At 69.8% G+C, this 57,671-nt stretch carries 49 protein-coding genes (1 of these 49 running past the window's edge); 14 read left to right on the forward strand and 35 right to left on the reverse strand.

Going from position 1 to position 57,671, the window contains the following annotated elements; genetic code table 11:
- A partial coding sequence (gene lysA, locus AC1DMN_RS05870; protein ID WP_477383975.1) for a diaminopimelate decarboxylase occupies positions 1–1,344 on the forward strand: 1,344 nt, incomplete at its 5' end.
- A gap of 143 nt (positions 1,345–1,487) precedes the next feature.
- On the opposite strand, the gene AC1DMN_RS05875 is transcribed toward lysA, so the two are convergent.
- The 11 genes from AC1DMN_RS05875 to rplU form a co-directional block, all read right to left on the reverse strand.
- Positions 1,488–3,833 carry an FdhF/YdeP family oxidoreductase gene (locus AC1DMN_RS05875; protein ID WP_477383977.1) on the reverse strand — a complete coding sequence of 782 codons (2,346 nt, stop codon included), beginning with the start codon at positions 3,831–3,833 and terminating at the stop codon, positions 1,488–1,490.
- Positions 3,830–4,717, reverse strand: a complete 888-nt coding sequence (fdhD, locus tag AC1DMN_RS05880; protein WP_477229223.1) for a formate dehydrogenase accessory sulfurtransferase FdhD — start codon at positions 4,715–4,717, stop codon at positions 3,830–3,832. Before fdhD ends, AC1DMN_RS05875 begins: the two co-directional genes overlap by 4 nt.
- A 186-nt stretch (positions 4,718–4,903) precedes the next feature.
- Positions 4,904–5,290, reverse strand: coding sequence for a ribosome silencing factor (gene rsfS / locus AC1DMN_RS05885; protein ID WP_477383979.1), 387 nt, complete (start codon positions 5,288–5,290; stop codon positions 4,904–4,906).
- Positions 5,290–6,684, reverse strand: coding sequence for a hypothetical protein (locus tag AC1DMN_RS05890; protein ID WP_441975736.1), 1,395 nt, complete (start codon positions 6,682–6,684; stop codon positions 5,290–5,292). The genes rsfS and AC1DMN_RS05890 overlap by 1 nt, the downstream gene beginning before the upstream one ends.
- A 134-nt stretch (positions 6,685–6,818) precedes the next feature.
- Positions 6,819–7,415, reverse strand: coding sequence for a nicotinate-nucleotide adenylyltransferase (gene nadD / locus AC1DMN_RS05895; protein ID WP_440731542.1), 597 nt, complete (start codon positions 7,413–7,415; stop codon positions 6,819–6,821).
- A 9-nt stretch (positions 7,416–7,424) separates the two neighbouring features.
- Positions 7,425–7,652, reverse strand: a complete 228-nt coding sequence (locus AC1DMN_RS05900; RefSeq protein WP_441975734.1) for a hypothetical protein — start codon at positions 7,650–7,652, stop codon at positions 7,425–7,427.
- 48 nt (positions 7,653–7,700) lie between these two features.
- Complete coding sequence (locus AC1DMN_RS05905; protein ID WP_477229339.1) at positions 7,701–8,927, reverse strand: glutamate-5-semialdehyde dehydrogenase; 1,227 nt, start codon at positions 8,925–8,927, stop codon at positions 7,701–7,703.
- 126 nt (positions 8,928–9,053) lie between these two features.
- Positions 9,054–9,836 carry a glutamate 5-kinase gene (proB, locus tag AC1DMN_RS05910; RefSeq protein ID WP_477383981.1) on the reverse strand — a complete coding sequence of 261 codons (783 nt, stop codon included), beginning with the start codon at positions 9,834–9,836 and terminating at the stop codon, positions 9,054–9,056.
- Positions 9,833–11,395 carry a GTPase ObgE gene (gene obgE / locus AC1DMN_RS05915; protein WP_440731539.1) on the reverse strand — a complete coding sequence of 521 codons (1,563 nt, stop codon included), beginning with the start codon at positions 11,393–11,395 and terminating at the stop codon, positions 9,833–9,835. The genes proB and obgE overlap by 4 nt, the downstream gene beginning before the upstream one ends.
- Positions 11,396–11,577: 182 nt before the next feature.
- Entirely contained in the window at positions 11,578–11,835 is a 258-nt protein-coding gene (gene rpmA / locus AC1DMN_RS05920) for a 50S ribosomal protein L27 (protein WP_159575753.1), read from the reverse strand.
- 20 nt (positions 11,836–11,855) lie between these two features.
- Positions 11,856–12,164: a 50S ribosomal protein L21 gene (rplU, locus tag AC1DMN_RS05925; protein ID WP_233309240.1), complete on the reverse strand. Its 309-nt coding sequence runs from the start codon at positions 12,162–12,164 to the stop codon at positions 11,856–11,858.
- Positions 12,165–12,436: 272 nt separating this feature from the next.
- Here rplU and AC1DMN_RS05930 point away from each other — a divergent pair, with 272 nt between their 5' ends.
- Both AC1DMN_RS05930 and AC1DMN_RS05935 read left to right on the forward strand, forming a co-directional pair.
- Positions 12,437–12,736 carry a DUF4031 domain-containing protein gene (locus AC1DMN_RS05930; protein ID WP_440731538.1) on the forward strand — a complete coding sequence of 100 codons (300 nt, stop codon included), beginning with the start codon at positions 12,437–12,439 and terminating at the stop codon, positions 12,734–12,736.
- Positions 12,733–13,362 carry a TMEM175 family protein gene (locus AC1DMN_RS05935; protein WP_441975733.1) on the forward strand — a complete coding sequence of 210 codons (630 nt, stop codon included), beginning with the start codon at positions 12,733–12,735 and terminating at the stop codon, positions 13,360–13,362. Before AC1DMN_RS05930 ends, AC1DMN_RS05935 begins: the two co-directional genes overlap by 4 nt.
- Before the next feature lie 35 nt (positions 13,363–13,397).
- Here AC1DMN_RS05935 and AC1DMN_RS05940 read toward each other — a convergent pair whose 3' ends face one another.
- Complete coding sequence (locus AC1DMN_RS05940) at positions 13,398–15,905, reverse strand: Rne/Rng family ribonuclease (RefSeq protein ID WP_477383983.1); 2,508 nt, start codon at positions 15,903–15,905, stop codon at positions 13,398–13,400.
- Positions 15,906–16,167: 262 nt separating this feature from the next.
- Here AC1DMN_RS05940 and AC1DMN_RS05945 point away from each other — a divergent pair, with 262 nt between their 5' ends.
- Positions 16,168–16,776, forward strand: a complete 609-nt coding sequence (locus tag AC1DMN_RS05945) for a vitamin K epoxide reductase family protein (RefSeq protein WP_440731535.1) — start codon at positions 16,168–16,170, stop codon at positions 16,774–16,776.
- A gap of 108 nt (positions 16,777–16,884) precedes the next feature.
- Here AC1DMN_RS05945 and ndk read toward each other — a convergent pair whose 3' ends face one another.
- Genes ndk through ileS form a run of 4 tightly spaced genes read right to left on the reverse strand, consistent with a single transcriptional unit; the run spans position 16,885 to position 22,475 of the window.
- Complete coding sequence (gene ndk / locus AC1DMN_RS05950) at positions 16,885–17,301, reverse strand: nucleoside-diphosphate kinase (RefSeq protein ID WP_045272553.1); 417 nt, start codon at positions 17,299–17,301, stop codon at positions 16,885–16,887.
- A 1-nt stretch (position 17,302) separates the two neighbouring features.
- Positions 17,303–17,779, reverse strand: a complete 477-nt coding sequence (locus AC1DMN_RS05955; RefSeq protein WP_441975731.1) for a DUF4233 domain-containing protein — start codon at positions 17,777–17,779, stop codon at positions 17,303–17,305.
- Positions 17,767–19,122, reverse strand: coding sequence for a bifunctional folylpolyglutamate synthase/dihydrofolate synthase (locus AC1DMN_RS05960; RefSeq protein ID WP_477383984.1), 1,356 nt, complete (start codon positions 19,120–19,122; stop codon positions 17,767–17,769). The genes AC1DMN_RS05955 and AC1DMN_RS05960 overlap by 13 nt, the downstream gene beginning before the upstream one ends.
- The gene (ileS, locus tag AC1DMN_RS05965; protein WP_477383986.1) at positions 19,119–22,475 is read right to left on the reverse strand and encodes an isoleucine--tRNA ligase; all 3,357 of its coding nucleotides are present in this window, start codon (positions 22,473–22,475) and stop codon (positions 19,119–19,121) included. Before ileS ends, AC1DMN_RS05960 begins: the two co-directional genes overlap by 4 nt.
- Before the next feature lie 410 nt (positions 22,476–22,885).
- Here ileS and AC1DMN_RS05970 point away from each other — a divergent pair, with 410 nt between their 5' ends.
- On the forward strand, positions 22,886–23,530 hold the full coding sequence (locus AC1DMN_RS05970; protein ID WP_441975729.1) for a pentapeptide repeat-containing protein: 645 nt from the start codon (positions 22,886–22,888) through the stop codon (positions 23,528–23,530).
- Between the two features lie 3 nt (positions 23,531–23,533).
- Here the strand turns inward: AC1DMN_RS05970 and AC1DMN_RS05975 are convergent, their stop codons facing one another.
- The 4 genes from AC1DMN_RS05975 to AC1DMN_RS05990 are packed head-to-tail and all read right to left on the reverse strand — an operon-like array spanning position 23,534 to position 28,584.
- Positions 23,534–25,111 carry an ATP-binding cassette domain-containing protein gene (locus AC1DMN_RS05975; protein WP_477229227.1) on the reverse strand — a complete coding sequence of 526 codons (1,578 nt, stop codon included), beginning with the start codon at positions 25,109–25,111 and terminating at the stop codon, positions 23,534–23,536.
- Positions 25,108–25,920: an ABC transporter permease gene (locus tag AC1DMN_RS05980; RefSeq protein ID WP_477383988.1), complete on the reverse strand. Its 813-nt coding sequence runs from the start codon at positions 25,918–25,920 to the stop codon at positions 25,108–25,110. The genes AC1DMN_RS05975 and AC1DMN_RS05980 overlap by 4 nt, the downstream gene beginning before the upstream one ends.
- Complete coding sequence (locus AC1DMN_RS05985) at positions 25,917–26,933, reverse strand: ABC transporter permease (RefSeq protein ID WP_477229228.1); 1,017 nt, start codon at positions 26,931–26,933, stop codon at positions 25,917–25,919. The genes AC1DMN_RS05980 and AC1DMN_RS05985 overlap by 4 nt, the downstream gene beginning before the upstream one ends.
- Before the next feature lie 25 nt (positions 26,934–26,958).
- Positions 26,959–28,584 (reverse strand): ABC transporter substrate-binding protein, encoded by a 1,626-nt coding sequence (locus AC1DMN_RS05990; protein ID WP_477383990.1) that lies wholly within the window; start codon positions 28,582–28,584, stop codon positions 26,959–26,961.
- 194 nt (positions 28,585–28,778) lie between these two features.
- On the opposite strand from AC1DMN_RS05990, the gene AC1DMN_RS05995 reads away from it, so the two are divergent.
- From AC1DMN_RS05995 to AC1DMN_RS06025, 7 genes are all read left to right on the forward strand, one after another.
- Complete coding sequence (locus tag AC1DMN_RS05995; RefSeq protein ID WP_477383992.1) at positions 28,779–29,540, forward strand: DeoR/GlpR family DNA-binding transcription regulator; 762 nt, start codon at positions 28,779–28,781, stop codon at positions 29,538–29,540.
- A complete protein-coding gene (pfkB, locus tag AC1DMN_RS06000; RefSeq protein WP_477383994.1) occupies positions 29,537–30,484 on the forward strand; it encodes a 1-phosphofructokinase in 948 nt (315 codons plus the stop codon). Before AC1DMN_RS05995 ends, pfkB begins: the two co-directional genes overlap by 4 nt.
- A gap of 24 nt (positions 30,485–30,508) precedes the next feature.
- Positions 30,509–32,599: a PTS fructose transporter subunit IIABC gene (locus tag AC1DMN_RS06005; RefSeq protein WP_477229230.1), complete on the forward strand. Its 2,091-nt coding sequence runs from the start codon at positions 30,509–30,511 to the stop codon at positions 32,597–32,599.
- A gap of 28 nt (positions 32,600–32,627) precedes the next feature.
- Positions 32,628–32,897, forward strand: a complete 270-nt coding sequence (locus AC1DMN_RS06010; RefSeq protein WP_477229231.1) for an HPr family phosphocarrier protein — start codon at positions 32,628–32,630, stop codon at positions 32,895–32,897.
- 1 nt (position 32,898) lies between these two features.
- Positions 32,899–34,590, forward strand: a complete 1,692-nt coding sequence (ptsP, locus tag AC1DMN_RS06015; RefSeq protein WP_477229232.1) for a phosphoenolpyruvate--protein phosphotransferase — start codon at positions 32,899–32,901, stop codon at positions 34,588–34,590.
- A gap of 162 nt (positions 34,591–34,752) precedes the next feature.
- The gene (valS, locus tag AC1DMN_RS06020) at positions 34,753–37,374 is read left to right on the forward strand and encodes a valine--tRNA ligase (RefSeq protein WP_477229233.1); all 2,622 of its coding nucleotides are present in this window, start codon (positions 34,753–34,755) and stop codon (positions 37,372–37,374) included.
- Positions 37,371–37,634: a hypothetical protein gene (locus AC1DMN_RS06025; RefSeq protein WP_477229234.1), complete on the forward strand. Its 264-nt coding sequence runs from the start codon at positions 37,371–37,373 to the stop codon at positions 37,632–37,634. The genes valS and AC1DMN_RS06025 overlap by 4 nt, the downstream gene beginning before the upstream one ends.
- A 60-nt stretch (positions 37,635–37,694) precedes the next feature.
- On the opposite strand, the gene AC1DMN_RS06030 is transcribed toward AC1DMN_RS06025, so the two are convergent.
- The 4 genes from AC1DMN_RS06030 to tdh all read right to left on the reverse strand — a co-directional run bounded on the left by AC1DMN_RS06030 (position 37,695) and on the right by tdh (position 40,942).
- A complete protein-coding gene (locus tag AC1DMN_RS06030; RefSeq protein ID WP_441975718.1) occupies positions 37,695–37,916 on the reverse strand; it encodes a hypothetical protein in 222 nt (73 codons plus the stop codon).
- Positions 37,913–38,566, reverse strand: coding sequence for a helix-turn-helix domain-containing protein (locus AC1DMN_RS06035; protein ID WP_477383996.1), 654 nt, complete (start codon positions 38,564–38,566; stop codon positions 37,913–37,915). The genes AC1DMN_RS06030 and AC1DMN_RS06035 overlap by 4 nt, the downstream gene beginning before the upstream one ends.
- A 147-nt stretch (positions 38,567–38,713) precedes the next feature.
- Positions 38,714–39,889, reverse strand: a complete 1,176-nt coding sequence (locus AC1DMN_RS06040; protein WP_477229235.1) for a glycine C-acetyltransferase — start codon at positions 39,887–39,889, stop codon at positions 38,714–38,716.
- Between the two features lie 9 nt (positions 39,890–39,898).
- Positions 39,899–40,942: an L-threonine 3-dehydrogenase gene (gene tdh, locus AC1DMN_RS06045; protein ID WP_477229236.1), complete on the reverse strand. Its 1,044-nt coding sequence runs from the start codon at positions 40,940–40,942 to the stop codon at positions 39,899–39,901.
- Between the two features lie 87 nt (positions 40,943–41,029).
- Between tdh and AC1DMN_RS06050 the strand changes: the two genes are divergently transcribed.
- Positions 41,030–41,932: a LysR family transcriptional regulator gene (locus tag AC1DMN_RS06050; protein WP_477229237.1), complete on the forward strand. Its 903-nt coding sequence runs from the start codon at positions 41,030–41,032 to the stop codon at positions 41,930–41,932.
- A gap of 114 nt (positions 41,933–42,046) precedes the next feature.
- Here AC1DMN_RS06050 and AC1DMN_RS06055 read toward each other — a convergent pair whose 3' ends face one another.
- The 6 genes from AC1DMN_RS06055 to AC1DMN_RS06080 are packed head-to-tail and all read right to left on the reverse strand — an operon-like array spanning position 42,047 to position 49,839.
- On the reverse strand, positions 42,047–43,636 hold the full coding sequence (locus AC1DMN_RS06055) for an ABC transporter substrate-binding protein (RefSeq protein WP_477229238.1): 1,590 nt from the start codon (positions 43,634–43,636) through the stop codon (positions 42,047–42,049).
- Complete coding sequence (locus tag AC1DMN_RS06060; RefSeq protein ID WP_477229239.1) at positions 43,633–44,679, reverse strand: ABC transporter ATP-binding protein; 1,047 nt, start codon at positions 44,677–44,679, stop codon at positions 43,633–43,635. The genes AC1DMN_RS06055 and AC1DMN_RS06060 overlap by 4 nt, the downstream gene beginning before the upstream one ends.
- Positions 44,660–45,661 carry an ABC transporter ATP-binding protein gene (locus AC1DMN_RS06065; protein WP_477229240.1) on the reverse strand — a complete coding sequence of 334 codons (1,002 nt, stop codon included), beginning with the start codon at positions 45,659–45,661 and terminating at the stop codon, positions 44,660–44,662. Before AC1DMN_RS06065 ends, AC1DMN_RS06060 begins: the two co-directional genes overlap by 20 nt.
- Complete coding sequence (locus tag AC1DMN_RS06070) at positions 45,658–46,563, reverse strand: ABC transporter permease (RefSeq protein WP_440731511.1); 906 nt, start codon at positions 46,561–46,563, stop codon at positions 45,658–45,660. Before AC1DMN_RS06070 ends, AC1DMN_RS06065 begins: the two co-directional genes overlap by 4 nt.
- A complete protein-coding gene (locus tag AC1DMN_RS06075) occupies positions 46,556–47,482 on the reverse strand; it encodes an ABC transporter permease (protein ID WP_440731510.1) in 927 nt (308 codons plus the stop codon). Before AC1DMN_RS06075 ends, AC1DMN_RS06070 begins: the two co-directional genes overlap by 8 nt.
- Positions 47,482–49,839 carry an ROK family protein gene (locus AC1DMN_RS06080; RefSeq protein ID WP_477383998.1) on the reverse strand — a complete coding sequence of 786 codons (2,358 nt, stop codon included), beginning with the start codon at positions 49,837–49,839 and terminating at the stop codon, positions 47,482–47,484. The genes AC1DMN_RS06075 and AC1DMN_RS06080 overlap by 1 nt, the downstream gene beginning before the upstream one ends.
- Positions 49,840–49,963: 124 nt before the next feature.
- Between AC1DMN_RS06080 and AC1DMN_RS06085 the strand changes: the two genes are divergently transcribed.
- Complete coding sequence (locus AC1DMN_RS06085; protein ID WP_477229242.1) at positions 49,964–52,015, forward strand: M3 family metallopeptidase; 2,052 nt, start codon at positions 49,964–49,966, stop codon at positions 52,013–52,015.
- A 48-nt stretch (positions 52,016–52,063) separates the two neighbouring features.
- Here the strand turns inward: AC1DMN_RS06085 and clpX are convergent, their stop codons facing one another.
- The 5 genes from clpX to deoC all read right to left on the reverse strand — a co-directional run.
- A complete protein-coding gene (gene clpX, locus AC1DMN_RS06090) occupies positions 52,064–53,332 on the reverse strand; it encodes an ATP-dependent Clp protease ATP-binding subunit ClpX (RefSeq protein ID WP_477384000.1) in 1,269 nt (422 codons plus the stop codon).
- 163 nt (positions 53,333–53,495) lie between these two features.
- Positions 53,496–54,881, reverse strand: a complete 1,386-nt coding sequence (locus AC1DMN_RS06095) for an FG-GAP repeat domain-containing protein (protein ID WP_477229243.1) — start codon at positions 54,879–54,881, stop codon at positions 53,496–53,498.
- Positions 54,882–55,057: 176 nt separating this feature from the next.
- Positions 55,058–55,909 carry an aldehyde dehydrogenase family protein gene (locus AC1DMN_RS06100; RefSeq protein ID WP_477229244.1) on the reverse strand — a complete coding sequence of 284 codons (852 nt, stop codon included), beginning with the start codon at positions 55,907–55,909 and terminating at the stop codon, positions 55,058–55,060.
- Positions 55,906–57,393, reverse strand: coding sequence for an aldehyde dehydrogenase family protein (locus AC1DMN_RS06105; RefSeq protein ID WP_477384002.1), 1,488 nt, complete (start codon positions 57,391–57,393; stop codon positions 55,906–55,908). The genes AC1DMN_RS06100 and AC1DMN_RS06105 overlap by 4 nt, the downstream gene beginning before the upstream one ends.
- 13 nt (positions 57,394–57,406) lie before the next feature.
- On the reverse strand, positions 57,407–57,671 hold the 3' end of the coding sequence (deoC, locus tag AC1DMN_RS06110; RefSeq protein ID WP_477384020.1) for a deoxyribose-phosphate aldolase. The gene runs 704 nt beyond the window's last position; 265 of the gene's 969 nt are visible here — the last part of the coding sequence; the start codon falls outside the window, past its right edge — the gene reads right to left on this strand; the stop codon is at positions 57,407–57,409.

Genomic DNA, 57,671 nt, shown 5'->3' on the forward strand with positions numbered 1-57,671 from the left:
GAACCGCACCGCACCGCACCGCACCGCACCGCACCGCACCGCACCGCACCGCACCGCACCGCACCGACGCGAAGGACGCAGAACATGCCGCACCAGATCCTCGACCTGTTCCCCGCCGGGACCACCGTCGATGCCGACGGCACCCTGCGCTTCGGGGGGTGCCGGGTCGACGACCTGGCGCGCGAGTTCGGCACGCCCGCGATCGTGGTCGACGAGACCGCACTGCGGGCGCGTGCCAGGGAGTACCGCACCGAGCTGACCTCGCGCTGGCCGAAGGCCCGTGTCGTGTTCGCGTCGAAGTCATTCCCGGCGACCGCGGTGCAGCGCGTCATGGTCGAGGAGGGCCTGGGGCTCGACGTCGCCGGCGGCGGCGAGATCCTCAGCGCCCTCCGCGCCGGGGTGGATCCGGCCCTCCTCGTCTTGCACGGCAACGCCAAGTCGACAGAAGAGCTGCAGATCGCGGTGGACGCGGGCCTCGGCCTGGTCGTGGTCGACAACGCCGACGACGTCGACCGGCTCGAGCAGATCGTGCCGGAGGGCCGTCGGCAGGACGTGCTCGTGCGGATCATCCCCGAGGTCGAGTCCTCCACGCACCCGCACGTGCAGACCGGGCAGGTGGGATCCAAGTTCGGGCTCACGATCCCGGTCGCCAAGGAGCTCATCGCGCGGATCGAGGCCAGCCCGAAGCTCTCGATGCGCGGCGTGCACGCGCACGTCGGCTCGCAGATCATGGATCCGTCCGAGCTCGCCGCCGCCGTCGCCCCGCTCGCCGAGCTCGGCACCTTCCCTGTGTACGACCTCGGCGGAGGGCTCGGTGCGCGCTACACCTACGACGAGCATCCGGCGAGCGTCGCCGAGTACGTCGAAGCGCTGCTCGCCGCCGCCCGAGAGCATCTTCCGGCGGACGCCGAGCTCATCATCGAGCCCGGCCGCAGCATGGTCAACGGCTCGGCGATGACGCTCTACACGGTCACGACCGTGAAGCGGGACGCACGGACCTTCGTCGCGGTCGACGGCGGGATGGGCGACAACCTCGAAGTGGCACTGTTCGCGCAGCGTTACGAGGCCGCCCTCGCCGGCCGCCTCGATGACGAGGCCGTGGAGGACGTCGTCGTGGTCGGGCGGCACTGCGAGTCGGGCGATGTGCTCATCGACCCGCTGCGGCTGCCCGAGGTCCACGTGGGCGACCTCCTCGCCGTCCCCGCCACGGGCGCGTACACGCACACGATGGCCAACAACTACAACGGCTACCGTCGCCCGCCGGTGGTCTTCGTGCACGACGGACAGGCCCGTGCGGTGATCCGCCGGGAGACCTGGGACGACCTCTTCGACCGGGACCTCTGAGCCGGCATTTAGAACTCCACGTCGGGGTCGTTGAGCGAGCACGGCCGAAGGCCGAGCAAGACGAAACGAGGGGCTCTCGCGAGGTGCCGTGTTTCGTCTCGCGCGGCCCTCGGCGTCACAGCGAGACAGCCCCGGACAGGGGTTCAGGCCGCGGAACGGGTCACCGTGACCTGGATGCTCTTCATGAGCGGCTGGTCGCTCTGCGCGCTGAAGTCGGCGTGTCCGATGAGCACGTTCAGCTCGGGCATGTAGCCGGCGGCGCAGCCCTGAGGCAGGTCGTACGGCACCGCGCGGAAGCCGTGCACGGTCCGGGTGGATCCGTCCTTCGACGTCGAGCGGATGTCGACCAGATCCCCCTCGGCGATGCCGCGCGCCCGCATGTCGTCGGTGTGCAGGAAGACCAGCTCGCGCAGGTTCTTCACGCCGCGATAGCGATCGTTGTTCGAGTAGATCGTCGTGTTCCACTGATCGTGCGAGCGCATGGTCTGCAGCACCAGGGTCTCCACGGAGGCCGGGATCACGTCGGGCAGCGGAGCATGCGAGAACTCCGCCAGACCGGAATCCGTGTCGAACACGCGCTCCCGGGCGGGCTGCGGGATCCGGAAACCGTGCCGGCTCTGGATCCTCTGGTTGAAGCCCTCGAAGCCAGGCAGCACCTGAGCCATGACGTCGCGGATCCGGTCGTAGTCGGCGACGTAGGCATCCCAGGGCGTCTGCGACTCAGGGAGCGTGGCCTTTGCGATCCCCGCGATGATCGCGGGCTCCGAGCGCAGATACGCGGACGCGGGGCGTTTGCGCCCCACCGAGAGGTGCACCATGCTCATGGCGTCCTCGACGGTGACGCCCTGCGGGCCGCCTTCCTGCTGGTCGCGCTCGGTGCGTCCGAGGCAGGGCAGGATCAGCGCCTTCTCCCCGTGCACGAGATGGCTGCGGTTGAGCTTGGTACTCACCTGCACCGTCAGCGCGCAGCGGCTCAGCCCCTCGGCCGTGTACGACGTGTCGGGCGCCGCGAGCACGAAGTTGCCGCCCATGCCGACGAACACCTTGACCGTGCCGTCGTGCATGCCGCGGATCGTCTTGACGGTGTCCAGGCCCTGGTGGCGCGGCGGGTCGATACGGCAGACCTCGGCGAGCCGATCGGTCCACGCGGRCGGGCGGTGGTCGATGCCGCAGGTGCGATTGCCCTGCACGTTGCTATGCCCGCGCACGGGCGACGGCCCTGTGCCAGGGCGCCCGATGTTGCCGCGCAGCAGCAGCAGGTTCACGATCTCGCGCACCGTGTCCACGCCGTGCTCGTGCTGGCTCACACCCAGGCACCAGCTGATGATCGCGCGCTCCGAGCCGAGGTAGACGGCGGCCGCCTCGCGGATCCGCTCCTCGCTGAGGCCGGACTGGCGCACGAGCTCGGCCCAGGGCGTCGCCTCGACGAGCGCGCGGTAGTCCTCGAGCCCGTTGGTGTACTCGCGCAGGAACGCGGCGTCGAGCACGGTCGGATCCGCCTGAGCCGCCTCGAACACGACCTTCGCCATGCCGCGGATCAGGGCGAGATCGCCGCCGAGCCGCACCTGAAGGTTCATCGTGCTCGTGTCGGTGCTGCGGTTCAGCGCCATGTCGACGAACTCGTGCGGCACGATCGTGCGCGTCGCGCCCGCCTCGACCAGCGGGTTCACGTGCACCACCTGCGCGCCTCGGCGGACCGCATCAGACAGGGCGGTCAGCATGCGCGGTGCGTTCGACGCCGCGTTCACGCCGAGCACGAAGAGCGCGTCGCACTCCTCCCAGTCGCGCAGATCCGCCGTGCCCTTGCCCGTGGCCAGCGACGCCTTCAGCGCGCGCCCGGAGGCCTCGTGGCACATGTTCGAGCAGTCCGGGAGGTTGTTGGTGCCGTACTCGCGCACCATGAGCTGGTACAGGAACGTCGCCTCGTTGCTGAGCCGGCCCGAAGTGTAGAAACTGGCTTCGTCCGGGCTGTCCAGGCCGCGCAGCTCCTCCCCGATCAGGGCGAACGCGTCGTCCCACGTGATCGGCACGTATCGATCGGTCGCGGCATCATAGCTCATCGGCTCGGTGAGGCGTCCCTCGTTCTCGAGGTCGAAGTCCGTCCACGTCGAAAGCTCGGCGACCGTGTGCGCCGCGAAGAACTGCCGGTCCACCCGCTTGTGCGTCATCTCCCACGTGACGTGCTTGATGCCGTTCTCGCAGATGTCCAGTCGCAGGTTGCCGAGGTCGTCGGGCCAGGCGCAGCCGGGGCAGTCGTATCCGGACCTGCCGTGGTTCATGATGAGCATCGCGCCGGATCCCGCGATCGGCTCGCGCTCGCGGAGCAGCACCTGGCCGACGGACTTCGCGGCACCCCAGCCCGCGGCTGGGTGCCGATAGGGCTTGCGGAACCAGGAAGCGGTCGTGCGCGGTCCGTATCCGCCCTGCCGGGGCTCGCGCGGCATGAGCCCGAAAGCCGTCCCTCCGCGTGCGTCCACGTCGTCGCTCATCGTTCTGCCTGTCCTTCCCGCGCCGAGGACTCACCGCGCGTCGCTGCATCGATCCGCACGCGCTGTGCGTGCGCGTACACGTTCATGGACTGCCCTCGGACGAACCCGATCAGCGTCAGCCCCGACTCGTCCGCGAGCTCGACCGCCAGCGAGGACGGCGCGGAGACCGCGGAGAGCACCGTTATCCCCGCCATGACGGCCTTCTGCACCAGTTCGAAGCTGGCTCGGCCGGACACCTGCAGCACGGTGGACCGCAGCGGCAGCCGTTCCTCCTGGAGCGCCCAGCCGACCACCTTGTCCACGGCGTTGTGCCTGCCGACGTCCTCGCGGATGACCAGAAGCTCGCCCGTGACCGCGTCGAAGAGCGCCGCGGCGTGCAGTCCGCCGGTCTTGTCGAATGCGGCCTGCTCGGCCCGGAGCCGGTCGGGCAGCTCCGCGATCCATGCGGCGTCGACCGCGACCTCGTCGGGCGAGGACGGGGCGAAGTGGGACGTCGTGCGCACGGCATCGATGCTGGCCTTGCCGCAGACGCCGCAGGAACTGGTCGTGTAGAACCGCCGCGCCTCGTCGGCGCTGGGCAGCCGCACCCCTGGTGCGAGCGTCGTATCCAGCACGTTGTAGGTGTTCGCAGCTCCCCCGGTGCCGGGGCCGCCGCAGTGGATCGCGGTGCGGAAGTCGGAGCTCTGGGAGATCACGCCCTCCGAGACGAGGAACCCGATCGCGAGTTCGACGTCATGGCCCGGGGTGCGCATCGTGACCGCGAGCGGGGCACCGGCGATGCGGATCTCCAGCGGCTCTTCGACAGCGAGCGTGTCGGCGCGACGACGCACGCCCTCTCCCAGTGCGATCCGAGTGACCGGCCGCAGCGTCGTGATCCGTCCCACGGCTCGACCTTACTCGCGGATCCGCCGTCCGAAGTCCCGAACGCCAGGTGTTTGTCGATCCGTGCGACGACACGGTGCCCGAGCACAGATCGTCCGTCCCGCACGCGCTCGAGAAGGCGCGTGACCGGCACCGATCCGCGGTGGTCGAAGGCGGATCGGGATGACCGATCCCGAGGCCCGCCTCGGTCAGTCCTGTTCGGAGGGCACGCCCAGCGGCGCGGGCTCGGCGATCGGCACCACGGGGCAGTCCTTCCAGAGACGCTCCAGGCCGTAGTACGTGCGCTCCTCCTCGTGGAAGACGTGCACGATCAGGTCGCCGAAGTCGAGCAGCACCCAGCGGGCTTCGCTGCGTCCCTCTCGGCGCACGCGCTTGTAGCCCGCTTCGATCATCTTGTCCTCGACCTCGTCGGCGATCGCGGCGACGTTGCGCTCGCTGTTGCCGGTGACGAGCAGGAAGATGTCCACAAGCGGCAGCGGCTCGGACACGTTCAGCGCGAGCAGATCCTCTCCGCCCTTGGAACGGGCCGCGTCGGCGGCGATCTGCAGCATGTCTGYGGCGGAGGGCGACTGCATCAAGAGAAGGCTCCTGTGGTGATGGCGACGATGAGCGCGCCGACCAGGGCGACGGCGAGGGCGCCGGCGGTGATGGTCAGTGCGAGCATGAGCTTGTTGCCCTTTTCGGGCTCGGGCGGGCGGATGACCTCGCCCGCGGGCTTGATCGTTCCGATCGCCGCGCTGGCGGCGATCGGCGTGGGCGACGAGGCAGGGGCGAGTTCGCCGTCGACGAGCACGGCGTCGACCTCCTTGCCGTCGGCGACGCCGTCGGCGTGACCGCGTGAGCCGAGGCCGGAGGGCAGCTCATAGCTGCCGGTGACGAGGATCTCGCCGGTCGAGGCGACAGGGCCCGACAGCGACAGGCCGCCAGGAGCCTGCTGGAAGATCAGGGCGTTCGGCGCCGCGTGGTGCGACCCTGTGGAGTCCCCGATGAGCGCATCGAAGGAGTCGGCCTGCGGCGTCCGAGGCTGCTGTGCGAGCACGCGCTCCCCGAAGCCGGGGTTGAGGGTCGATCCGGAATCAGCGGGAGCCGACTTCGGCAGGGGCCGCGGCGTCTCTTCGGCCGACATCGGCGTGGCCGGAGCCGCCGGTGCGGGGTTCTCCGCAGCGGACCACAGAGCGGACTGCTCAGACGAGAACGGCAGGTCCACAGGTGTTGAATCGGGCTCAGCCGCCGGCATCGCGGCGGGCACCGCAGGCAGCAGCGGTGCGGGCGCGGGGTCTGCCGGGCGGGCGGGGACGACGGGGCGCTCGCTCTCCGCGCCCCGGGGCGCGGCCGAGACGGGATCGGCGTGCCACGTGCGTCCGGTCTCCTCCTCGGCGCGCATGACCGAGGAGACCGAGACCGGCGCGACGTCCTGTTCGGCGTCGTCGACGCCGTCCTGTTCGTCGGCAACCCGGGTCGGCGCGGCGGTTGCGGCCGATCCGTACGAACGGCGACGGCTCGGATAGCTGGGGCGGGGCACGTCCGTGATCATCCCCGCCTGCTCGGGTGCGGCGGGTGCGGCAGGCGTGGGCGTGGGCGTGACGGGCGCCGGTGCCGGCGGCACGCTGAACGAAGGAACCGCCGGGCCGGCAGAAGTCTGAGACGCGGACGGCGCGGACTCCGCCGCCGACGATGCGCTCTGGGATGACGGATCAGACACCGGCACCGAGCCGGTGCGGATCCGCTCCTGCTCCCGCACCTGGCGGCGGGTGAGCGGCTCCTCGCCCGCGACGGAGTCCTGGGATTCGACGGAGCTCGGCGCGGCCGCGCTCTCGGTGACAGGCTCCGCCACCGGCGCTACCGTCGTCTCGATGACGGGCTCCGGAGCGGCCGGGGCCGCCGGTGCGGCGTCGGCCTGCTGACGTGCCGCCTCGGCCTCCTCAGGAGTGACGATCGGGGTCGATCCGGTGAGGCGGGCCTCGCGCATCTGCTTGCGAGTCAGCTGGCCGCTGCCAGATGACTGATCAGCAACGTGCTGGCCGCTGCCAGATGACTGATCAGCAACGTGCTGGCTGCTGCCGGATGACTGATCAGCAATGTGCTGGTGCTGATCCGATGTGCTCATGACGTGCTCCGATAAAGATGATGCTTCGCGATGTACTGGACCACTCCATCCGGCACGAGGTACCAGACCGGATCCCCCTCGCGGACGCGGGATCGACAATCTGTCGACGAGATCGCGAGGGCCGGGACCTCCAGTTGACTGACGTCAGCCGGTGGCAGACCGTCCGTGCTCAGCACATGACCAGGTCGGGATACGGCGACGAAGTGGGCGAGGTCCCACAGTTCATCATGATCCCTCCAGCTGAGAATCTGCGCCACGGCATCCGCGCCGGTGATGAAGAAGAACTCCGCATCAGGACGCTGCGCCTTCAGATCCCGCAACGTGTCGATCGTGTACGTGGGCCCGTCGCGGTCGATGTCCACGCGGCTCACGGTGAACGACGGGTTCGACGCCGTCGCGATCACCGTCATCAGGTAGCGGTGCTCGCTGTCCGACACCCCGCTCTTCTGCCAGGGCTGCCCGGTGGGCACGAAGACGACCTCGTCCAGTCCGAACGAGTGCGCCACCTCGCTCGCCGCGACCAGGTGCCCGTGATGGATGGGGTCGAACGTCCCGCCCATCACGCCGATGCGCGGCGCAGGAGTGGTCGTCATCGGATCAGCTCAGTGACCGTGACCGGCTCCGTGTCCTTCATGACCGTGCTCCGCGGCCCACGCCTCCGCCTTCCGGCTGTGACGGTTGGCGACGTTGCGGTAGGAGAGAGCGACCAGGCCGAGGAGCGCGAACACGCCGGCGGCGATCAGCCCGAACGGAAGCGTCTCCAGCGCCACGTTGCCGTGGTGCTCGGGGGTCTCGGCTGCGGCCTGCACGAGCTGTGCGACGAGGTTCATCGATTCTCCAGAGTGATCAGGGTGGATCTCAGCTCCCCAGTCTAGCCCTCAGCCGCGGGTCTGCCCCGACCCGCGCGCGAGCCACTTGGTGCTGGTCAGCTCGGCGAGTCCCATCGGGCCCCTGGCGTGCAGCTTCTGCGTCGAGATGCCCACCTCGGCGCCGAAGCCGAACTCGCCGCCGTCGGTGAACCGCGTCGACGCGTTCGCCATCACGACGGCGGAGTCGACCTCGGCCAGGAATCGCTCGATCGCCAGGGCATCCGTGCTGATGATCGACTCGGTGTGCCCTGTGCTGTACTGCCGGATGTGGGCGAGCGCCTCGTCGAGATCGTCCACGACGCGCATGGACAGATCGAGGCTCATGTGCTCGGTCCCCCAGTCCGCATCCGTCGTCGGGACAGCCGCGGGCACGAGCCGGCGGATCTCCTCGTCGCCGTGGATCGTAACGCCCTTCGCGATCAGGGCGTCCGCGACCTCGGGGACCAGCCGGTCCGCGGCGCCTCGGAGTACGAGGACCGTCTCCACCGCGTTGCACACGCTCGGACGCTGCACCTTGGCGTTCACGACGATGTCGCGCGCCCAGTCCAGCGGTGCCGTGTCGTCGAGCACGATGTGCACCACTCCGGCGCCGGTCTCGATGACGGGCACGGTCGACTCGGTCACCACGGTCTCGATGAGCCCTGCGCTGCCGCGCGGCACGAGCACGTCGATGAGGCCGCGCGCGTGCATCATCGCGGTGGCGCCGGCTCGGCCGAAGTCGTCCACGGTCTGGATCGCCTCCGCGGTCACGCCGGTCGAGGCCAGCGCCTCGCGCATCACACGCACCAGCACCGTGTTGCTCTCCTTGGCGGCGCTGCCACCGCGCAGCACAGCGGCGTTGCCCGAGCGCAACGCGAGCGCGGCGATGTCGACGGTGACGTTCGGGCGCGCCTCGTAGATCGCGCCGACCACGCCGAACGGCACCCGCACCTGTTCCAGGGCGACACCGTTGGGCATGCGGTGCCCGCCGATGACGCGACCGACCGGATCCGGCAGCGCGGCGACCTCCCGCACGGCGGCGGCGAGTGCTTCGATGCGCTTCTCGTCCAGGCGCAGACGGTCCAGCAGCCCATCGCCGATGGCTTCTGCGACGCCTCGGGCGAGGTCGCGGGAGTTTGCGGCGATGATGTCGTCCGAGGCGGCGACCAGCGCGGCAGCGATCGCGTGCAGCGCCGCGACCTTGCCATCACTGGTGAGCTGCGCCGTCTCGCGGGACGCCTCCTTGGCGGCGCGCATCCGCGTCTCGGGCGAATCCGGCCCGTCCTGCGCGGAGGCGTCGGCGGGCACGGCGAAGTCGGCGATCACGGTGGACATGCGGTCAGTGTACCCACGCTCCGCACCCCGGGGACCCGGATGACGGATTCAGACCGCCGGTTCGAACCAGGTGCCGATCTCGGCGCCGGAGAGCGCCTCGGAGACCAGATCCGCGCTGGTCACGAGCACGCCGATCCCGCTCGCCGCTGCGAGGCGCGCGGCGGAGACCTTGGTCGCCGCTCCCCCGGTGCCGACGCCATTCACGACGGTCGCGCCGAACTCGAGACCGGAGAGGTCGGCACCCGCGGCGACGACGTCGAGCGGCTCGGCCGCGGGGTCGGAGGGCGGCCGGGTGTACAGCGACTCCACGTCGCTGAGCAGCACCAGCGCGTCGGCCCCGGTCAGCTGCGCCACCAACGCGCCGAGCCGGTCGTTGTCGCCGAAGCGGATCTCCTGGGTGGCGACGGTGTCGTTCTCGTTCACGATCGGCAGCACCCGCAGCCCGAGCAGGCGCTCCATGGCGCGGCGGGCGTTGCTGCGCGATGTCGGATGCTCCAGATCACCGGTGGTCAGCAGCACCTGCCCCGCCACGATGCCGTGCGGTCGCAGGGCCTCCTGGTAGCGGTAGATGAGCAGGTTCTGACCGACGGCGGCCGCCGCCTGCTGCGTGGCGAGGTCGGTGGGCCGCGCGTCGAGCTGCAGGAACGGGATCCCGGTGGCGATCGCACCGGAGGAGACCAGCACGATCTCGGTTCCGCGTGYGTGCGCGTGCGCCAGCGCCTCGACCAGCAGCGGAATGCGCCAGGCTCCCTCACCGCTGATGGACGAGGATCCGACCTTCACCACGATCCGCGTCGCCGCGGGCAGATCCGCCCGCGTCAGCGCCGTCACTGCGCGTCCTCGCCGGCTCCCGCCTGGCGGACGTCCTCGGCGCGCTCGCTGTCGGCGTCGTCCGCCGCCGTGCGAGTCGCCAGGCGCTCGCGCTCGTCCTCGGCGCGCAGTGCGGCCCTGGCATCCATGCGCTCGTGGTACCGCTCGCGCCGCTCGTTGGTGGTGCGTCGGGTGTTCGGATCGAAACGCGAGTCCAGACCGCGCGGTGACGTGATCAGTTCGGCCGCGGAGGACATCTGCGGCTCCCAGTCGAACACGATGCTCTCGCCCGGGCCGATCACGACCGTGGATCCCCGCACCGCGCCCAAGCGGAACAGCTCGTCCTCGACGCCGAGCTTCTCGAGCCGGTCGGCGAGGTAGCCCACCGCCTCCTCGTTCTGGAAGTCGGTCTGCTGCACCCAGCGCACCGGCTTGTCGCCGAGGATCCGGTACACGTTGCCGTAGCTGCCGCCTTCGACGCGGATCTCGAACTCGCGCTTCGAACCCCGGGGGCGGATGACGATGCGCTCCTTGGGAGCCTCGGCGGCTGCGGCCAGCTCGGCACGGTGCGCGTCGACGATCTCGCCGAGCGCGAAGGTCATCGGACGCAGCCCCTCGTGCGAGACCGTGGAGATCTCGAACACGCGGAACCCGCGCTGCTCCAGCTCCGGGCGCACGAAGTCGGCGAGCTCGCGCGCCTCCGGCACATCGATCTTGTTGAGGGCGATCACCTGCGGGCGCTCCAGCAGCGGAACCTGCCCTTCGGGCACCTCGTAAGCGGCGAGCTCGGCGAGGATCACGTCGAGATCGCTGATCGGGTCGCGGCCCGGCTCGAGCGTGGCGCAGTCCAGCACGTGCAGCAGCGCGGAACACCGCTCGACGTGCCGGAGGAACTGCAGACCGAGCCCGCGCCCCTCGCTCGCGCCCTCGATGAGGCCGGGCACGTCCGCCACGGTGTAGCGGGACTCACCGGCCTGCACGACGCCCAGGTTGGGATGCAGCGTGGTGAACGGGTAGTCGGCGATCTTCGGCCGCGCGGCGGAGATCGCCGCGATCAGGCTCGACTTGCCCGCCGACGGGTAGCCGACCAGCGCGACGTCGGCGACGGTCTTGAGCTCGAGCACGACGTCGCCCTCGAAACCGGGGGTGCCCAGCAGCGCGAATCCCGGAGCCTTGCGCTTCGGCGTCGCCAGCGCGGCGTTTCCGAGGCCGCCGTGGCCGCCCGCGGCGGCGACATAGCGCTCGCCCGGAGTAACCAGGTCGGCCAGGACCTCACCGTCCGGTGACTTGACGACCGTGCCCACCGGCACGAGCAGCTCCAGGTCCTCGCCGTCGTAGCCGGCGCGGTGGTCGCCCATGCCGAAGCCGCCGTTCTGCGACGTGCGGTGCGGCGAGTGGTGGTACGACAGCAGAGTGCCGGTCTGCGGGTCGGCGACGAGCACGATGTCGCCGCCGTCGCCGCCCTTGCCGCCGTCAGGCCCGCCGAGAGGCTTGAACTTCTCCCGGTGCACCGACACGCAGCCGTTGCCGCCCTTGCCCGCGCGCAGGTGCAGCGTCACCCTGTCGACGAACGTGACCATGCGGATCCTCCTGGGTTACGGGACGGGCACTCACCGAAGCGTGCCGGGATATGGAAACGGGGCGAGCCGAAGCCCGCCCCGTTTGCCGAAAACTGCCCAACCGGTGGTTGAGTGGGGTCCCCGCGCCCAGAGGCTCCGGTCAGCGCGCAGCGATGGCCGGAGAGGGCGTGGGGCGCGAAGTCTTACTCGGCAGCTGCGACGATGTTGACGACCTTGCGGCCGCCCTTCGCGCCGAACTCGACCGCACCGGCGGCGAGGGCAAACAGCGTGTCGTCGCCGCCACGGCCGACGTTCACGCCGGGGTGGAAGTGCGTGCCGCGCTGACGGACGAGGATCTCGCCGGCGCTGACGGTCTGGCCGCCGAAGCGCTTCACGCCGAGTCGCTGTGCGTTGGAGTCACGACCGTTGCGGGTCGAGCTCGCTCCCTTTTTGTGTGCCATTTCTCAGCTCCTCTTCGTGCTTACTTGATGCCGGTGATCTTGACGCGCGTGAGGTCCTGACGGTGCCCCTGGCGCTTCTTGTAACCGGTCTTGTTCTTGAACTTCTGGATGACGATCTTCGGGCCACGGAGGTGGCTGACGACCTCTGCGGTGACCTTGACCTTCGCGAGCTTGTCGGCGTCGGTGGTGATCTTGTCACCGTCGACGAGGAGCACCGCGGCCAGCTCGACCTTGTCGCCCTGGGCCGCCTTCAGACGGTCGAGCTGAACGATCGTGCCGACCTCGACCTTCTCCTGGCGTCCACCGGCGCGCACTACTGCGTAAACCACTTCATACCTGTTTCGTTGGGGAGCGGGACCGCTCCGTAATCTCACGGGAAGACTGTGCGTGCATCGCGCCACAGCAGAGGGATCCGCAGTGGCGGGCGCGAGTTGCATGATCCCGCGGCGGCCGAGTGGGGCGTCCGGCGCGGTGCACCAAGGAGCTACTTTACCGGATGCGCCCTCCCCTCGCAAAGCGAGCGCGACCGTGTCGGGATCCGGATCGGATCGTGGGATCCGGATCCGCCTCCGCGACCCTGCCCGCGTTCTAGGATCGCGGAATGGCGATCTTCGTGGACGACCCGATCTGGCCGGCGCAYGGCCGCCTGTGGGCGCACATGGTCAGCGACGCCAGCGTCGCCGAGCTGCACGCGTTCGCCGCCCGGCACGACATCCCCCGCCGGGCGTTCGATCTGGACCATTACGACGTCCCCGCGGACGCTCTGGACCGGCTCGTCGCAGGCGGGGCGAAGCGCGTGGGCGGCAAGGAGCTCACCCGCCGGCTGATCGCCTCGGGGCTGAGGGTCCCGGCCCGCGACCGCACCGGCGGGCACGACCACGGCACGAGGGTCGCACGATGACCTCGAGCAGGCTGGAAGCGTTCAGCGACGGGGTGCTCGCGATCATCATCACCGTGATGGTGCTCGGACTCGCCGTGCCGAAGGGGACGACCTGGACGGACCTGGTGCACACCTCCGGCCTGGGCCTGCTCACCTACCTGCTGAGCTTCGTCTACGTCGGGATCTACTGGAGCAACCACCATCACCTTTTCCAGCTGCGCCCCGCCGTGAACGGCGCTGTGCTCTGGGCCAACCTGCACCTGCTGCTCTGGCTGTCGCTGTACCCGTTCACGACCGCCTGGCTGACCGAGACCCGCGTCGCCCAGGTGCCGACGATCGTCTACGGCCTCAATCTGCTCGGCGCCGCTCTCGCGTACACGATCCTGCAGCGGACGATCGCACGCCAGCCCGGCGGAGACAGGATCCGCGAGGCATTCGGGCACGACGTGAAGGGCATCGTCTCACCGCTGCTCTACCTGAGCGGTCTGGGCCTGTCGTTCGTCGTGCCGTGGCTGGGCCTGATCCCCTACGTCATCGTCGCCCTGATCTGGCTGGCGCCGGACCGGCGCGTGGAGCGATACCTGTCCTCGCACACGGGCGACGCCGCAGGCCGGGCCCCCGAAGACGAAGAGGACCCGGCGCCGTAGCGCCGAGTCCTCTCACGTGATCCTGCGGGGGCGGGTCAGCCCTGTTCCGCCTGCGGCGCGGCCTCGGTCGTGTGCACGACCGCGGTGCCCGCGGAAAGCCCGGCGGTGCTCACTCGGCGGCGGCTGCGGCCCTGCCCCGGCGCCTTCGGCTCGGGAAGCGCGTCCAGCACCGAGTCGAGCAGCTGCTCCGCCTCCGTCTTGGGCGCCTTGACACGGTCGGAACCGCGCTTCTTGCGCGGCTTCTTGGGCCGCTCCTGTCCGGTGCGCTCGGCCGGAGCATCCGTCGCCGGCTCGGCCGTGGCGTCACCGGCGACCGGGGGCGTCTCCCCCGCGGCACGGCTGGACGCTGCGATCTGTGCGAGAGCGGACTTCGCGCCCTCCGTGATGACGTGCGTGCCGCCGTTCGCAGGCGCCGCCGACGCGGTCGGGGCGGTACCGTTGCCGCCGCCGCTGGAGACCGCGTTTCCGCCGCGCTGGCGACGGTTGGAGCTCTGCTGGGGGGCCGCCGCACGGTGCTTCACGACGGGGTCGTGGTGCACGATCACGCCACGGCCGGCGCAGACCTCGCAGGGCTCGCTGAAGGTCTCCAGCAGGCCGAGGCCGAGCTTCTTGCGGGTCATCTGGACGAGGCCGAGCGAGGTGACCTCGGCCACCTGGTGCTTCGTGCGGTCGCGGCTCAGGCACTCCACGAGGCGGCGCAGCACGAGGTCGCGGTTGGACTCGAGCACCATGTCGATGAAGTCGACGACGATGATGCCGCCGATGTCGCGCAGGCGCAGCTGGCGGACGATCTCCTCCGCGGCCTCGAGGTTGTTCTTGGTGACCGTCTCCTCGAGGTTTCCGCCCGAGCCGACGAACTTGCCGGTGTTGACGTCGACGACGGTCATGGCCTCGGTGCGGTCGATCACGAGCGATCCGCCCGACGGCAGCCACACCTTGCGGTCCAGTGCCTTCTCGATCTGCTCGGTCACCCGGAACACGTCGAACGGATCGCGGACGTCCTCGTACGCCTCGACCCGGTCGAGCAGGTCGGGGGCGACGCTCTCCAGGTACGTGCGGATGGTGTGGCCTGCGTCGGCACCCTGGATCCGCATCCGGGTGAAGTCCTCGTTGAAGACGTCGCGGACGATCTTGACCAGGAGGTCCGGCTCGGCGTGCAGCAGCGCGGGTGCCTGCTGGCTCTCGACCTGCTTCTGGATGTAGCTCCACTGCGCGGTGAGGCGCTGCACGTCGTTGGTGAGCTGCTCCTCGGTGGCTCCTTCGGCCGCCGTGCGCACGATCACACCGCTGGACTCCGGGAGCACCTCCTTGAGGATGCGCTTGAGCCGGGCACGCTCGGTGTCGGGCAGCTTGCGCGAGATGCCGTTCATGGATCCGTTCGGCACGTACACGAGGTAGCGGCCGGGCAGCGAGATCTGGCTGGTGAGGCGGGCGCCCTTGTGACCCACCGGGTCCTTGGTCACCTGCACGAGGACCCGGTCGCCGGCCTTGAGAGCGAGCTCGATGYGACGCGGCTGGTTGCCGGTCTCGACACCGTCCCAGTCCACCTCGCCGGAGTACAGCACGGCGTTGCGACCGCGACCGATGTCGACGAAGGCGGCCTCCATGCTGGGCAGCACGTTCTGCACGCGGCCCAGGTACACGTTGCCGATGAGGGATGCGTCCTGGTTGCGAGCGACGTAGTGCTCGACGAGCACGTTGTCCTCGAGCACGGCGATCTGGGTGCGGCCGTTCTTGGAGCGCACGATCATCTCGCGGTCGACGGCCTCGCGGCGGGCGAGGAACTCGGCTTCGGTGACGACGGGACGGCGACGGCCGGCGTCGCGACCGTCGCGGCGGCGCTGCTTCTTGGCTTCGAGCCGGGTGGATCCCTTGATCGCCTTCGGCTCTGTGATGTACTCGACGACCCGCTGGCGCGGCTGCTCTGAGTCTCCGCGGCCGCGCGAACGACGTCCGAAGGAGTCCTCGGCGTCGTTGTCGTCCCGCGACTCGCGGACGTCGCGCGCGCTGCGGGAGGAACGGGCCGGGAGCGGGACGATCGTGGGGGCGTGGAAGTGCAGCTGCGTCGAGACGCGCGACACGAAGACCTCGGGCAGCAGGCCCAGGCTCACCGCGGTGACGGCCTCCGGCTCAGCCTCCGGCACGGCATCCACGACGGACTCCACGTCCGCGGCGACCACGGCGACAGGATCGGTCGCGGCACCAGCGGTCGGCTGCGCGCCGGCGCCTGAGTCCTCGGCGGGCTCGGCCTCGCCGTCCGCGGCGAGCGCGGCCTCGGCGGGTGCGGTCTCGATCGGCTCCGCGTCGACCTGCTCGCCGTCAACTGTGTCGAGCTGCTCGCTGTCCGCTGCGTCAGCTGCGGCCACGGCCTCATCGGGGCTCTCCGCCCCGGCGGTCACGATCGCGTCTTCGACGGGCGCGTCGGCGGATGTCGCGTCCTCCTCGGTCGATGCGGGCGTCGGCTCCGCGGGCTCGGGAGCTACCGGCGCCTGCAGCGCGTCGAGATCGAGGGTAGGGGCGTTGTCATTGTTCTCGTCGGCCATCTCTGGCGTACTCCCTGCACGGCGGCCAGGCCGCCGTGAATTCTCTCGTGCGACACGCTCGGCGCCGCGAACTCAATCGGTCTGCGATCGGCATGTGCTCTGATCGCTGGGAGCCGGAGCCCCCGAAGTCTGTATCCGTCGGCCGCCATCACGGCGACTCGACCCGTCCATTATCGCACCATCGCGACGATATGCCCGCCTCGACGCGAATCGATGCCTGCGCATRCATCCCGCACAGAACGTCGACTGCCATAATCGCGGCATGTCCGCACAGCGCACCCGTCCCGTCGGCTACGCCATCTGGCTCATCGTCGCGAGCGTCGTCGGGTGGTGGGCCGCCTTCCAGCTCACCCTCGACAAATTCGCCACTCTGGAGAACCCGACCGCCGACCTCAGCTGCAACGTGAGCGTATTCGTGCAGTGCGGGAAGAACCTGGAGTCCTGGCAGGGCTCGGTGTTCGGCTTCCCGAACCCGCTCATCGGGCTCACCGGCTGGATGGCCCCGCTCGTCGTCGGTGTGGCGATCCTCGCCGGCGCCCGGTTCCCGCGATGGTTCTGGGCGCTCTTCGGCCTGGGCATCACCGGCGCCTTCGTGTTCATCGCGTGGCTGATCGGACAGAGCTTCTTCGACCTGCACACGCTCTGCCCCTGGTGCGGCCTGACGTATCTGGTCGTGATCCCCACGTTCCTGGCCACCATGCAGCAGCTCTTCGCCAACGGGACGTTCCCGATCAGCCGGAGTGCCCAGGATGCCGCGCGCCGTCTCGGATCCTGGGTGCCGCTCGCGTCGATCCTGGCGTTCGCGGTCGTGGTGCTGCTCGCCCAGGTCGCCGGCGTCGACCTGATCGGCGAGGTCGTGCGGATGTTCTGAGGCGGATCCGGAATCACGGATCCGTGCGACCCCCCGATGCCTCACGCAGAAAGCCCCGGCCCTCTCACGGAGAGGACCGGGGCTTTCACGTCGATGGATGCGCCGGGGTCAGCCGAACCAGATGCCGAGCTCGCGCGCGGCCGACTCGGGCGAGTCGGAGCCGTGCACGAGGTTCTGCTGCACCTTCAGGCCCCAGTCGCGACCGAAGTCGCCGCGGATCGTGCCGGGAGCGGCGGTGGTCGGGTCAGTGGTGCCAGCCAGCGAGCGGAAGCCCTCGATGACGCGGTTGCCGGCGAGGCGGATCGCCACGGAGGGGCCCGAGAGCATGAACTCCAGGAGCGGCTCGTAGAACGGCTTGCCCTCGTGCTCGGCGTAGTGCGCGGCGAGGAGGTCGCGGTCGGGGTCGACCAGGCGGATGTCGACGAGGGCGTATCCCTTCGCCTCGATGCGGGCGAGGATCGCGCCGGTGAGGCCGCGCGCGACGCCGTCGGGCTTGACCAGGACGAGGGTCTCTTCGGTGGGCATGTCAGTCACTCTCTGTCGTCTTTCCAGCGGTGTCGGTGGAGGAAGTGGGGGTGGTGGGATGCGCGAGGCGGGCAGAGGCGGCGGCACGGTCCGCGCGTCCGCCGACGATCATCGCGTAGGCCCACATGCCGCCGAAGACGATCGCGACCAGCAGGATCGCGGGCACCAGGATGGCGGACAGCAGGACGATGACCTGCAGGATCCATCCCATCACGATTCCGGCTCTGCTGCCCATCAGCCCCGCGGCGACGAGCATCGCGACGCCGACCACGGCGCCGCCCACGATGCCCCACCACGGCGCGATGTCGGGGCCGAGCGCCTTCAGGCCGTAGACGGTGAGCCCTGCCAGGCCCACGACGATCGCCTCGAACGCGAGGATGATCGACCCGAGCTTCTGCGCGAGTCCGCGCGGCTTCCGGGCGCGGCGGGGACTCGCGGCGCGGGCCGCGGTCGCGGAGTCGTCGGTCACGCGCGCCATCCGCTCTTCCAGTCCTCATCGGCCGCGAGCGAGATCGCCTCACCGGCGAGCACGACGGACCCGGCGATGATCACCGCGCGGCGGTCGGCCGAGGCGGCCCATTCGCGCGCGGCGTCCGCGGCATCGGCCAGGGTGGGATGCACCGTGGCCCGGCCTCCGGCCCGCTCCACCAGATCCGCGATCGCGTCGGGCTCGCTCGCCCGCTCGGAATCGGGAGCGGTCGCGAACACGTGCTCGACCGACGGCAGCAGCGTCTCGACGATGCCCGYCGCGTCCTTGTCGCCGAGCACGCCGAGCACGAGGCCCCACTCGTCGAAGTCGAAGCTGTCCTTCAGCGCGGCCGCGAGGGCGCGGGCGCCGTGCGGGTTGTGCGCCGCATCCACGACCACGGTCGGCGCGATCCCGAGCAGCTGCAGGCGACCGGGTGAGGTCGCGCCCTGCAGCCCCTCCGCGAGCACGTCGCCGACGATCGCATGCTGCGCTCCCCCGATGAGCGACTCGACGGCCGCGATCGCGAGAGCCGCGTTGAACCCCTGGTGCTCGCCGTACATCGGCAGGTACTCCTCGGAGTACTGCCCGGCCAGACCCCGCACGGTGATCTGCTGGCCGCCGACGGCGAGACGCTGCTCGACCAGCGCGAAGTCCTGTCCCTCGAACGCGATGCTCGCGCCGCGCTCGGCCGCGACGCGCCGCAGCACCGCCTCGGCGTCGGGTGTCTGCCGCGAGGAGACCACGGCCGCGCCGTCCTTGATGATCCCGGCCTTCACCTCGGCGATCTTCGCGATGGTGTCACCGAGGCGGTCGGCGTGATCGAGGTCGATCGGCGTGAACACCGCGACGTCGCCGTCGGCCGTGTTCGTGGAGTCCCAGGATCCGCCCATGCCGACTTCGAGCACGAGCACGTCGATGGGCGCATCCGCGCACGCCACGAAGGCGAGCACCGTGAGCAGCTCGAAGAAGGTCAGGGGTGCGTCGCCCGAGGCCTCGAGCTCGGCGTCGACGATGCCGACGAAGGGCTCGATCTCCTCCCACGCGTCGGCCACGGCGCCGTCGGCGATGGGTTCGCCATCGATCATGATCCGCTCGGTGAAGCGCTCCAGGTGCGGRCTCGTGAACAGGCCGGTGCGCAGCCCGTGCGCGCGCAGCAGGCTCTCGATCATCCGCGCGGTCGACGTCTTGCCGTTCGTGCCCGTGAGGTGCACGACGCGGTACGTCTTCTGCGGGTCGTCCATCAGCTCGAGCAGGCGCGCGGTGCGCTCCTTGCGGGGCTGCACCCAGCGTTCCCCCGCTCGCTCCAGCAACGCGGAGTAGACGGCGTCTGCGCGCTCTCGATCGTCGGTCACGATGCGTCTCCGATCCGGCTCACGGCGACGGCGAATCCGCCGCGGTTGGCGTAGGTGCCCGCCTCGATGTCGGCCACGAACTCCGCCACGGCGAACTCCGCGCCCGCTTCCAGGACGTCCGCCTCGACCGCGAGCGTCTCCTCGGCGACCCCGGCGACGCCGAACGCGCTGCGAACTGCCGCGCCGTCCTCGGCGTCGGTGAAGCGCAGCTGCAGGCGGATGCGGTCGCTCACGTCGAACCCGGCGTTCTTGCGGGTGTCCTGCACGGCGCGGATCACGTCGCGGGCCAGGCCCTCCGCCTCGAGTTCGGGCGTGGTGGCGGTGTCGAGCAGCACGAAACCACCGGTCGGGACGACGGCCAGCGCCTCGCCCTCGGGGCGCCCCGAGGTCTCCAGCGCCAGCTCGTACTCGTGCGGCTCCAGCGCGATGCCGTCCGCCGTCACCACGCCGKACTSCTCGGTCCAGAAGCCGTCCTTCGCGGCGCGGATSACGCGCTGTACATCCTTGCCGAGGCGCGGACCGGCGGCGCGGGCGTTGACGCTGAGGCGGTGGCTGATGCCGTACTCCGCCGCGGTGCCGTCGCCCTGGGCCACGAGCTCGACCGCCTTGACGTTGAGCTCGTCTCGGAGGATGTCCTCGAACGGAGCCAGCGTCTCGGCCAGCGGCGAGACGACCGTGAACCGCGCCAGCGGCAGGCGAACCCGCAGCTTCTCCTTCTTGCGCAGCGCATTGCCGACGCTGGAGAGCTCGCGCACCGCATCCATCGCGTCGCGCACGTCGTCGGCGTGCGGGAACAGTTCGGCGTCGGGCCAGTCCGTCAGGTGCACACTGCGTCCGCCGGTGAGGCCCTGCCACACGCGTTCGCCGATGAGCGGCACGAGGGGCGCCGCCACACGGGTCAGCGTCTCCAGCACCGTGAAGAGCGTGTCGAAGGCCTCGGTCGTCGTCGGGTCGTTCGCATCCACCCCCACCCAGAACCGGTCGCGCGAACGGCGGATGTACCAGTTCGTGAGCACCTCGGCGAACTCGCGCAGGCGCGCGGCGGCCGTCGTCGAGTCGAGGCTCTCGAGGTCCTCCTGCACGCCACGCACGAGGTCACCCGTACGCGCCAGGATGTAGCGGTCGAGCACGTCCGTCGAGTCCGTGCGCCAGCGCGCCTCATAACCCGATCCGTCGGGTCCGGCGGCGGCGTTCGCGTACGTCGCGAAGAAGTACCACGAGTTCCACAGCGGAAGGATGAACTCGCGCACGCCGGCGCGGATCCCCTCCTCCGTCACCGAGAGGTTGCCGCCGCGCAGCACCGAGCTCGACATCAGGAACCAGCGCATCGCGTCGGATCCGTCGCGTTCGAGCACCTCGGAGACGTCCGGGTAGTTGCGCAGCGACTTCGACATCTTGTTCCCGTCGGAGCCGAGCACGATGCCGTGGCAGCTCACGCCCGTGAACGCCGGGCGGTCGAACAGCGCGGTCGACAGCGCGTGCATCACATAGAACCAGCCGCGGGTCTGTCCGATGTACTCGACGATGAAGTCGGCCGGCGAGTGCGAGTCGAACCACTCCTGGTTCTCGAACGGATAGTGCACCTGCGCGAAGGGCATGGATCCGGAGTCGAACCACACGTCGAAGACGTCCTCGATGCGGCGCATCGTGCTCCGCCCGGTCGGGTCGTCGGGGTTCGGCCGAGTCAGCTCGTCGATGTACGGGCGGTGCAGATCGACCTCGCCCTCGGCGTTGCGCGGCAGGCGCCCGAAGTCTCGCTCCATGTCGGCGAGGGATCCGTAGGCGTCCACACGCGGGTACTCGGGGTCGTCGCTCTTCCAGATCGGGATCGGGGATCCCCAGTACCGGTTGCGGCTGATCGACCAGTCGCGCGCGCCCTCGAGCCACTTGCCGAACTGGCCGTGCTTGACGTTCTCYGGCGCCCAGGTGATCTGCTCGTTGTTCGCGAGCATCTCGTCCTTGAACTCGGTCACGCGCACGAACCAGCTCGAGACCGCCTTGTAGATGAGCGGGTTCCGGCAGCGCCAGCAGTGCGGGTACGAGTGCAGGTAGCTCTGCAGGCGCAGCAGCCGGCCGTTCGCGCGGAGCAGCCGGACGAGCGGGGTGTTCGCGTCCATCCACAACTCGCCGGCGACGTCGGCGACGGTGGGCAGGAAGCGGCCGCCCTCGTCGAGCGACAGGATGGTCGGGATCCCGGCCGCACCCGCGACCCGCTGGTCGTCCTCACCGTAGGCCGGCGCCTGGTGCACGATGCCGGTGCCGTCGCTCGTGGTCACGTAGTCGTCGACGAGGATCTGCCAGGCGTTCTGAGTGCCCCAGGTCTCCACGTCGGCGTAGTAGTCGAAGAGCCGCTCGTAGGTGACCCCGCCCAGCTCGGAGCCGGTCACGATCGCGGTGACCGCGGCGATCGCGTCCTCGGCGCTGTCGTAGCCGAGGTCCTTGGCGTAGCCGCCGAGGAGGTCCTTCGCGAGCAGGAATCGGTCGCCTTGAGCGCCCTCGGATGCCCCGTTCGGCCCGACCGGGACGACGGCGTAGACGATCTCCGGCCCGACGGCGAGCGCGAGGTTCGTGGGCAGCGTCCACGGGGTCGTGGTCCACGCCAGCGCCCGGACGCCCTCGAGGCCGAGCGCCGTGGCCTTCTCCCCMGASAGCGGGAAGCTCACGGTGACGGAGGGATCCTGACGCTCCTTGTACACGTCGTCATCCATGCGCAGCTCGTGCGCGCTCAGCGGCGTCTCGTCGCGCCAGCAGTACGGCAGCACGCGGTAGCCCTCGTAGGCGAGGCCCTTCTCGTGCAGGGTCTTGAAGGCCCAGAGCACGCTCTCCATGTAGCTCAGGTCGAGCGTCTTGTAGCCGCGCTCGAAGTCCACCCAACGCGCCTGACGGGTGACGTAGTCCTGCCATTCGTGCGTGTACGTGAGCACGGACTCGCGCGCCTTCGCGTTGAAGACGTCGATGCCCATCTGCTCGATCTCGTCCTTCTCGGTGATCCCGAGCTGCTTCATCGCCTCGAGCTCGGCCGGAAGGCCGTGCGTGTCCCACCCGAACACCCGGTCGACCTTCTTGCCGAGCATGGTCTGGAAGCGCGGGAACAGGTCCTTCGCGTAGCCCGTGAGCAGGTGTCCGTAGTGCGGCAGGCCGTTGGCGAACGGAGGGCCGTCGTAGAAGACCCACTCGTCGGCGCCCTCGCGCTGKGCGATCGASGCGCGGAAGGTGTCGTCGGCCTCCCAGAACGCGAGCACGTCGCGYTCGATCTCGGGGAAGCGCGGRCTCGGGGTGACGGTCGCTGAGCCGGTCGAAGCGTCAGCGGCGGGGCCGAAGGATCCGGCGGGGGASGTGCGCGGGTAGGTCATCGTGTCTCGCAGTGTCGGTGGCGGGCGGATGCTGCTGCTGCGAGGACGATTCCCGTGCTGTTCGGCAATGGGGACCGCGGTACCACCTCGCGTGCGGTTCGGTCCCTGAGCCTGTCGAAGGGCCGAACTGCCACTCTCACTGCGGCTGTGACGGGCCTGCCCCGCTCGGTTCTACTGACTTCGGTCGCTGGGCTTGTCGAAGCGTTCTTCCGAGAGCTCCCCGGTGATGGCCGGATCGATGCTCGTACCGTCCAGTCTAACGCCGCCGGATCCGGATGCGCTCCGGCCCGGATCCTGCCCCGGGATCCTCGACTGCTCGCAGGCTCGGCGGCTCGACCGGGATGACGGGCGACAGCGTGTAGGGCATCGCGCCATGGGCCGCTGTCGGCGACGAGTCCTAGGGTCGTGGCATGGCCCGCAGCACCGAACGTCCCCAGCCGCCCCGCGTCTCACCGCCCGATCTGCCGGACGAGCTCGATGACGCGGTGGGCCGCCGGCACGGCGACCACATCGGACAGCGGATCCCGCTCGCCGAGGATCTCGCGCATGCGCAGTTCGAGCAGTGCTCACTGTCCGGCACCGCGGACCGTGTGGACCTGACCGGGGCGACGTTGCTGGACGTYGAGATCGTGGACGCGCGCACGCCCGTGCTGTCCCTCAAGGATGCGACGATCCGGCGGCTGCGCATCGCGGGCGGCCGGATCGGCACGCTCGATCTGTCCGGCGCGCACGTCGCGGAGCTGATGCTCGAACACGCCCGCATCGACTACCTCTCGCTGGCGGCGACGAAGATCCAGGATTCGCTCATCACCGACTGCACCCTCGCCACCGTCGACATCCCCGCCGCCACGGCCACCCGGGTGCGGTTCGAGCGCTGCCGAGCGGACGAGGTCGACACCCGGGGCCTGAGGGCCGACGCCCTCGATCTGCGGGGGCTCGACGCCGTGGCATTCGTCGACGTGACCGCGCTGCGCGGCACCACGATGACCGAACGACAGGTCGAGCTGCTGGCTCCCGCGTTCGCGCGCGCAGCAGGGATCGACGTGCAGGACTGACCCTCAGGGAACGTCAGACGGAGGGCCCGAGGCCGCCAGCAGCTCCCGCGTGAACGGGTGCTGCGGAGCTCCGAGCACCTGCGCGGCCAGGCCCTGTTCGACGATCGCACCGTCCTGCATGACCAGCAGATCGTCGGCCGCGGACGCGATCACCCCGAGGTCATGCGAGACGAGGAGCATGGTCAGCCCGCGATCGCGCTGCAGTCGGTCCAGCAGCGCGAGGATCCGCGTCCGCACAGTGACGTCCAGCGCGGACACCGGTTCGTCGAGCACGAGCACCTCGGGCTCGGCGGCGAGCGCACGGGCGATCGCGGCGCGCTGTCGCTGACCGCCTGACAGCGCGGCGGGGCGCCGTGCGGCGAGCGCCGCATCCAGACCGACCTCACGCAGCAGGTCGGCCGCGCGTGCCGCCCGCTGCGCGCGAGGAACACACCCGGCCGCGAGCGCCTCCCGCAGCGAGCGCCCGATGGTCCAGCGCGGATCGAAGGCGCCCAGCGGGTTCTGGTGCACGAGCTGGATCCGCGGTCGGCCGCCGCCGGCCCAGGCGACCGTGCCGGTATCGGCGCGCTCGACCCCCAGAAGGACACGGGCCAGCGTCGTCTTCCCGGATCCGGACTCGCCCACCACCCCGAGAGTGCGCGCGCGGCGCAGGTCGAACGAAACGTCGCGCAGCACCGGTCGGTCGAAGCTCTTGCCCACCGCAGTGACCGTGGCGAGCACCGGCGCGTCGACGACGGTCGGGGTTCGCGGCGTCGGTGTCGAGGCGAGCACCAACTCGCGCGTGTACGCATCCTTCGGTGCGGCGAGCAGTTCAGACGCGGATCCGCGCTCGACCACGCGTCCGTCCCGGAGCACCACGACGCGGTCGGCGACCCGGCGCACCGCCGCCATGTCGTGGCTGACGAACACGACCGCGGTCCCCTCATCGGCGATCCGGCGCAGCAGCGCCAGCACCCGCGCCTGCACGGTCGCGTCCAGGGCCGTGGTCGGTTCGTCCGCGACCAGCACCACGGGCCCGGCTGCGAGCGCGCTCGCGATGAGGGCACGCTGACGCAGCCCGCCCGACAGTTCGTGCGGCCGCTGCCGAGCGCGCCGCACGGGATCCGGCATCGCGACGTCCGTGAGCAGCTCCAGCACGCGTGCGTCCCGCGCCGCACGCGGGAGGGATCCGTGGATCTCCAGCGGCTCGGCGACCTCGGCGCCGATGCGGCGCAGCGGATCCAGGGACACGAGCGCATCCTGCGAGACCAGGGCGATGCGTGCTCCGCGCAGCGTCCGCCAGCCGCGCTCGGGCAACGCCACGGCATCCACACAGTCGACTTCGAGCATCGCCGCCGAGACCGTGGCGTGCTCCGGCAGCAGGCCGAGCAGCGCGCGGACCGTGAGGGACTTGCCCGCCCCCGATTCCCCCACGAGCGCGACGCACTCCCCCGGCGCGACCGTGAACGACACGTCGTCGACGAGGGCACGCCCGTCGATGCGGATCCGCAGGCCCTCCACGCGGAGCGCGGGCGGAAGACCGGGCCCCGGAACTGCCTGCGGCTTCGACCGGGTACCCCCTCCGGCACTCCCGGCGCTCATGCGCGCCTCCCCTCGGCKCGGGCMCGCAGCGYGCGKCCGAGGAAGGTCGCCGCSAGCACGGTCAGSGTGATCGCGAGCCCGGGGAACACGGCGATCCACCAGGCCTGGCCGAGCACGTTGCGGCCGCCTGCGAGCATGAGCCCCCACTCCGGCGACGGCTCGGCGGGTCCGAGCCCGAGGAAGCTGAGGCCGGCGGCGGCGAGGATGCTGGATCCGAGCCCGATCGTGGCGAGCACGCTGAGCGCGCCGAGCACACCCGGCGCGACGTGCCGGCGGAACGTCGTGAACGCCCCGACGCCGAGGATGTGCGCCGCCTCCACATGCTCCGCGCGACGCAGCACCTGCGTCTGCGCGCGGGCGAGCCGCACGTACACGGGTATCGCAGCGAGCGTCACACCGATCGCGACGTTCACGGCACCGGGGCCGAGGATCGCGACGACGACCAGGGCCAGCAGGAACTCGGGGAACGCCATCAGCACGTCGTTCGTGCGCATCAGCGCGACGTCAACCGGTCGCGGCGCCACTCCGGCGAGCGACCCGACGATCAGGCCGACCACGAGTGCCAGGCCTGTCGCCAGGACGCCGATGCCGAGCGAGCGCCCGGCCCCGTGCACGACCCTGGCGTACACATCGCGCCCGCTCTGGTCGGTGCCGAACGGGTGCCCCGGACCGGGCGGCAGCAGTGCATCGCGCACATGGGTCTGCAGCGGATCCCCCGGGGCGAGCAGGCCCGGCACGACGGCGGCGAGCACCACCACGGCCAGCACGACCGCGGCGAGCGCGAGAAGGACGCGCCTCAGCAGCCTCATGCGTCCGCCTCCGCGGGCGCGGGAGCGGCCTCGGCCGGGCGTCCGACCGAGGCCCGCAGCCGTGGATCCAGGAACGGCGCCGCCAACTCCACGAGCGTGTTCACGACGACGAAAACGAGAGCGCTGAACAGGATGATCCCGGTGACCACCGGCAGGTCGCGCCCCGTGATCGCCGCCAGCGTCACCCGCCCCAGACCCGGGCGCGCGAACACCGTCTCCACGAGCACCGCACCGCCCAGCAGCGAGCCCACGAGGTACGCGCTGAGGGTCAGCGCTCCGATCGAACCGTGCCGCAGGGTGTGCCTCAGCGTCAGCCGGGCGTGGTCGGCGCCGCGCGCGAGCACCGTCAGCGCCCATGGCTGCCGCTCGGCCGCCTCCACACCGTCGCGCAGCACCTGGCCGAGCAGCGCCGCGACGGGAAGTGCCAGGGCGACCGCCGGCAGCACCAGGCTCGCCCCGGTCCGCGATCCCGCCACCGGGAACCAGCCCAGCCCGAAGGCGAACACCGTGAGCAGCAGCAGGCCGATCCAGAACACCGGCGAGGACAGCACGATCAGCTCACCGGTCGCGACGAGCCCGCGAGCGAGCGGCCGGCGAGCGATCAGCACCCCGGCGAGCGCGAGCAGCACCGCGATCGCGAGGGCGAGTGCCGTGAGCTGCAGCGTGGCGCCGAGCTGGCGTCCGATCACCTCGCTCACCGGCATCCGTAGCTGATACGACGTACCGAGATCCCCATGCAGCAGATCGGAGAGCATCGACAGATACTGCTGCCAGAGCGGGCGATCCAACCCCAGGTCGGCGCGGATCCGGTCCTTGACCGCTTCGCCCACCTGGGCCTGCGGGCCGAGCATGACGCTCACCGGGTCACCGGGCAGCACCCGGAAGGCGAGGAAGGACAGCGTCGCCGCCCCCCACAGCACGAGCACGATCGACGCGGCCGCCCCGCCGATCCGGCGCACGACGACGCCGGATCGGCGCACAGACGCGTCCGGCGGCCCTGGTCGATCCCTCACGAGCGGACGATATCGCGAACCGTGCTCACTTCACGCTGGCGCCGAAGAAGAGCGGCCGCCCGTAGATGTCGAAGCCCAGACCGGCCACCTTGTCGCCCACCGCGGTGATCGCCGAGGTGACGTAGAGCGGCACGATCGCGTCGTCCTTCGCGTTCCACTTCTGGATCTGCGCGTAGACGTCGGCGCGCGTGGACGCGTCAGTGGCGGCGATGCCGTCCTTGAGCAGTTGGTCGAGCTTCGGATCGCTCACCGATGATGCATTCTGGAAGCCGTCGGTCGCGAGATGGCTGCGCAGCAGGTCGGGGTCGACGCCGGAGAAGTCCCAGTCCGTGATGTCGAAGGTCTTGGGGCCGTACTTCTCGTTGTAGGCGCCCGGTTCCAGCGTCTCGCGCGTGATCTCGAACCCGACCGCCTTGAGATCGGACTGGATCGCGTTCGCGAGGGCCGCATGGTCGTCGGAGACGGGAGTCCAGGCGATCCAGTCCGCCGTGAGGCGCTTCCCGTCCTTGGTGCGGATGCCGTCGGCTCCGCGCTGGGTCCAACCCGCCTCGTCGAGGAGCTTGTTCGCGAGATCCTTGTCGAACGGCCAGCTCTTCTCGAGGCTCTTGTCGTAACCGGGCGTGGTCGGGCCGAGGATGCTCCACGCCCGCGGGAACTGCCCGAAGAAGATCTTGTCCACCGCGGCGTCGACGTCGATCGCCCGGGTGAACGCCTCGCGCACCTTCTGATCCGCGAACACCCCGTTCTTCTCGTTGAGGAAGAGCGAGTACGGCAGGCCCGGCACCTGCACGGACTTCACGGTCGCGGATCCCTTGATCTGCGAGACGAGGTTCGGCGGCAGCTGCGAGGCGAGGTCGATCTCGCCCGACGTCACGGATCCGCTGCGCACGGACGCTTCGGGGAGGATCTGCACCCGAAGGGTCTTGAACGCGGGGGCCTCCTGGCCCTCCGGCGCCCAGGCGTACTTCGCGTTGCGGGTGTACACGATCTCCTGATCGGGCGTGTACGACGAGATCTGGAACGGGCCGGTGCCCACCGTGATGCCCTTGCCACCGGCGGCGAGATCGGCGGAGTGCTCGGCGAGCACCTTCGGCGCGTAGAAGCCCAGTTGCGCGGTGCTCGCCGCCTGCAGGAACGGCGCGTACGGCTGCGAGAACGTGACCTTCACCGTGCTCGGGTCGATCACCTCGGTGCCCTTGTACAGCTCGCCGCCGAGCATGCTCGCGGCCTGCGCCGACTTGGTCGCAGGATCCGCGATCCGGTCGAAGTTGGCCTTCACCGCGGCGGCGTCGAACTTCTCCCCATCGGTGAAGGTGACGTCGTCGCGCAGGTGGAACGTGTAGGCGGTCCCGTCCTCGGAGATCTCCCACTTCTTCGCGAGCCACGGCACGAAGGATCCGTCCGTCTTCTGGAACACCAGCGAGTCCAGCACGGCACGCTGCACCATGGCGGTCACGTCGAGCTGGCTGGTCTGCGGATCCATCTTGCCGCTCGAGAGCAGGCTGCCGTCGACGCCCCACACGAGTTCGCCGTTCGCGTCTCCCGATCCCGATGCGGATCCGGTCGAGGCGGAGCAGGCGCTGAGCGCGAGCGCGGCGRCCGCGGCGAGSGCGGTGARGGGCAGGAGTCGACGCCGAAGCGGAGAAGGCATGAGGRATCCTCGGGTGCGGAGAGGGAGCTGTGTGCGGGACACTCCAGGCTATCGGTTTGTGGACGGAGTGGATCTATCGCCCGATTCCTGCGATCGATGAGCCCGAATCTGCTTTTGTGTTGTTTTATGTTGGATCTTGTGGGAAGCTAGCGCAACGCCCGAACCCGGGCCACGGAGAGCGGCAAAGGAGCCCGATGTACGCAGCGGAGCGGCAGCAGCGCATCCACGAGCGCGCACAACGGGACGGCCGCGTCGATGTCACCGGTCTGGCGGAACTGCTGGACGTGACCACCGAGACCGTCCGGCGAGACCTCGCGGTCTTGGAGCAGCAGGGCCTGGTCCGCCGCGTCCACGGTGGCRCACTCCCCGCGGAGCGCCCCCTGCCGGAACTCACCCTCGCGGCACGCATCGGCCAGCACTCGGAGGCGAAACTGCGCATCGCCACGCGTGCTCTGCAGGAGCTGCCCGACGGCGGCACGATCCTCCTCGACTCCGGATCCACCACGCTCGCGATCGCCGAGCTGCTCCCGGCCGACGCGCAGCTCACCGTCGTGACCAACAACACCATCGTCGCCGGCGCCCTCGCAGGCCGGGACAACCTCACGCTGCTCCTCATCGGCGGACGTGTGCGCACCGTCACGGGCGCGGCCGTCGGTCCGTGGGCGATCGAGGCGCTCGCCGAGCTCACCGTCGACGTCGCCTTCCTCGGCACCAACGGCTTCGACGCGGACCATGGCCTGTCGACCCCCGACCAGGACGAGGCCGCCGTGAAACGCGCCATGCTCGAGGCCGCGCGCACCCGCATCCTCGTCGCCGACTCCAGCAAGCTCGGCGCCGTCCACCTCCAGCGCTTCGCACGCGCCGAGGAACTGCACACCATCATCACCGACACCGCAGCGGACCCCGACGCCGTGGAGGCGCTGCGCGCCGCTGGACCGAAGGTCGTGATCGCATGATCGTCACTCTCACCCCGAACCCGAGCATCGATCGCGCCGTGACGCTCGATGGGCTCTCCCGCGGCGAGGTGCAGCGCGCGACGTCCAGTCGCGTCGATCCCGGCGGCAAGGGGCTCAACGTCTCCCGCGCCGTCGCCGCGATGGGCGGCGACACCCGCGCGGTACTCCCCTCGGGCGGGCTCGAGGGCGGGCTGCTCGAAGCGCTCTGCCGCGCCGCATCCGTGCCCGTCGTCGTCGTGCCGATCCGGGGCAGCGTGCRCATGAACATCAGCGTGCTGGAGCCCGACGGCACCACCACGAAGATCAACGAACCGGGGCCGCTGCTGGACGCCGCCGAGGCCGACGCCCTGATCGCGAACGCGCTGACCGACGTCCCGGCCGGCGATTGGCTGTCGGGCGGCGGCAGCCTCCCCCTCGGCGCCCCGGCCGACTTCTACGGGCGCCTGGTACGCGGCGCTCACGATCGCGGCATCCGCGTCGCGGTCGACACCTCCGGCGCCCCGCTCGCGGCCGCCGTCGCGGCGAAGCCGACCCTCATCAAGCCGAACCGCGACGAACTCGGCGAGCTGATCGGCCGCGATCTGCCCACGCTCGGGGCCGTTCTGGACGCCGCGCAGGCGCTGCAGCGCGGCGGCATCGACATGGTCGCGGTGAGCCTCGGCCGGGACGGCGCCGTGATCGTCACCAGCGGGGGCGCCTGGCACGCGACCGCAGTGGCGTCCGACGTCGTCTCGACGGTCGCCGCCGGCGACTGCATGCTCGCCGGATTTCTGTTCGCGCTCAGCGCGGACCATTCCGCGGCGGAGGCCCTCGCCGAGGGCGTCCGCTGGGGCACCGCGGCCGTCGCTCTGCCCGGCAGCCAGGTGCCCACGCCCGCCGATCTTCGTGACGTGCACGTCACCGTCACCTCCACCCCGGACCGCGAACTCCCCCTCGCGGACTGACTCCTCCACGGAAAGGAACTCCTCATGGCACTGATCAACGAAGAACAGGTCGTGCTCGACCTCACCGGCGCCGACCGGCACGAGGCGACGGCGACCCTCGCCGCACGGCTCGTCGCCACCGGCCGCTGCACCGACCTCGACCAGTTCCTCGCGGACGTCCACGAGCGCGAGTCGAAGATGGCCACCGGCCTTCCCGGCGGCATCGGCATCCCGCACGCGCGCAGCGCCGCGATCACCGAGCCGTCCCTCGTCTTCGGTCGCACCCGCGACGGCATCGACTGGGGCGCGAAGGACGGCCCGGCGCGGCTGGTCTTCCTCATCGCCGCACCCGAGGGCGGCGGCGATGCGCACATGCAGATGCTCCCGAAGCTCGCCAGGGCGCTGATGCGCTCCGAGTTCCGGGACGCGCTGCTCGCCGCGACGACAGAGGCCGAGGTCGTCGCGATCGTCGGCGAACACGTGCAGCTGGACGCGCCGAAGCCGGGGCCGGAGAGCACACCCGCGCCGGCCGCTGAAGCAAAGGCCGCGGAGGCCGAAGTCGCCGAGGCCGCAGCCGAACCCGCGGCGGGCCGCTCACTCAAGCTCGTCGGCGTCACCTCCTGCCCCACCGGGATCGCGCACACGTACATGGCCGCGGAGGCGCTGGAAAGAGCTGCCAAGGCTGCCGGGCACTCGATCAAGGTCGAGACCCAGGGCTCCGCCGGATCCACTCCGCTCACCCCCGCCGAGATCGCCGAGGCCGATGCGGTCGTGTTCGCGCACGACCTCGCGGTGAAGGACGTCGGCCGGTTCGCCGGCAAGCCCACCGTCGACGTCCCGGTGAAGAAGGCGATCTCCGACGGCCCCGAGCTCATCGAGCGGGCATCGGCGCTCGCCGCAGAGTGGGCGGCCGACCCGACCAAGGCTGCGGCAGCCGCTGCGGGGCCATCGGCCGGAGGCCTCACCACGAAGGTGGAGGCCGATGCGAAGGTCGGCACGAAGATCCGCCAGTGGCTGATGACGGGGGTCTCGTACATGATCCCGTTCGTCGCTGCAGGCGGGATCCTCATCGCGCTCTCGTTCATGATCGCGCAGATCGCTGTCGGCGAGACCGGCGCGCTCAAGGTCGTCAAGTACAACCTCATCGCGCCGGACGCGACGAACATCGCTCAGCACTTCGATCCGACGAGCCTGATGTCCTGGGGCGGGCTGCTGTTCGTGATGGGAGCCGCCTCGTTCGGCTTCCTGGTCCCGATCCTCTCCGGCTTCATCGCGTTCGCGATCGCCGACCGTCCCGGGCTCGTCCCCGGCATCGTCGGCGGTTCGATCGCGGCCACCATGGGCGCCGGATTCCTCGGCGGCCTGGTGACCGGATTCGTGGGCGGATTCGTGGCCCGGTGGATCTCGCGCTGGCGGGTGCACAAGGGCGTCCGCGGCGTGATGCCGGTCGTCGTGATCCCGCTGCTGTCGACCCTGATCACGGCGGGGCTGTTCATCACCATCCTCGGCCGTCCGATCGTGTGGCTGACGACGCAGCTCAACCAGTGGCTGACCGGAATGACCGGCGCGGGCGCTCTGGTCCTCGGCATCGTCCTCGGCGCCATGATGGGCTTCGACCTGGGCGGACCGGTCAACAAGACCGCGTACGCGTTCGCCACGACCGGGCTCGCCGCGGCCGGCGCGGCGACCGACGCCCCCCAACTGAAGATCATGGCCGCGGTCATGGCCGCCGGAATGGTGGCTCCGCTCGCGATGGCGCTCTCGACCGCCCTGCGCCCCAAGCTCTTCACGGAGCCGGAGCGCGAGAACGGCAAGGCGGCCTGGCTGCTCGGCCTGTCGTTCATCTCGGAGGGCGCGATCCCGTTCGCCGCCGCCGACCCGATCCGGGTGATCGCCTCGTCGGTCATCGGATCCGCCGTGACCGGCGGTCTCTGCATGGTCTTCGGTGTCACGCTGCGCGCCCCGCACGGGGGGATCTGGGTCCTCCCGCTGATCGGCGCCCCGCTGCTCTTCCTGCTCGCGCTGGTCATCGGCGTCGTGGTGATGGCGCTCATCATCACCGTGCTGAAGACTGTCGCGCAGAGCAAGCGCGTCGAGCAGATCGAGACCGCGGCCTCAGAGTCCGTCGCCGTCTGAACAACCATCCATTCGAAGGAGAACAACCATGGCCACTCGTACCGTCACCATCGCCTCGTCCGTCGGCCTGCACGCCCGTCCCGCGTCGCTCTTCGTCGAAGCCGCGGCGGACTCCGGGCTCGACGTCGAGATCGGCCGTCCCGGTGAGGACGCCGTCGACGCCACCAGCATCCTGGGCGTCATGGCGCTCGGCGCGAAGCACGGCGAAGAGGTCGCGCTGACGGCCGAAGGCGCCGACGCGGATGCCGTGCTCGACAAGCTCGTGGCGCTGCTGTCCACCGACCTGGACGCTCAGTGAGATGACGGCCGTGATCCCCGGCGAGGTCCGACAGGGCATCGGCGTCAGTCCGGGCACGGCGTACGGACCGGTGGTGCAGGTCGCACCGCCGGTCCGCCCGCCGCAGAACGAACCGGGCCCCGCCGACGCGGATCAGGCGGCGGCCGACGTCGCGCAGGCCTTCGCCGACGTCGCCGCGGCACTCGACGCCAAGGCGGAGCACGTCGTGGACACCGCGCAGGCGATCCTGCAGGCGACCGCGATGATGGCGCGCGACAAGTCGCTGCTCAAGGCCGCGGTGGCGGGTGTCCGAGCCGGCGTGGGACCCGCGACGGCGATCTCGGCCGCGGTCGAGGAGTTCGTCGTCAAGTTCGAGGCGCTCGGCGGCTACTTCGCCGAGCGGGTCGCGGATCTGCGCGACGTCGGCTCCCGAGCCGTCGCCGCGGTGCTGGGCGTGCCGGCTCCCGGGGTGCCGGACTTCACGGAGCCGAGCATCGTCGTGGCCGAGGACCTGGCACCGGCGGAGACGGCCACGCTGGATCGCGCGCTCGTCGCCGGGATCGTCACCCGGGCCGGCGGACGCACGAGCCACACCGCGATCCTCGCGGCGCAGATGGGCATCCCCGCCGTGGTGCAGGTGGCCGATGCGACGCAGATCGCCCCGGGCACTTTCATCGCCGTGGACGGCGACACCGGCGAAGTCGTCGTCGCCCCGGATCCGGCCCTGGTCGCCGAGCAGCGCGTCCGCCGGGAACGGCGTGCCGCGGCCCTGGCGGGGTCGTCCGGCCCCGGCCGCACCAAGGACGGTCTCGCGATCGCGCTGCTGGCCAACATCGGCGGCGTCGAGGACGCCGTGCTCGCCGGTGCGCAGGATCTCGAGGGCGTGGGTCTGTTCCGCACCGAGTTCGTGTTCCTGTCGTCCGAGACCGCGCCCACCGTCGCGGAGCAGACCGAGATCTACCGGCGCGTCCTCGAACCGTTCGGCGGGCGCCGCGTGGTCGTGCGCACTCTCGATGCGGGAGCGGACAAGCCGCTGAAGTTCGCCGATCTCGGCCCGGAGGAGAACCCGGCGCTGGGGCGGCGGGGACTTCGCCTCTCTGCCGAGCGGCCGGACCTGCTCGACGCACAGCTGGAGGCGCTGGCCGCCGCCGCGAAGCAGACCGGCGCCGACGTCCGCGTGATGGCGCCGATGGTCGCGACCGTCGAGGAGGCCGCCTGGTTCGCCCGGCGCGTCTACGAGAACGGCCTGCCCAAGGCCGGAGTGATGATCGAGATCCCCGCCGCCGCTCTGCGCGCGTCCCACGTGCTCGGCGCGGTCGACTTCGGGAGCCTCGGAACGAACGACCTCGCGCAGTACACGATGGCAGCCGACCGGATGCAGGGCGAGCTCGCGGATCTCCTCGACCCGTGGCAGCCCGCTGTGCTCGACGTGATCGCGGCCGCCGCCGACGGCGCGAGGGCTGCGGGGAAGCCGATCGGCGTGTGCGGCGAGTCCGCCGGCGATCCGCTGCTGGCGCTCGTGCTCGTGGGCCTCGGCGTCACCAGCCTGTCGATGGCACCCGGCAAGGTCCCGGCCGTCCGGGTGGCGCTCGCCGCGCACTCCCAGCTCGACTGCCAGCGGCTCGCCGCCGCGGCGCGAGGTGCGGCGACCGCTGTCGAGGCCCGCGACGCGGTGCGCGCCGCCGCGGCTGCGGAGCTGCTCGCCATCCTGTGAGAACCACAAGGAGGCGCCGGAGTTCGCTCTCCGGCGCCTCCTTGCGCTGTGCGTCGCCGTCGCCCCCCGGACCCGCGGTCCGGGACCGGGCCGATAGACTGTCGCCACACCCCACACTCAGGCACGCTCACACAGTGCCGCACACATCGCACGAGGAGATCCATGTCGTCGTTGAACGCCATCCCGGACAAGCCCGCACTGGAAGGCCTCGAAGCGAAATGGGGTGAGCGCTGGTCCACAGACGGCACCTTCCTCTTCGACCGCCTCCGTGCCGCGCAGAGCGGTCGTGACGGCGTCTACTCGATCGACACCCCGCCGCCCACCGCGAGCGGCAGCCTCCACATCGGGCACGTGTTCAGCTACACGCACACCGACATCAAGGCGCGTTTCGAGCGCATGCGGGGCAAGAACGTGTTCTACCCGATGGGCTGGGACGACAACGGCCTGCCCACCGAACGCCGTGTGCAGAACTACTACGGCGTGCGCTGCGAYCCGTCGCTCCCCTACAACGCCGACTTCACACCGCCCTTCGAAGGCGGCGACAACAAGTCATCCCGCGCCGCGGACCAGCTGCCGATCAGCCGCCGCAACTTCATCGAACTCTGCGAGAAGCTGACCGAGGAGGACGAGAAGCACTTCGAGGCGCTGTTCCGCCAGCTCGGCCTCAGCGTGGACTGGACGCAGACCTACCGCACGATCTCGAACGAGTCGATCCGGCAGAGCCAGCTCGCGTTCCTGCGCAATCTCGAGCGCGGCGAGGCCTATCAGTCCCTCGCGCCGACCCTCTGGGATGTGGACTTCCGCTCCGCGATCGCGCAGGCCGAGCTCGAGGACCGCGACCAGCAGGCCGCGTATCACACCATCGACTTCCCGTTCGCGGACGGATCCGGGCACATCACGATCGAGACGACGCGTCCCGAGCTCCTGCCCGCCTGCGTCGCGATCGTGACCCACCCCGAGGGCCCGCACAAGCACCTCATCGGCACGAAGGTGCGCACGCCCTTCTTCGGCACCGACATCGAGATCCACGGTCATCACCTCGCCCAGCCCGACAAGGGCACGGGAGCGGCCATGGTCTGCACCTTCGGCGACGTGACCGACATCGTGTGGTGGCGCGAGCTGCGCACCACGGACGGTCGCGACCTGCCGAACATGACCACGATCGGACTCGACGGACGCTTCCTGCCCGACGCCCCCGCGTCGGTGGGCGACGCGGACGCGGCCGCCTGGTATGTGGAGAACATGGCCGGCAAGACCGTGTTCTCGGCACGCAAGGCACTGGTGGAGAAGCTCCAGGAGACCGGCGCCATGACCGCGGTCGGCAAGCCGTTCAACCACGCCGTGAAGTTCTTCGAGAAGGGCGACCGCCCGCTCGAGATCGTCTCCACGCGCCAGTGGTACATCCGCAACGGCGCCCGCGACGCCGAGCTGCGCGATCAGCTGCTCGCGCACGGCGCCGAGCTGAACTGGCACCCGGAGTTCATGCGCGTGCGCTACGAGAACTGGGTGGGCGGCCTGACCGGCGACTGGCTGGTCTCGCGTCAGCGCTTCTTCGGCGTGCCGATCCCGCTCTGGTACGCGCTGGAYGAGAACGGCGAGCGCGACTACGACCGCGTGCTGACGCCTGGTCACGAGAGCCTGCCGATCGACCCCACGACCGACGTGCCCGCCGGCTACACCGCCGAGCAGCGCGGTGTGCCGGGCGGGTTCGACGCGGAGGCGGACATCCTCGACACCTGGGCGACCTCCTCCCTCACCCCGCAGCTCGCGGGCGGATGGGAGCGCGACGGCGAGCTCTGGGATCTGGTCTCGCCGATGGATCTGCGCCCGCAGGGGCAGGACATCATCCGCACCTGGCTGTTCTCCACCATGCTGCGCTCGACGCTCGAAGACGGACGCACGCCGTGGCGCAATGCCGCGATCAGCGGCTTCATCGTCGACCCCGACCGCAAGAAGATGTCCAAGTCCAAGGGCAACGTGGTCACCCCCGCCGACATTCTCGACGCGCACGGATCCGACGCGGTGCGGTACTGGTCGGCCTCCAGCCGGCTGGGGGCCGACGCCGCCTTCGACCCGCAGAACCCGACGCAGGTGAAGATCGGCCGTCGCCTGGCGATCAAGATCCTCAACGCCGCGAAGTTCGTGCTGTCCTTCCCCGTGCCCGAGGGCGCCGAGATCACGCATGCTCTGGATGCCTCGATGCTCGCCACCCTGGACGGGGTGGTGCGCGACGCGACGACGGCGTTCGAGAACTACGACCAGGCGCGCGCGCTCGAGATCACCGAGGCGTTCTTCTGGACGTTCTGCGACGACTATCTCGAGCTCGTCAAGGAGCGCGCTTACGACCGCACGAACGTGGGTCAGGCCTCCGCGGCACTCGCCCTGCGCCTCGCCCTCTCCACGCTGCTGCGCCTGCTCGCCCCGATCGTGTCGTTCGCGACCGAGGAGGCGTGGAGCTGGTTCGAGGAGGGCTCGGTGCACACTGCGGCCTGGCCGGAGCCGCTCGGCCCCGTGCCGGGATCGACCGGAGCCGGCGACCCCGCTGTGCTCGCGACGGCGAGCAAGGCGCTGATCGGCATCCGGCGGGCGAAGACCGAGGCGAAGGCCTCGCAGAAGACCCCCGTGTCGTCGGCGACCATCGCCGCCCCGGCTGCCGAGATCGCGGCGCTCGAGGCCGCTGCGGACGACCTCCGGGCCGTGGGCCGCATCGCGAAGATCACCTTCCGTGAGGCCGATGCGCTCGAGATCACGGCCATCGAGCTGGCACCGGTCGAGGAGGCATGATGCAGCTCGGGACGCGTTGGGCCGCCGGATCCGAGCCGCCGGCATCGGTTCCCGCGGCCCTGCGCCCGGGCATCGCCGACGCGGAGGCCCGCAGCGTGGCGGGCGGCACGCTGAGCCTGCACACCGGGGCCTTGAACCTGCTGCGCGGCACGTGGACCCTGACCTGGCTGGAGGGCCGGCCGATCGCCGAGCTCGACACCGGCTGGGAGGTCTCGCGCACCACCTCGGGCGAGGTCGTGGTCCGTCCGTTCGACGACTGACCCGGTCCGATCCCTGAGCCTGTCAACGGGCTCGCGAGTGCGAGTGCCAGTGCGACGACCTCAGCGCGAACGCGATCCGATCATCTGCAGCGACTGCTCGAGGATGAACGGATCCACGGCCTTGCGCGCATGCTGCTCACGGAGCATGTCGATGGCGAGCGCGCGTCGCTCGGCCCGGCGCTCCATGCGTCGGCGGACGTGCGCGGTGATCGCGTCGGCGACGCGGAGGCCCGTGCGCTCGAGGTACGTGGGGGCGGCGATGTGCAGCGTCGCGGCGGTCATGACAACTCCTCGGTCTCTGTGGTGCGGTGTTCCGCGGCGCCCCGCGGGCGGGCGTCGGGAAGGTCGAACAGGTCTGCGCGGACCGTGACGCGGCGCACACCGGGGCCGGTCTGGTCCCGATAGCGCTGCACGGCGGCCTCGACGAGCGCATCGATCTGCTGCGCGAGCTCCTGCAGCTGCGGCGCGGTCATGTCGAGCATCGTGGTCATGTGGTGCGCGGCCTCGCGCCACTCCTGCGGCACCTCCGACTGCGGCCGGTGCAGGTGATCCATCAGTCGCTGGTGCCTGTTGCGGAAGAACTCGTCCTCCACGATCTGCGCGGCGGCCCGGCYGGACGGCGTCATCTCGTCGTTCGGCCCGGAGAACGACATCCGTCCACGGGGGCGCTCCCACCACCGCTCGCGCGCCGTGCCGCGGTCAGCGACCTCGTGGATGAGGTCGCGCGCGGCGAGCGCCCGAAGGTGATAGCTGGTGACGCCGGAGCTCTCCCCGATCAGCGCGGCGAGCGAACTCGCCGTCTGCGGACCGCGCTCCGCGAGCAGATCCAGGATCCGCACCCGCAGCGGGTGCGCGAGCGCCTTCAGCGCGCTCGCGTCGAGCGTGCGCTCCTCGGGCTGAGCGTCCCGTCGGGGTCTTTCGTTCTCCGTCATGCATGCAAAGATACCTTTGCAAAAAGATCTTTGCAAGCACTTCTTTGCAACATCTCACGTCGACGCCCCCTCTGTACGCCGACGCCCCCTCGCAGGAGCGCTGCTCAGAGGGGGCGCCGGCGCTGCGAGGGAGCGTCGAGGAGCGGGTCAGGCCGCGGCGCGCGCAGCGACGAACGCTGCGACGCAGCGCTCGACCTGCTCCGGGGTGTGCGCCGCGGAGAGCTGCACACGGATGCGCGCGAGCCCGCGCGGCACCACGGGGAAGCTGAAGGCGGTCACGTAGACGCCCTGCTTCTGCATCTCCGCGGCGACCCGTGCGGTCAACGCGGCATCACCGAACATGACGGGCACGATCGCGTGCTCGCCCGGGAGCAGGTCGAACCCCTCCTCCGTCATCCGGCGGCGGAACAGGGCGGCGTTCTCCTGCAGCTGCAGGCGAAGGGATCCGGATCCCTCGACGAGATCGAGGGCGCGCAGGGTGCCCGCCACGATCGACGGGGCGAGTGTGTTCGAGAACAGGTACGGACGGGCGCGCTGGCGCAGCAGGGCCACGATGTCGCGATGCCCGGCGACGTAGCCGCCGCTCGCGCCTCCGAGCGCCTTGCCGAAGGTGCCGGTGTAGATATCCACCCGGCCCTCGACGCCGCACAGCTCCGGCGTGCCGCGACCGTGCTCGCCGATGAAGCCGACGGCGTGCGAGTCGTCCACGAAGACCAGCGCGTCGTAGCGCTCCGCGAGGTCGCAGATGTCCGCGAGCGGGGCGATGTAGCCGTCCATGGAGAACACCCCGTCGGTCACGATCACCCGGAAGCGCGCATCGGCCGCGGCCTTGAGCTGCTCTTCGAGGTCGATCATGTCGCGGTTGCGATAGCGCAGCCGGCGGGCCTTGGAGAGGCGGATCCCGTCGATGATCGAGGCGTGGTTGAGCTCGTCCGAGATGATCGCGTCCTCGGCGGAGAACAGGGTCTCGAAGACGCCGCCGTTCGCATCGAAGCACGAGGAGAACAGGATCGCGTCGTCGGTGCCGAGGAACGCGGACAGCCGTCGCTCCAGCTCGAGGTGCTGCTCCTGGGTGCCGCAGATGAAGCGCACGCTCGCCAGCCCGTAGCCCCACTCATCGAGCGCGCCCTTCGCGGCCTCGACCAGACGAAGGTCGTCCGCGAGGCCGAGGTAGTTGTTGGCGCAGAAGTTGAGCACCTCGGCGCCGTCTGCGACGATCTCCGTGCGCTGCGGACCGCGGATCCCGCGCTCGTGCTTGGTGAGGCCCGCTTCCTCGATCCCGGTGAGCTCGCTCGCGAGGTGCTGCTGGAATGCTCTGTACATTGTCGTCTCCTACAGTTCGGTCCAGTCGAGGATGATCTTGCCCGTGCCCGCGGATGCGGCGGACGCGAAGCCCTTCTCCCACTCACGAGCCGGGAGGACCTCGGCGATGATGCGGGTGATCGAATCGCGCAGCACCGGGCTGGTCTGCAGCATCGCCCCCATCGCGTTCCACGTCTCGAACATCTCGCGGCCGTAGATGCCCTTCACGGTGAGCATGTGCGTGACGATCTTGCCCCAGTCCACGCTGAACGGGCCGGTCGGCAGGCCGAGCATCGCGATCCGCCCGCCGTGGTTCATATTGTCGATCATCGCGGGCAGCGCGCTCGGCGCCCCGCTCATCTCGAAGCCGATGTCGAAGCCYTCGCGCATGCCGAGTGCGCGCTGCGCGTCCGCGATGTCCTCRCGGGAGACGTCGACGACGGCGTCGGCACCCATCTCGCGGGCGAGCTCCAGCCGAGGAGCGCTCACGTCGGTCGCGGTGATGAAGCGCGCGCCCACGTGGCGGGCGATCGCGATCGCCATCAGCCCGATCGGGCCGCAGCCGGTGACCAGCACGTCCTCGCCGACGAGCGGGAACGCGAGTGCGGTGTGCACGGCGTTGCCGAGCGGGTCGAAGATCGCGCCGAGTTCGGGAGTCACGTCGGAGTGGTGCACCCAGACGTTCGTGGCGGGCAGGGTGAGGTACTCGGCGTAGGCGCCGTCGCGTTGCACGCCGAGTCCGATCGTGCGGATRCACATCTGCCGACGACCTGCGCGGCAGTTGCGGCACATGCCGCACACGATGTGCCCCTCGCCGGACACCCGATCACCGACGGTGATGTCGTGGACGAGCGGGCCGACCTCGACGACCTCGCCGTAGAACTCGTGACCGGGAATGAGCGGCGCCTTCACCGCGGAGGCGGCCCAGTCGTCCCAGCGCTGGATGTGCAGGTCGGTGCCGCAGATGCCGGTGCGCAGCACACGGATGACCACCTCGTCGGGACCGGCCACGGGGTCCGGCCGGTCGACGAGCGCGAGGCCCGCGTGCGGGCCGTCCTTGTAGAGAGCCTTCATGCTTCGATCCCACCGCGAACGACTGTGAAGAACAAGCCTGACTGTCTGGACTGATCATTAAGTATCGCTACATGCTTGAATAGACATATGCAACTGCAGCAGCTCCAGATCCTGCGCGAGCTCGGTGCGCTCGGCAGTGTGACCGCGGTCGCCGACGCTCTGCGGGTGACGCCGTCCGCCGTCTCCCAGCAGCTGGCCGCACTGCAGCGCGGCGTGCGAGCACCTCTGACCCGCAAGCAGGGCCGCACCCTCGTTCTGACGCCGGCCGGCGAGGCTCTCGCCGAAGCCGGCGCCGCAGCGCTCGACGCCATGGCCGCGGCGCGCTCGGCGGTCGACGAGTTCGAGGCCGCGGAAGGCGGCATCGTCACGATCAGCGGCTTCCTCAGTGCGGCACAGGCGTTGTTCGGACCCCTCCTGCGCGACCTCGGATCCGGCCCCGGGGTCCCTGCGATCCGGTTCACCGACGAGGACGTCGCGCAGAGCGACTTCCCTGCGCTCACCGCACGCTACGACCTGGTGCTGGCACACCGAATGGAGCACAGCGCGCCATGGCCGAAGACCGGGATCCGCGTGCTCACGCTCGCGACGGAGCCTCTGGACGTGGCGCTCTCCCCCGATCACCCGCTCGCGCAGCGAGCCTCGCTGCGCCCGGCCGACGTCGTCGGCGAGCGCTGGGTGACCAGTCGAGCGGGCTACTCCCCCGACGACGTGCTGCGCACGATCTCCGCCATCATGAATCGCCCGGCGGAGATCGTGCACCGCATCAACGACTACGGCGTCGCCGCCTCCGTCATCGCGACGGGCGATGTGATCGGCGTGCTCCCGCGCTACACGACCCAGGGGACGGACGCCGTGGTGCGCCGTCCGCTGCAGTATGTGAGCACCAACCGGATGATCGACGTGCTCGCGCGGCCGGAGAACCTGCGCCGGCGTTCGGTGCGGCTGGTCGCGGACGCGCTCAGCCGAGTCATGGCGAAACTCGCGGGCTGAGCGCCGTGCTGGACCGTCGGCGCATGGAGCCGGCGCGGCCGGGGTGTCCCTCACGGTCACCCCGGCCGCGCCGGGAATCATCCGAGTCCGCAGGACCAGGTCACTGCGACCAGGTCATTGCGAGCAGGTCACCTCGGTGCGGTAGATCTGCATGTCACCGCCCGCTGCGTGCGGGGTCACGCACGTCGTGTGGGCGATGTACATGACCTGCTGGTACAGCGGCTGCAGCACCTGGTCCGCGAGGACCGCGTCCTCCGCCTTCTGCCACAGCGCATCTGCCTGCTTCTCGTCGCCGGAGGCGAGCGCTTGCTTGACCTGGTCGGCTGCCCCGGGGTTGTCGTACTTCAGCCGGTAGTTGGCGTCCACGAAGATCGACGCGATCCACTCCGAGGCGCGCGGGAAGGACGAGCCCCAGAGCTGGATGCTCGGGCCGTCCAGCCCGTATTTGTTGATCGTGTCGGAGAGCGTGGCCGCGGGCACGGGCTTGGGTTCGACGTCGAGGCCGATCTCCTTCGCGGAGTTGGAGATCGCCAGGGCCGTCGCCGCATCGGTCGTGCTGCTGGAGGCGTAGTTCAGCGGGATGGAGCCGGTGAACCCGGCCTTGGCCAGCAGCGCCTTCGCCGCGTCGGGGTCGTACGTGCAGTACTCCCCGCAAGCGCCCTCACGATAGGCCGAGACCGAGTTCGGCATGAGCGAAGTGGCCGGCAGGGTCGCGCCCTTGAAGAGGTCCTTCGAGATGCTCTCCCGGTTCACGATCATCGAGAACGCCTGCCGCACCTCGACCGGATACGTCGCATCCAGGTACGTCGGCCACGCGATGTAGGTCTGCAGCGTGTTGCGGTCGATCGCCGTCAGCCCCTCTTTGCCGAGGGCATTGCGGCCCTGCGCGATCAGGCCGGGCGGCAGACTGCGCAGCACATCCGCATTGCCTGCGACCACGTCCTGATATGCCGTGTTCGTGTCGGTGTAGACGCGGAAGGTGAGCGTGTCGGCCGCGCCCTTCGGCACCCATCCCTTGTACCCCGGGTCCTTCCTCAGCACTGCCTCGACCTGAGGGTCGAGCGACTTCAGCGTGTACACGCCGTTGCCGATCGGCTTCTTGTCGTAGGCGACCGGATCCTTGAACGCGCTCTCGGGCATCGGGCAGAACGAGAGCATCGAGAGGAGATAGGGCACGTCGTTGTTCGGCGACTTCATCGTCAGCGTGAACGTATCGTCGTCCACGAGCTTGAGCCCGGACAGCTCGGTGACCGTCGGCTCGCCCTCGGCGGGGTTCAGTTCGTCATACCCCTGGATCTGCTCGTATGCGAAGTTGGACGGCATCGCGTTGGCGCCGTTCGCCACGAAGTCGAAGGTGTCGACGTAGGTCTTCGCGTCGATCTTCGTGCCATCCGAGAAGGTGTGCCCCTTCGCGACTTTCACGGTCCAGGTGGTCTGGTCCTTGCTCTCGACGGATGCCGCGCCGCGCATGAAGATCGACCCGTCGTCCTCGATGCCGGTGAGCGGCTCGCAGATCGCCATGGCGATCTGGCTCCCGGCGTTCTGCGCGCCGGTGACGCGCTGGATCTCGCCGTTGTTCACCGCCACCAGCGAGGTCTTGCCGTCTGCGCCGCCGGAGGGCTGGCCGAGACACCCGGTCAGCATCGTCGCGCAGGCCGCGGCGGCGACGATGCCCACCGCGATGCGCGTCGTCAGTCTGGTCATGGTTCTTTCCTTTCGGAGGGTGTGGAGATGGTGTAGACGGCGCCCACACGGGAGCGGCTCACCTCGGCCGCGAGATGACAGGCGGCGCGATGCCGCGCGGGCTCGCCGGGAACCGGGGCGAGCGCGGGGACCTCTGTCGCGCACCGCTCGATGGCGGTGTAGCAGCGGGTGTGGAACGGGCAGCCGGGCGGCGGATTGATCGGAGACGGCGGGTCGCCCTCGAGCACGACCCGGTCGAGCCGCTCATCGGGTGCGAGCTTGCGCGGGATCGCGGAGAGCAACGCCCTCGTGTACGGATGCGCGGTGCGGTCGTATACGTCGTCGCCATCGCCGGATTCCACGACCTTGCCGAGGTACATCGTCACGATCCGGTCCGACATGTGCTGCACGACGTCGAGGTCGTGCGCGATGAACACCATCGACAGTCCCAGCTCGCGCTTCAGCCGGTTCAGCAGGTTGAGCACTTGCGCGCGCACGGAGATGTCCAGGGCCGAGACCGGCTCGTCGCAGACCAGGAGCCGAGGCTCCACGGCGAGCGCGCGCGCGATGCCGACCCGCTGCAGCTGACCGCCCGAGAACTCGTGCGGATAGCGCTGCGCATGGTCCGGATTCAGTCCCACCTGCGCCAGCAGCTCTCGTACCCGCCCGTCGATGCGCGACGCGGGAAGCAGCCGGTGCGTCTCGATGCCCTCTGCGATCGACTGTCCGATCGAGCGTCGCGGATCGAGCGAGGCATGCGGATCCTGGAAGACCATCTGCACCTCGCGATGCAGGATCCGCGCCCGTTCGGACGGACGCATCGCGACGACGTCGGTGCCGTTCCAGCGCACAGCCCCTTCGCTCGGCGCCTCCAGCCCGCAGATGATCCGGGCCAGGGTGGACTTGCCGCAGCCGGACTCGCCGACCAGGCCGACCGTCTCCCCCTGTTCCACCCGGAAGTCGACACCRTCCACCGCGCGGACCGGCGAGTGCCCTGCCGCGGCGAACATCGTCTTCTTCTGCCGGTAGTGCCGGCGGACGCCCTCAAGCTCCAACAGGGACATCGGAGAGCACCTCCTCGAGATGGTGGCACGCGGCGGCGCGACCCGATGCGAAGGCCACGAGCGGCGGATCGATCGACGCGCACTCCCCGGTCGCGTAGGCGCAACGCGGGTTGAAGCTGCACCCCGGCGGACGGCGGGCGATGTCGGGCGGAAGGCCGGGGATCGTCGGCAGATCCTGACCACGGTGCGCCGCACCCGGGATGGAACCGAGCAGGCCCCGGGTGTACGGGTGGGCCGGCCGATCGAAGACCTCGTCGATCGGTCCGTACTCGGCCACCCGCCCCGCGTACATCACGAGCGCGCGGTCGGCGAGCTGACCCGCCACCCCCAGATCGTGGGTGATCATCATCAGTGCCATGTGCCGCTCCGCGGTGACCTCGGCGAGAAGCTCGAGGATCTGGGCCTGCACGGTGGCGTCCAGGGCGGTGGTCGGCTCATCGGCGATGAGGACGTCCGGATCGAGCGCAAGAGCCATCGCGATCATGATGCGCTGGCGCATGCCACCGGAGAACTGGAACGGGTAGTGATCCGCACGGTTCGCGGCGTCGGGGATGCGCACGGCCCGCATCATCTCGATCGCGCGCTCCTTCGCCTCACGGCGTCCGAGCCCGCGATGCACCCGGTACAGCTCGGCGATCTGCGTCGACACGGTCTGCACCGGGTTGAGCGCGCTCAGCGCGTCCTGGAACACCATCGCGACGCGCGCGCCCTGCACCGCGCGCAGACGGGCGGCGGACAGGGAGAGCAGGTCCGTGCCGTCGAAGAGGATCCGACCCCCGGTCACCAGTGCGGCGGGCTTCGGCAGGATCCCCATCACCGCCTTGGCCGTGATGCTCTTGCCGGAGCCGGACTCACCCAGAACCGCGAGCGTCTCACCGCGGTCGAGTGTGAAGCTCACGTCTTGCAGCGCCGTGATCGGTGCGGTGCCGCGGGATCCGCGGAATTCCAGAGAGAGGCTCTGCACCTCGAGCAGCGCGGTCATCGGCGGCCCTTCGGGTCGAGGGCATCGCGCAGGTTCTCGCCGAGAACGACGAAGGCCAGTGTGGTGAGCCCCAGCATGGTCGCGGGGAACAGCATCAGGAGCGGGGCGATCTGCCAGTTGCCGTCCTGGCTGGCGGTCGCGATCTGCAGTCCCCACGAGAACGCGGGCAGCTTGAGGCCGACGCCGAGGATGGAGAAGCCCGCCTCGGCGGTCATGCCCGCGCCGATCGAGAGCGTGCTCATCACGATGAGCGGGGTCACCGCGTTCGGCACGACGTGGGCGCGCAGGATCCGCCACGGACCGACACCCAGACCCCGCGCCGCCTGGATGTATTCGAGGCTCTTGACCTGCAGCACCGAGCCGCGCATGTACCGCATCGTCCCTGCCCAGCTGAACAGCACGAGCACGAAGACGATCGTCCAGACCGTGCGGGAGCGGAACTGATACAGGATGACGAGGCTCGCGATCCCGACGGGGATGCCCAGGATGACGTTCGAGATCCAGGACAGCACGGAGTCGACCACGCCGCCGAAGTAGCCGGCGAGCGAGCCCGCCACGAGTGCGATCGTGAAGCTGATCACGGCGGTGAGCACCCCGACCTCCAAGGACGTGCGCGCGCCGTAGACGATGTTCGTCCAGTAGTCGCAGCCCTGGATGTCGAAGCCCATGATGTGGCCCGGCTGCGGACCCACCCGCGACATCGCGAGGCTGCAGGAGCGCGGATCCAGGGGCGTGAACAGTGCGGGGAAGAGCGCCATCGAGGTCACCACGAGGATGATCGCGACCGCGACGAGGAAGAACGGCTTGCGCCAGAGCGCGTGCAGGCCGCTGCGCGGGCGGGCGCGACGCATGCGCGCGGTGAGCAGCGCCATCGTGGATTCGCGCGCTGCGGGATCAGACATGACGCACCCTCGGGTCGATGATCGGATACAGCAGGTCGACGACGAGCGCGCAGACCAGGTAGAAGAGCAGCAGGAACACCGAGACCCCGACCACCACCGGCCCGTTCTGCGTCTCGATGGCACGGGACAGTGTGCCGCCGAGGCCGGGCAGGTTGAAGATGGTCTCGATGAGCACGGATCCGCCGAGCAGGCTCGCCAGGCTCAGCCCGAGATAGGTGACGACGGGCATGAACGCGTTGCGCAGGGCGTGCACCCACATGATCCGCCGTGGCGGGAGTCCCTTCGCGGTCGCGGTCACGATGAAGTCAGACCGCAGCACGTCGACGAGGCTCGTGCGCGTCAGCCGCGCGAGCGGCGAAGCGGTCTCCAGCGCCAGCACGACCGCCGGCAGGATGAAGGCGATCGGGAACCCGAGCCGCACCCCGGATATCGGCAGCCAATGCAGCTTTATGCCGAAGACGTACTGCGAGAAGTAGGCGATGATGAAGCCGGGCACGGCCAGGAAGAAGATCGTGAAGAAGAGGTTGAACTTGTCCGGCAGCCTGCCCTGGCGCAGCCCCGCCCAGACACCCAGGCACACCCCGATGGCGATCTTCAGCAGGAACGCGGACAGTGCCAGCACGAGAGTGTAGGGCAGTGCCGTCGCGATGAGAGTGGACACCGCGTTGCCGTTGAAGTCACGGCCGAAGTCGCCGTGCAGCACATTCATCAGGTACTTGCCGTACTGCACGAGGAACGGATCGTCCAGGTTGTACTGGGCGCGGATCGAGGCGATCGTCGAGGGCGACAGTCGCTTCTCCCCCGCGAGCGCCAGTACCGGATCCCCTGGGACGAGGAAGACGAGGAAGTACACCAGGAAGGTCGAGCCGATGAGGGTGGGGATCATCAGCAGGATCCGCCGCAGGCTGTACCGGAGCATCAGTGCCTCGCGGACTCGCGTGCCGGCTGGTGGGCCGTGAAGTAGGCGATCATCTCGTCGGGCACAGCGGGGATCTGCTGCGGCTGGGACCCGGATCGGATGGAGAGGGCGCCGGCGACCCCGGCGGCGACGGCGTCGCGGGCCGCGAGCGGGTTCGTGTCGGTCGGGGTGCCGGAGCGCACGAACTCGACGAACTCGGCCACGGTGAGCGGATCCGCTCCCCCGTGCCCGCCGTCGCCGCCGTCCTGGATCGGATAGCGGACATGCCCCTTCTCGAGGTAGTCGCTGCGCGCGTTCCACACCCGGATCTCACCGCCGGTGCCGTCGTCGAAGTTCTCGATCCGCCCCTCGGTGCCGATCACCGTGTAGTTGCGCCAGTAGTCCGGGGTGAAATGGCACTGCTGATAGCTCATCAGCACCCCCGARTCGGTGCGCATCATGATCATCGAGATGTCCTCGACATCGATCACCGGRTTSAGATCCYGCTGGGCGRSCGGCGGCCAGTTSSCCATCGAGAACCAGTCGCCCATGCGCCGGTCCGAGTTGTCCCGACGCGAATCCACCTGCCCGTAGACGGCGAGGTCCCCGACGCCGACCACCGTGCGCGACGATGTGCCGGCCAGCCAGTGCATGACGTCGATGTCGTGGGCGCCCTTCTGCAGAAGCAGGCTCATCGCCTTGTCGCGCTCGGCATGCCAGTCCTTGAAGTAGTAGTCGCCGCCGTGGCCGACGAAGTGACGGCACCAGATCGCCTTGACCTCGCCGATCTCGCCACGGTCGATGACGTCCTTCATCATCCGGACCACCTGCATGTGCCGCATGTTGTGGCCCACATAGAGCTTCGATCCCGTGCGATACGCGGTCTCCAGGATCCGGTCCGCGTCCTCGATAGAGATCGCGAGCGGCTTCTCCACGTAGACCGGCACGCCGCCCTCGAGCAGTTCGATCGACACCTCGGCGTGCGTGAAATCGGGCGAGGTGATGAACGCGCCGTCGATCGCGATCCCCGAGGCGAGCATGTCGGCGACCGAGGCGAACACCGGGATGTCGCCGAACAGCCTGGCCGCCCTCGCGTGCGTCTGCGGAGCAGGATCCACCGCCGCGACCACCGTGCCGCCCGCTGCCTCGACGTGGAGGGCCACGCCCGCACGCGCACCAACGCCGATCACCGCCGCCCGGAAGGCGGTGGTCTGCCCTGTCGCGTCCTGCTGCACCATGTCGTCCCTCTCGTTGCTGGTCGTGATGGCCGGGGCGGTCACGCCCTCGAAGCCGTAGATACGTGCGGCGTGTCGCTGGAACGCGAGCCCGAGGGCGCCGATCGCCGCGGCGTCGACGCCGAGTTCACCTCCGCGGATGAGACGCGTGCCGGTGTCGATCCCCATGACGGCGGTGCGCACGTTCTCCTCGAGCGGAGCCGCGATGAGGTCCGCGAACTCGGCGAGTTCCCCGCCGAGCACGATCACCTCGGGGTCGACGGTCAGGATCAGCGCCGCCATCGCCGGCGACATCGCCGCGCTCAGGCTGCGCAAAGCCTCGAGCCCGCGGGTGTCGGCCGGGTCATCGCGCAGGCGGCGCAGCTCAGCGCCGACGACGGGAACGGCCTCGAGCAGAGTCCCCTTCGGGATCTCCACATCGCTGAACGCGCGGAGCATGCCGACCTCTCCGGCGCGCCCGCGGCGGCCGCGCACGACGTGTCCGGCGGCCGTGACCCGGGCGGAGACGTGGTGCCAGGTGAGCGCGTAGACGCCCGTGTCGGCGTCGCGGAGCGCGCCGGAGCGGGACTCCGCCTCTGCCGCGAGGGAGAGGTCGTTGTCCACGACGACCGGGATCCCGAACGCCTCGGTGAGCAGCGTCCCGAGGTGGGCCCCGTGCCACGAAGCGACCTGAGGCGAGGAGATCACGATGCCGTCTTCGTCGAGAAGGCCGGCAGCGGCCACGCCGATCGCAGCGACGTCCGAGAGCCGGCGGCCGGCGCGCTCCAGGGTCTGGACGAGAAGGGCGCGCAATGGGGCGAGACCGGGCTGAGCGGTCGTCGGCGGTGCAAGCTCCGAGCTCTGCACGCCGAGGACCCGGCCAGACCGGTCGGCGACCAGCATCCGCACTCCGCTGCGGGTCAGATCGACACCGACGACGACCTGAGCTCCGAGGACAAGCGAATACGAGCGGGCCGGACGCCCCGCGGACGCGCGGGCCTCGTGCTCGACCACGAGCCCTGCGTCCTTGAGCTCCACGAGCGCCGCGGTGACCGTCGGCCGAGACAGGCCCGTGGACTCCGCGAGGTCCGAGATGGTGGCGCCGTCGTGCTCACGCAGCGCGGTCAGGCACTGGGCGACGAGGCGTGGATCAGTCGTGGACATCATCGGCCTTTCGGAACCAACTTGATAAGCATTATGAAAGTGCTTTCGTCATTGATATCCGACGAGTCCGCGTCGTGTCAAGGCAATCCACCCTGACTCGGGATCCGACTCCTAGGCTCGGAGCATGACGGTCGCGACCAACCCGCTGCTCACCCCCTCCGCCCTCCCCTACGCGCTGCCCGACTACGGACGGATCCGTGCGGAGCACTATCTCCCCGCATTCCGGCGCGGTTTCGAGGAGCAGCTCGCCGAGGTCCGCCGGATCACGATGGTGCGGTCGATGCCGAGCTTCGAGAACACGATGGTCGCGCTGGAGCGCAGCGGAGAGCTGCTGGACCGGGCCTCGCACGCGTTCTACACCGTGAGCTCCGCCGATGCGACGGTCGAGATCCAGGCGATCGATGAAGAGCTCGCCCCGCTGATCGCGGCTCACCAGGATGCGATCCTGCTCGACTCCGCGCTGTACTGGCGCATCACGCAACTGCACGACCAGCTCGACACCCTCTCTCTGGATCCGGAGCAGCACCGCCTCGTCGAGCGCTGGCATCGCGAGATGACCTTGGCCGGTGCGGCGCTCGACGACGATGCGAAAGCCCGGCTCACCGAGCTGAACCAGCGGATCTCCGCGCTCAGCACCGCATTCGAGCGAAACCTGCTCGCCGACACGAACGAGCTGGCCGTGCTCTTCGACGACGCGACCGAGCTCGACGGACTGAGCGCGGGAGAGCTGTCAGCCGCTGCCCGAGCCGCCACCGAGCGCGGGCTCGAGGGCAAGCATCTGCTCACCCTCCCGCTCTTCACCGGCCACCCGGCCCTCGCAGCGCTCACGAACCGCGAGAGCCGCCGTCGCATCATGGAAGCGTCGCGCTCCCGCGGGGCGCGCGGCGGCGAGCACGACAACCGCGGCGTCCTCGCCGAGATCGTGCGTCTCCGCGCCGAACGCGCGGACCTGCTCGGCTATCCCTCCCACGCGGCCGCCGTGACCGCTGACGAGACCGCGGGTACTCCTGAGGCCGTAGAGCGCATGCTGCGCGACCTCGCCGCACCGGCCGCACGCAACGCGACGGCGGAGCGAGCGGCCCTGCAACGCCTCATCGACGACACCGAGTCCGAGCCGTTCCCCCTGGAGGCGCACGACTGGGCCTTCTACACCGAGAAGCTGCGCACCGCGCAGTACGAGATCGACACCGCGGCGCTGCGCCCATGGTTCGAGTCGGAGAGCGTTCTGCGCGACGGCGTGTTCGCCGCCGCCGGCCGGCTGTACGGGCTCTCGTTCACCGAGCGCCCCGAGCTGCCCGTCTACCACCCGGGCGCGCGCACGTTCGAGGTGTTCCAGGAGGACGGGTCGGCGCTCGGGCTCTTCGTGCTGGATCTGTACACGCGCGACAGCAAGCGCGGCGGCGCGTGGATGAATCCGATCGTCAGCCAATCCGCGCTGCGCGGCACGTTGCCCGTCGTCGCGAACAACCTCAACGTGGCGAAGCCCGCCGACGGGGAGCCGACGCTGCTCACGCTGGACGAGGTCAACACCCTGTTCCACGAGTTCGGCCACGCACTGCACGGGCTCTTCTCCGACGTCACGTACCCGCACTTCTCCGGCACCAACGTGTTCCGCGACTTCGTCGAATTCCCCAGTCAGGTCAACGAGATGTGGATGCTCTGGCCGGAGATCGTCGGCGAATACGCACGGCATCACGAGACCGGCGAGCCGCTCCCGGTCGGTCTCGTCGAGCGCCTGCAGGCCACGGAGACCTTCAACCAGGGCTTCGAGACCAGCGAATACCTCGCCGCGGCCTGGCTCGACCAGGCGCTGCACGCGCTGGCTGTGGGCGACTCGATCGATGACGTCGCAGCGTTCGAGGCCGCGGCTCTCGCAGACATCGAGCTGAACGATCCGGCCGTGCCCACCAGATACTCCTCGGCGTACTTCGCACACGTGTTCTCCGGCGGCTACAGCGCCGGCTACTACTCGTACATCTGGAGCGAAGTGCTCGATGCCGACACCGTGGAGTGGTTCCGCGACAATGGAGGGCTGACCAGGGAGAACGGGGAGCGCTTCCGACGGCGCCTGCTGGGTGTCGGCGGGTCGAAGGATCCGCTCGAGGCCTACCGCGACTTCCGCGGCCGCGATGCGGAGATCGCGCCGCTGCTCAAGCGCCGCGGGCTGGATCGCTGACGGCAGCGCTGTCGGCGGAACGCTCCGGCGCTCTGCCGACAGCGCGGCTCAGGCGCTCTTGCGCTTRCGYGCCAGCACCAGCGTGGGCGGCGCGCCTTCGTCGACCGCGGCGCGGGTCACGACGACCTTCTGCACGTCCTCCTCGGACGGGATCTCGAACATGATCGGTCCGAGCACATCCTCCAGGATCGCCCGGAGCCCGCGCGCGCCGGTCTTGCGCAGCACGGCGAGGTCAGCGATCGACTGCAGAGCATCGTCCTCGAACTCCAGCTCCACCCCGTCGAGCTGGAACATGCGCTGGTACTGCTTGACCAGTGCGTTGCGCGGCCCGGTGAGGATGTCAATGAGGGCAGCCTGGTCGAGCGGCGAGACCGAGGCGACGACCGGCAGCCGGCCGATGAACTCGGGGATGAGACCGAACTTGTGCAGATCCTCCGGGAGCACCTCGCTGAACAGATCGAGATCCTTGCCCTTGTCATGCAGCGGGGCGCCGAATCCGACGCCATGCTTGCCGACGCGGGAGGAGACGATGTCCTCGAGGCCCGCGAAGGCCCCGGCGACGATGAACAACACGTTCGTGGTGTCGATCTGCAGGAACTCCTGGTGCGGGTGCTTGCGACCGCCCTGCGGCGGCACCGACGCGACCGTGCCCTCGAGGATCTTCAGCAGCGCCTGCTGCACGCCCTCACCCGAGACGTCGCGAGTGATCGACGGGTTCTCGGCCTTGCGCGCGATCTTGTCGATCTCGTCGATGTAGATGATGCCCTGCTCAGCGCGCTTGACGTCGTAGTYCGCGGCCTGGATCAGTTTGAGCAGGATGTTCTCCACATCCTCACCGACGTAGCCCGCCTCGGTGAGCGCGGTGGCGTCGGCGACCGCGAACGGCACGTTCAGTCGCTTCGCAAGGGTCTGCGCGAGGTAGGTCTTGCCGCAGCCGGTCGGGCCGATCATCAAGATGTTGCTCTTGGCGATCTCGATGTCTTCGGCCTTCTGCTCSGCCGGCTGCAGYGTKCCACGRGCTCGMACSCGCTTGTAGTGGTTGTAGACCGCCACCGCGAGCGCCTTCTTGGCCGGCTCCTGACCTACCACGTACTCCTCGAGGAAGGAGAAGATCTCTCGAGGCTTGGGCAGATCGAACTCGGCGACCTCGCCGTTCGCGGATTCGGCCATGCGCTCTTCGATGATCTCGTTGCAGAGCTCGACGCACTCGTCGCAGATGTACACGCCGGGACCGGCGATGAGCTGCTGAACCTGCTTCTGACTCTTGCCGCAGAACGAGCACTTGAACAGGTCGGCGCTCTCACCGATGCGTGCCATGTGCGTCCTCCTTCGAGACGTGGTCCACGATCGCAGCGAATGCGATCACGGGGCGTTGATGCCGCTGTTCGAGCCTAACTGCTGCATCCGACATCCGGCCGCATCGCCACGGATCCCCCGGCGCCGCATCGCTCCGCCCACCGCGAACGCCTCGTGCGGTGCGTCAGCTGATGAACGAGAATCCACCCCAGCCGTTGCCGATCTGCTGATACGAGCCGATCGTGCCCGAGCCCGTCCCTCTGTAGAGCCACAACGATTGATCAGTTCCGCTACGGCCGATGATGTCGGCGTTGCCGTCCCCGTCGTAGTCGCCTGCGCCCGTGATCGTCGAGAAGACGTTCCATCCCGAGCCGATCCTCTGACCCGCTGTGAATCCGCTCCCTGTGCCGTAGTAGGCCCACAGGGCGCCAGTCCAGTCACGCGCGATCAGGTCGCCACGCCCGTTGTTGTCGAAGTCCCCCGTGACGAGTGCCGTCATGATCGACCAGCCGGAACCGATCTGGACGCGCCCGCCGAACCGCCCATCCCCCAACCCGGGGTAGGCGTACAGCACACCGGCGGGCCCGCGGGTCACGAGATCGGCGCGGCCGTCACCCGTGAAGTCCACTCCCCCCGCCAGCAGGCTGTAGTCCGACGTCCATCCCGATCCGACCAGGGCGCCGCTGTAGTGGCTCGATGCGTCGCCTGCGTAGTAGAACAGGTTCCCGTTGGTGCGTGTCTGGAGCAGGTCCCCCGCCCCGTCGCCGTTGAAATCACCGTGAACGATCGCAGAGGTCGTCTCCCAGCCGTTGCCGAGGGTGTTCCCCATCAACCACGTCGTTCCGACCGGTCCGTAGCTCAGATACTCGACGAGATAGCCGTCGTTGCGCACACCGAGCAGATCCGACTTCATGTCACCGTTGAGGTCGAAGGGGCCGTTGGGCGGCAGTGATCCAACGCTCCCGCGGTACTCGAAATGATTGTGATCGCAGGAGTCGTCGAACTGCGTCCACTGCGCGGGGACGGCGAGGCGGCTGCGGCACTGATACTGCCCGAGTCCGGCGGGTGCCGGGAGCGCGGTGAACATGGAGTTGATCAGCGCGAGATCCTGCTGCGTCCCGCCGGTCGATGCGACGCCGTTGACGCGTGAGATGTCCACGGCGTGGCCGCCGCCGTTGCGCCAGTGGTATCCGCTCGTCCCGATCGCACTGAGCTCGCCGGTGCAGAACCTGTTCAGAGAGGCGACATACAGCGAGAACTTCCTGTCGACGATCGTCGTCTTGAGCGCCTGCAGGATCACCGGGTCGATGATGCAGTCGCGGACTTGGCCGCCGATGACGTGGGACTGCAGGGTGCCGCTGGCATACCCCTGGATCTGCGCCATGGGTTCGGGGTTCCCGCTGAGCAAGCCACTGTTGACCAGCTGCTGCGCGAGCGTCTGCGACGCGGGCAGGGGCGCGGTCGCCGAGGCGGTGCTCGTCGGCAGCAGTGACGCGGTCGCGACAAGCGCCGCGCCGAGAACCGCCAGGGTCAGCCGCCGCCATGATCTCCGCTGCACGAGTCGCTCCACCCGTTCAATATATTGGGAACGGCTTGCGCTGGGTGCCGCTGGAGTTTGGCCGTCATCGATGTGCGTCGGAATCAGGCATGGTGGCGGCGCGCACTGGACACCCCCCGACCGGTGACGATGAGGCAGGGTCTTGCTGCGTCGCCGCCACCGTCGTGGCGAGCGTCGGCGGCGCGCCGTCAGACCATGCTCTTCGGGTGCCAGACCGTCTTCACCTCGGTGAAGGCGGCGATCCGCTGAGGAGAGGAGACGACCTCACCCGGAGCGAGCACGCGCTTGAGCGTGTCGGCGGCGGCGATCTGCAGGTCGACCCAGTCGATTCCGCCGGCGCCGGCGAGATCGAGGGCGTTGACGTCGGCATGCGACGCGAGCCAGGGCGCGAGCTCGGCCGGGGATCCGGTGAGCACGTTCACCACGCCGCCGGGAAGGTCGCTCGTSGCCARCACCTCGGCGAGGCTGATCGCCGAGAGCGGGTACTGCTCGCTCGCCACGACGACCACCGCGTTGCCCGCGACGAGCGCCGGGGCGACGACGGAGACGAGGCCCAGGAGCGCGTTCTCCTGCGGCGCGACGATCGCGACGACGCCGGTCGGCTCCGGAGCGGAGATGTTGAAGTAGGCGCCCGCGACCGGGTTCAGATTGCCGGCGACCTGGGCGTACTTGTCGCACCAGCCCGCGTACCAGACCCASAGRTCGATGGCCTCGTCGACCTGCGCCCCTGCGGCGGCGACGGATACGCCCTGCTGTGCCACGATCTCGTCGACGAACTGCGCCCTGCGCCCCTCGAGCACCTCGGCCACGCGGTACAGCACCTGTCCCCGGTTGTACGCGGTGGCCTTCGCCCAGCCCGCCTGCGCGGTGCGCGCGGCCTTCACCGCGTCACGCACATCCTTGCGCGAAGCCTGGGCGGCATTCGCCAGGAACGCGCCCTTCGAAGTGGTGACCTCATAGGTGCGTCCCGATTCGCTGCGCGGGAACGCGCCGCCGATCGCGAGCTTGTATGTCTTGGGCACCGTCAGTCGCGCGCTCATGCCGCGGATCCCTTCTTCTGCGCCCTGGCCTCGATCTGGCGGGCGACCCCTGCCGGACGCAGGTACGCGGTCAGGCCCTGCTTGCCGCCCTCGCGGCCGTAGCCGGACTCCTTGTAACCGCCGAACGGGCTGGACGGGTCGAATCGGTTGAACGTGTTCGCCCACACCACGCCGGCGCGGAGGCGGTCGGCCACGGCGAGGATCCGGGATCCCTTGTCGCTCCAGATCCCTGCGGAGAGACCGTAAGGAGTGTTGTTCGCCTTCGCGATCGCCTCGGCCGGTGTGCGGAAGGTGAGCACCGACAGCACGGGGCCGAACACCTCCTCGCGGGCGATGCGATGCGACGCCTCGACGCCGGTGAAGATCGTCGGAGCGAACCAGAAGCCCTTCTCGGGGATCACGCAGTCGGCGGTCCAGCGCTCGGCGCCCTCGTCCTCGCCGACCTGGCTGAGCTCCCTGATGCGGGCGAGCTGCTCGGCCGAGTTGATGGCGCCGATGTCGGTGTTCTTGTCGAGCGGGTCACCGAGACGCAGCGTCGACAGGCGGGACTTCAGCCGGTCGATGACCTCGTCGTGGATCGATTCCTGCACGAGCAGGCGGCTGCCGGCGCAGCACACGTGGCCCTGGTTGAAGAAGATGCCGTTGACGATCCCCTCGACCGCCTGGTCGATCGGGGCGTCGTCGAACACGATGTTCGCCGCCTTGCCGCCGAGCTCGAGGGTGAGTGCCTTGCCCGTGCCCGCCACCGTGCGGGCGATCTCGCGACCCACCGCGGTCGACCCCGTGAAGGCGACCTTGTCGACGTCGGGATGGCGCACCAGCGCGGCGCCAGTGGCGCCGGCACCCGTGATGATGTTCACCACACCGRCCGGAAGGTCGGCCTGCTGCAGGATCTCGGCGAAGATCAGCGCCGTGAGCGACGTCGTCTCAGCGGGCTTCAGCACAACCGTGTTGCCGGCAGCCAGGGCCGGGGCGACCTTCCAGGCGAGCATGAGCAGCGGGAAGTTCCACGGGATGACCTGGCCCGCGACACCGTGCGCCGCCGGGTCAGGTCCTGCGCCGGCGTAGTCCAGCTTGTCCGCCCAGCCCGCGTAGTAGAAGAACCACGAAGCGACGAGCGGCACGTCGACGTCGCGGGACTCCTTGATCGGCTTGCCGTTGTCGAGGCTCTCGGCGACAGCGAGCTCGCGGGCGCGCTCCTGCACGAGCCGCGCGATGCGGAACAGGTACTTGCCCCGGTCGCRGCCGCTCATCTTCGACCACACCTTGGTGTAGGCGCGACGTGCAGCGGCGACAGCGAGGTCCACGTCCTCATCCGACGCGTGCGCGATCGTCGCGATGCGCGACTCGTCGGCGGGCGAGATCGTGCCGAACGAGGCGCCGCGCCCCTCGACGAACTCGCCGTCGATGAAGAGCCCGTATTCGTCCTTCAGGTTGAGGATGCTCCGCGACTCGGGCGCGGGTGCGTATTCCAAGAATCCCATGAACAGTCCTTCGTCAGTCGATCGTGACGTAGTCGGGGCCGGAGTAGTGGCCGGTGGTCAGCTTCTGCCGCTGCAGCAGCACGTCGTTGAGCAGGCTCGACGCGCCGAAGCGGAACAGGTGCGGCTGCAGCCACTCCTCACCCACGGTCTCGGCGACGTGCACGAGATACTTCACCGCGTCCTTCGAGGAGCGGATCCCGCCGGCGGGCTTGACGCCGATCTTCTCACCGGTGAGCCCGTGCCAGTCGCGCACGGCTTCGAGCATGAGCAGCGTGACG

The organism is Microbacterium sp. 01T413_2, from assembly GCF_056398985.1.

Excerpts from the sequence above, each read along its gene's own strand:
- AC1DMN_RS05890 (WP_441975736.1), bottom strand. The coding sequence starts at position 6,684 with ATGCGCGAGGCCCGCCTCACCGGATCGACCCCGATCGTCACTCCTGAG.
- nadD (WP_440731542.1), bottom strand. The coding sequence starts at position 7,415 with ATGACGACCACTCCTGCGCCGCGCATCGGCGTGATGGGCGGGACGTTC.
- AC1DMN_RS05900 (WP_441975734.1), bottom strand. The coding sequence starts at position 7,652 with ATGAACCTCGTCGCACAGCTCGTGCAGGCCGCAGCCGAGACCCCCGAG.
- AC1DMN_RS05905 (WP_477229339.1), bottom strand. The coding sequence starts at position 8,927 with ATGCGCGCCGCCAAGGAGGCGTCCCGCGAGACGGCGCAGCTCACCAGT.
- obgE (WP_440731539.1), bottom strand. The coding sequence starts at position 11,395 with ATGGTCACGTTCGTCGACAGGGTGACGCTGCACCTGCGCGCGGGCAAG.
- rpmA (WP_159575753.1), bottom strand. The coding sequence starts at position 11,835 with ATGGCACACAAAAAGGGAGCGAGCTCGACCCGCAACGGTCGTGACTCC.
- AC1DMN_RS05935 (WP_441975733.1), top strand. The coding sequence starts at position 12,733 with ATGACCTCGAGCAGGCTGGAAGCGTTCAGCGACGGGGTGCTCGCGATC.
- AC1DMN_RS05945 (WP_440731535.1), top strand. The coding sequence starts at position 16,168 with ATGTCCGCACAGCGCACCCGTCCCGTCGGCTACGCCATCTGGCTCATC.
- ndk (WP_045272553.1), bottom strand. The coding sequence starts at position 17,301 with ATGCCCACCGAAGAGACCCTCGTCCTGGTCAAGCCCGACGGCGTCGCG.
- AC1DMN_RS05955 (WP_441975731.1), bottom strand. The coding sequence starts at position 17,779 with ATGGCGCGCGTGACCGACGACTCCGCGACCGCGGCCCGCGCCGCGAGT.
- AC1DMN_RS05975 (WP_477229227.1), bottom strand. The coding sequence starts at position 25,111 with ATGAGCGCCGGGAGTGCCGGAGGGGGTACCCGGTCGAAGCCGCAGGCA.
- AC1DMN_RS06005 (WP_477229230.1), top strand. The coding sequence starts at position 30,509 with ATGGCACTGATCAACGAAGAACAGGTCGTGCTCGACCTCACCGGCGCC.
- AC1DMN_RS06010 (WP_477229231.1), top strand. The coding sequence starts at position 32,628 with ATGGCCACTCGTACCGTCACCATCGCCTCGTCCGTCGGCCTGCACGCC.
- ptsP (WP_477229232.1), top strand. The coding sequence starts at position 32,899 with ATGACGGCCGTGATCCCCGGCGAGGTCCGACAGGGCATCGGCGTCAGT.
- AC1DMN_RS06025 (WP_477229234.1), top strand. The coding sequence starts at position 37,371 with ATGATGCAGCTCGGGACGCGTTGGGCCGCCGGATCCGAGCCGCCGGCA.
- AC1DMN_RS06030 (WP_441975718.1), bottom strand. The coding sequence starts at position 37,916 with ATGACCGCCGCGACGCTGCACATCGCCGCCCCCACGTACCTCGAGCGC.
- AC1DMN_RS06040 (WP_477229235.1), bottom strand. The coding sequence starts at position 39,889 with ATGTACAGAGCATTCCAGCAGCACCTCGCGAGCGAGCTCACCGGGATC.
- AC1DMN_RS06050 (WP_477229237.1), top strand. The coding sequence starts at position 41,030 with ATGCAACTGCAGCAGCTCCAGATCCTGCGCGAGCTCGGTGCGCTCGGC.
- AC1DMN_RS06055 (WP_477229238.1), bottom strand. The coding sequence starts at position 43,636 with ATGACCAGACTGACGACGCGCATCGCGGTGGGCATCGTCGCCGCCGCG.
- AC1DMN_RS06065 (WP_477229240.1), bottom strand. The coding sequence starts at position 45,661 with ATGACCGCGCTGCTCGAGGTGCAGAGCCTCTCTCTGGAATTCCGCGGA.
- AC1DMN_RS06070 (WP_440731511.1), bottom strand. The coding sequence starts at position 46,563 with ATGTCTGATCCCGCAGCGCGCGAATCCACGATGGCGCTGCTCACCGCG.
- AC1DMN_RS06075 (WP_440731510.1), bottom strand. The coding sequence starts at position 47,482 with ATGCTCCGGTACAGCCTGCGGCGGATCCTGCTGATGATCCCCACCCTC.
- AC1DMN_RS06085 (WP_477229242.1), top strand. The coding sequence starts at position 49,964 with ATGACGGTCGCGACCAACCCGCTGCTCACCCCCTCCGCCCTCCCCTAC.